Origin of the sequence: Streptomyces sp. NPDC059256 (assembly GCF_042753785.1) — a bacterium.
Taxonomy (GTDB): Bacteria; Actinomycetota; Actinomycetes; order Streptomycetales; family Streptomycetaceae; genus Streptomyces.
The window spans coordinates 1-43,057 of the sequence record NZ_JBHYZO010000036.1 but is presented as its reverse complement, the minus strand read 5'-3'; the positions used below and the strand labels follow the sequence as shown (position 1 = coordinate 43,057).

31 protein-coding genes are annotated in these 43,057 nt (G+C 69.8%); 16 read left to right on the top strand and 15 right to left on the bottom strand.

Annotation, left to right across the window (positions count from 1 at the left end; translation table 11 throughout):
* Positions 1-90: 90 nt before the first annotated feature.
* The 4 genes from ACFXJL_RS34070 to ACFXJL_RS34055 form a co-directional block, all read right to left on the bottom strand.
* Positions 91-465: an RNA polymerase-binding protein RbpA gene (locus ACFXJL_RS34070; protein WP_003959706.1), complete on the bottom strand. Its 375-nt coding sequence runs from the start codon at positions 463-465 to the stop codon at positions 91-93.
* Positions 466-732: 267 nt separating this feature from the next.
* The gene (locus tag ACFXJL_RS34065) at positions 733-2,115 is read right to left on the bottom strand and encodes an MFS transporter (protein ID WP_384640029.1); all 1,383 of its coding nucleotides are present in this window, start codon (positions 2,113-2,115) and stop codon (positions 733-735) included.
* A 42-nt stretch (positions 2,116-2,157) separates the two neighbouring features.
* Positions 2,158-2,922 carry a glycerophosphodiester phosphodiesterase gene (locus ACFXJL_RS34060; RefSeq protein ID WP_384640026.1) on the bottom strand — a complete coding sequence of 255 codons (765 nt, stop codon included), beginning with the start codon at positions 2,920-2,922 and terminating at the stop codon, positions 2,158-2,160.
* The gene (locus ACFXJL_RS34055; protein WP_384699203.1) at positions 2,919-3,554 is read right to left on the bottom strand and encodes a YitT family protein; all 636 of its coding nucleotides are present in this window, start codon (positions 3,552-3,554) and stop codon (positions 2,919-2,921) included. Before ACFXJL_RS34055 ends, ACFXJL_RS34060 begins: the two co-directional genes overlap by 4 nt.
* 322 nt (positions 3,555-3,876) lie before the next feature.
* On the opposite strand from ACFXJL_RS34055, the gene ACFXJL_RS34050 reads away from it, so the two are divergent.
* On the top strand, positions 3,877-5,355 hold the full coding sequence (locus tag ACFXJL_RS34050; protein ID WP_384699212.1) for a PLP-dependent aminotransferase family protein: 1,479 nt from the start codon (positions 3,877-3,879) through the stop codon (positions 5,353-5,355).
* A 114-nt stretch (positions 5,356-5,469) separates the two neighbouring features.
* Here the strand turns inward: ACFXJL_RS34050 and ACFXJL_RS34045 are convergent, their stop codons facing one another.
* Positions 5,470-7,014: a hypothetical protein gene (locus ACFXJL_RS34045; protein WP_384699200.1), complete on the bottom strand. Its 1,545-nt coding sequence runs from the start codon at positions 7,012-7,014 to the stop codon at positions 5,470-5,472.
* Between the two features lie 124 nt (positions 7,015-7,138).
* Positions 7,139-7,333 carry a hypothetical protein gene (locus ACFXJL_RS34040; RefSeq protein ID WP_329015719.1) on the bottom strand — a complete coding sequence of 65 codons (195 nt, stop codon included), beginning with the start codon at positions 7,331-7,333 and terminating at the stop codon, positions 7,139-7,141.
* Positions 7,334-7,738: 405 nt separating this feature from the next.
* Between ACFXJL_RS34040 and ACFXJL_RS34035 the strand changes: the two genes are divergently transcribed.
* From ACFXJL_RS34035 to ACFXJL_RS34025, 3 genes are all read left to right on the top strand, one after another.
* Positions 7,739-8,131 (top strand): ankyrin repeat domain-containing protein, encoded by a 393-nt coding sequence (locus ACFXJL_RS34035; protein WP_358879143.1) that lies wholly within the window; start codon positions 7,739-7,741, stop codon positions 8,129-8,131.
* Between the two features lie 254 nt (positions 8,132-8,385).
* Complete coding sequence (locus tag ACFXJL_RS34030) at positions 8,386-9,804, top strand: HEAT repeat domain-containing protein (RefSeq protein ID WP_384699197.1); 1,419 nt, start codon at positions 8,386-8,388, stop codon at positions 9,802-9,804.
* A 170-nt stretch (positions 9,805-9,974) separates the two neighbouring features.
* Positions 9,975-13,559: a hydantoinase B/oxoprolinase family protein gene (locus tag ACFXJL_RS34025; RefSeq protein ID WP_384699194.1), complete on the top strand. Its 3,585-nt coding sequence runs from the start codon at positions 9,975-9,977 to the stop codon at positions 13,557-13,559.
* 306 nt (positions 13,560-13,865) lie between these two features.
* On the opposite strand, the gene ACFXJL_RS34020 is transcribed toward ACFXJL_RS34025, so the two are convergent.
* Positions 13,866-14,495: a TetR family transcriptional regulator gene (locus ACFXJL_RS34020; RefSeq protein ID WP_384699191.1), complete on the bottom strand. Its 630-nt coding sequence runs from the start codon at positions 14,493-14,495 to the stop codon at positions 13,866-13,868.
* Positions 14,496-14,590: 95 nt separating this feature from the next.
* Here ACFXJL_RS34020 and ACFXJL_RS34015 point away from each other — a divergent pair, with 95 nt between their 5' ends.
* A complete protein-coding gene (locus ACFXJL_RS34015) occupies positions 14,591-15,427 on the top strand; it encodes an SDR family NAD(P)-dependent oxidoreductase (RefSeq protein ID WP_384699188.1) in 837 nt (278 codons plus the stop codon).
* A 135-nt stretch (positions 15,428-15,562) separates the two neighbouring features.
* Here ACFXJL_RS34015 and ACFXJL_RS34010 read toward each other — a convergent pair whose 3' ends face one another.
* The 4 genes from ACFXJL_RS34010 to ACFXJL_RS33995 form a co-directional block, all read right to left on the bottom strand.
* Complete coding sequence (locus ACFXJL_RS34010) at positions 15,563-16,429, bottom strand: biotin-dependent carboxyltransferase family protein (protein ID WP_358879138.1); 867 nt, start codon at positions 16,427-16,429, stop codon at positions 15,563-15,565.
* Positions 16,426-17,043: a 5-oxoprolinase subunit PxpB gene (gene pxpB / locus ACFXJL_RS34005; RefSeq protein WP_358879137.1), complete on the bottom strand. Its 618-nt coding sequence runs from the start codon at positions 17,041-17,043 to the stop codon at positions 16,426-16,428. The genes ACFXJL_RS34010 and pxpB overlap by 4 nt, the downstream gene beginning before the upstream one ends.
* Complete coding sequence (locus ACFXJL_RS34000; RefSeq protein ID WP_384699184.1) at positions 17,040-17,804, bottom strand: LamB/YcsF family protein; 765 nt, start codon at positions 17,802-17,804, stop codon at positions 17,040-17,042. Before ACFXJL_RS34000 ends, pxpB begins: the two co-directional genes overlap by 4 nt.
* Before the next feature lie 222 nt (positions 17,805-18,026).
* Positions 18,027-19,304: an MFS transporter gene (locus ACFXJL_RS33995; protein ID WP_384699181.1), complete on the bottom strand. Its 1,278-nt coding sequence runs from the start codon at positions 19,302-19,304 to the stop codon at positions 18,027-18,029.
* Between the two features lie 254 nt (positions 19,305-19,558).
* Between ACFXJL_RS33995 and ACFXJL_RS33990 the strand changes: the two genes are divergently transcribed.
* From ACFXJL_RS33990 to ACFXJL_RS33975, 4 genes are all read left to right on the top strand, one after another.
* Positions 19,559-20,239 (top strand): GntR family transcriptional regulator, encoded by a 681-nt coding sequence (locus tag ACFXJL_RS33990; protein WP_384640186.1) that lies wholly within the window; start codon positions 19,559-19,561, stop codon positions 20,237-20,239.
* 167 nt (positions 20,240-20,406) lie between these two features.
* Positions 20,407-21,933 (top strand): hypothetical protein, encoded by a 1,527-nt coding sequence (locus ACFXJL_RS33985; RefSeq protein ID WP_384699178.1) that lies wholly within the window; start codon positions 20,407-20,409, stop codon positions 21,931-21,933.
* A 334-nt stretch (positions 21,934-22,267) separates the two neighbouring features.
* A complete protein-coding gene (locus ACFXJL_RS33980; protein ID WP_384699208.1) occupies positions 22,268-23,143 on the top strand; it encodes a hypothetical protein in 876 nt (291 codons plus the stop codon).
* Between the two features lie 52 nt (positions 23,144-23,195).
* A complete protein-coding gene (locus ACFXJL_RS33975; RefSeq protein ID WP_384699175.1) occupies positions 23,196-28,433 on the top strand; it encodes a hypothetical protein in 5,238 nt (1,745 codons plus the stop codon).
* Between the two features lie 184 nt (positions 28,434-28,617).
* On the opposite strand, the gene ACFXJL_RS33970 is transcribed toward ACFXJL_RS33975, so the two are convergent.
* The gene (locus tag ACFXJL_RS33970; RefSeq protein ID WP_329015685.1) at positions 28,618-29,058 is read right to left on the bottom strand and encodes a hypothetical protein; all 441 of its coding nucleotides are present in this window, start codon (positions 29,056-29,058) and stop codon (positions 28,618-28,620) included.
* A 520-nt stretch (positions 29,059-29,578) separates the two neighbouring features.
* Here ACFXJL_RS33970 and ACFXJL_RS33965 point away from each other — a divergent pair.
* From ACFXJL_RS33965 to ACFXJL_RS33945, 5 genes are all read left to right on the top strand, one after another.
* Positions 29,579-32,314, top strand: coding sequence for a nitrate- and nitrite sensing domain-containing protein (locus tag ACFXJL_RS33965; RefSeq protein WP_384699172.1), 2,736 nt, complete (start codon positions 29,579-29,581; stop codon positions 32,312-32,314).
* On the top strand, positions 32,311-32,763 hold the full coding sequence (locus ACFXJL_RS33960) for a roadblock/LC7 domain-containing protein (protein ID WP_384699169.1): 453 nt from the start codon (positions 32,311-32,313) through the stop codon (positions 32,761-32,763). The genes ACFXJL_RS33965 and ACFXJL_RS33960 overlap by 4 nt, the downstream gene beginning before the upstream one ends.
* A 10-nt stretch (positions 32,764-32,773) precedes the next feature.
* Positions 32,774-33,178, top strand: coding sequence for a DUF742 domain-containing protein (locus tag ACFXJL_RS33955; protein ID WP_358879130.1), 405 nt, complete (start codon positions 32,774-32,776; stop codon positions 33,176-33,178).
* Positions 33,159-33,764, top strand: a complete 606-nt coding sequence (locus ACFXJL_RS33950; protein ID WP_329015675.1) for an ATP/GTP-binding protein — start codon at positions 33,159-33,161, stop codon at positions 33,762-33,764. The genes ACFXJL_RS33955 and ACFXJL_RS33950 overlap by 20 nt, the downstream gene beginning before the upstream one ends.
* A 379-nt stretch (positions 33,765-34,143) precedes the next feature.
* On the top strand, positions 34,144-34,647 hold the full coding sequence (locus tag ACFXJL_RS33945) for an NUDIX domain-containing protein (protein ID WP_384699165.1): 504 nt from the start codon (positions 34,144-34,146) through the stop codon (positions 34,645-34,647).
* Between the two features lie 24 nt (positions 34,648-34,671).
* On the opposite strand, the gene ACFXJL_RS33940 is transcribed toward ACFXJL_RS33945, so the two are convergent.
* Positions 34,672-37,032: a glycoside hydrolase family 31 protein gene (locus tag ACFXJL_RS33940; RefSeq protein WP_384699162.1), complete on the bottom strand. Its 2,361-nt coding sequence runs from the start codon at positions 37,030-37,032 to the stop codon at positions 34,672-34,674.
* A 277-nt stretch (positions 37,033-37,309) separates the two neighbouring features.
* On the opposite strand from ACFXJL_RS33940, the gene ACFXJL_RS33935 reads away from it, so the two are divergent.
* Together ACFXJL_RS33935 and ACFXJL_RS33930 are read left to right on the top strand one after the other, a co-directional pair.
* Positions 37,310-39,283, top strand: a complete 1,974-nt coding sequence (locus ACFXJL_RS33935) for an acetoacetate--CoA ligase (RefSeq protein WP_384639986.1) — start codon at positions 37,310-37,312, stop codon at positions 39,281-39,283.
* 83 nt (positions 39,284-39,366) lie between these two features.
* On the top strand, positions 39,367-40,347 hold the full coding sequence (locus tag ACFXJL_RS33930) for a hypothetical protein (RefSeq protein WP_384699159.1): 981 nt from the start codon (positions 39,367-39,369) through the stop codon (positions 40,345-40,347).
* A 59-nt stretch (positions 40,348-40,406) separates the two neighbouring features.
* Here ACFXJL_RS33930 and ptsP read toward each other — a convergent pair whose 3' ends face one another.
* A complete protein-coding gene (gene ptsP / locus ACFXJL_RS33925) occupies positions 40,407-42,077 on the bottom strand; it encodes a phosphoenolpyruvate--protein phosphotransferase (RefSeq protein WP_358879125.1) in 1,671 nt (556 codons plus the stop codon).
* A 57-nt stretch (positions 42,078-42,134) separates the two neighbouring features.
* Complete coding sequence (locus tag ACFXJL_RS33920; protein ID WP_358879124.1) at positions 42,135-42,599, bottom strand: PTS glucose transporter subunit IIA; 465 nt, start codon at positions 42,597-42,599, stop codon at positions 42,135-42,137.
* Positions 42,600-43,057 lie beyond the last annotated feature (458 nt).

Sequence of the window (43,057 nt, the reverse complement as noted above, 5' to 3'; positions counted from 1 at the left end):
GTGCTCCACTCTGCGTGGAGCACAGCCCGCGGCTCGCTTGTACTTGATGTAGTTAACTCGGTGCTGCGGTGGTACGCGATGCAGTGCCGGTCAGGCAGACTTACGGCTGTCCCGAGGATGCACGGCGATGTTCATGGCGCCGGAGCGCAGGACCGCCAGCCTCTCGGCCAGCACCTCCTCCAGCTCCTCGCGGGTGCGCCGCTCCATGAGCATGTCCCAGTGCGTCCGCGCGGGCTTCCCCTTCTTCTCTTCGGGGCCGTCCCCGTCCACCAAGAGTGCTTGGGCGCCGCACGCCTTGCACTCCCACTCCGGCGGAATCTCTGCCTCGACCGAGAACGGCATCTCAAACCGATGTCCGTTCTGGCATGCGTACTCCACCGCCTGGCGCGGGGCCAGATCGATGCCGCGGTCCGTCTCGTAGCTGGTAACCACGAGGCGCGTGCCGCGGAGAGCTCGCTCACTCATGAATCGTGCCTCCCGGGCTTGTCGCCCACAGGACAGGTGTCGCTGTCGTCGTCATCCGGTCAACGTCCGGTCGGCCGTAAAGATTCCCGTTCCGGGTCATGCGTCGCCCGTCGTGCCGCTGCTTTCCCCTACGTTGGGGTACCCACCAGTGACCGGTTTGTCACATCTGACAGAAAGTGTCACCCGCGGATTTCACTTCCCCTTCTGCGCAGTAACGGTCCGCCTGGCAGGCCAAACGCGTACACTACCGCCCTTTGACTTCAACGTCTAAATCCGTTCCGGTACGGGATTGCCCGCTGCCGCGACCGCACGTCGTACGGGTACCCGCGCCAGCAGGAAGAATCCCAAGGCGAAGAAGATCACCAACGAGATGATGGCTTCGCGAAAACTGCCCGTCAGTTGATAGGCGAGCCCGAACACCAGCGGTCCGAGCCAGCTGAGCCCCCGGTCGCTCATCTCGTAGGCCGAGAAGTACTCCGCCTCCTTTCCACGGGGCACCAGATGGGAGAAGAGCGAGCGGGACAGGGCCTGGCTGCCACCGAGCACCAGGCCGATTCCCGCCGCCAGCGCGAAGAACCACCCCGGTGAGCGGGCGGGCAGGAAGTAGGCCGCGACCAGGATGAGCGTCCAGATCGCGAGGGAGCCCAGGATCGTGCGCTTCGCCCCATGAGTCCTGGCGAGCCGCTCCATTCCCAGTGCACCGGCGACCGCCAGGATCTGGACCAGCAGCACGGCGGTGATCAGGGTCGACTGGTCGAGGTGCAGTTCCTCGGAACCGTAGATGGACGCCTGGGAGATCACGGTCTGGACGCCGTCGTTGTAGACGAGGTAGGCCAGTAGGAAGGACAGCGTCAGGGGATGCCTGCGCATGTCCTTGACGGTCGCCACCAGCTGCCGCCAACCCGAACCGACGGCTCCCTCGCCGCTGGGCGGGATGTGGCGGTCACGCAGTCGGCGAAGCGGAATCAGGGTGAAGGCACCCCACCACAACCCCGCCGACGCCAGACAGATGCGAACCGCCTCCGACTCGGACAGCCCGAGCCCGTCATGGCCCAGATAGAGGGCCAGATCCAGCATCAGCACCAGCGCGCCCGAGGTGTAGCCGAACGCCCACCCGCGCGAGGAGACCGCATCACGTTCCGCCGGCTCGGCGATCTGGGGCAGATAGGCGTTGTAGAGCACCATCGAGACCGAGAGCGACGCATTGGCGACGATCAGCAGGAACGCGCCCAGGAGATAGCGCTCACCGGAGAGGAAGAACATGCCCGTCGTGGCCGCCGCGCCCACATAGGCGGCGACCGCGAGCAGCGGCTTCTTCCGGCCGGTCCGGTCCGCCCAGGCGCCGGCGATCGGCATCAGCACCACGGCGACGATCACGGACAGGGAGACGGAGTACGCGAACAGGGAGCCCGCCCGGACGGGGATGCCCAGCGGGTGCACGAATCCGTCCCCGTCCGCGGCCCGTTTGGCCACGGAGGTCAGATAGGGGCCGAGGAACACGGTCACCACGCTCGTCGAGTAGACGGAGCAGGCGAAGTCGTAGAAGTACCAGCCGCGCTGTTCGCGCCGGCGAGCGCCGGGGTCGAGGGGGTCGAGGGGGTCGTCCGAGCCGGTCGACGTCTCGGTGTCGTCGGTGCTCCCGGTCGTCATCCGTGCCCCCTCACTCATCTCCCCTATGCGGGACGCACGGAATCAGGCCCAGGCCCCCCGGTCGTCCAGCACTGTGCGCAACGTCTCCAGATGATCGGTCATGATGCCATCCACACCCAGGTCGAGGAGGGTTCTCATCCGATCCGGGTCGTTCACGGTCCAAACGTGCACCTGGAGCCCCCTGGCGTGCGCGGCGGTGACGAAGCGGCGGTCCACCACGGGTACCCCCTTCTGCGCCTCGGGAACCTGGACGCACACCCCGCCCGCGCGAACGGAGACGGGCACGCCGAGGGAGGCCAGCCGCAGTCCCAGCACTCCGCGGGCGCCGTAGGACGTGGCCAGCCGGGGGCCGGCCAGATCCACCGCCCGACGGACCCGGCGCTCCGAGAAGGAACCGACGCAGACCCTGTCCCAGGTGCCCGTGCGACGGATGAGGTCCACCAGCGGGCGGACCGCGGTCTCGGTCTTGACGTCCACGTTCCAGCGGGCCCGCGGGAACTCCTCCAGCAGGTCCTCGAAGAGCGGCACCGGCTCCCGTCCGTCCACCCGGGCGTGCCGTACGGCGCTCCACGGCAGCCGGGCGATCCGCCCGGTGGCATCGGTGACGCGGTCCAAGGTCGCGTCGTGGAAGGCGACGAGCCGCCCGTCGGCGGTGGTGTGGACGTCCGTCTCGAAGTAGCGGTAGCCGAGCGCTGCCGCACGGCGGAAGGCGGCGGCCGTGTTCTCGATCCCGTCGGCCGCGCCGCCGCGGTGGGCGAAGGCCAGGACCGAGGGGTGCTCAAGGTAGGGGTGGGGTGCTCCGGTCACCGTCGCAGTATCGCCCGCCGAGGTGAACGCGAGGCGACGACCACGGTGCCGGTGCCCTGTTCGGGGACGGCGAACAGGCGGAGGAAGAACTGCGCGAGGGGGCCGATCGACAGGGCGTAGGCGGCGGTACCGATGCCCACCGAACCGCCCAGCAGGAAGCCGGTGACGACCACGGCCACCTCGATTCCCGTACGCACCAGTCGGATCGAGTGTCCGGTGACCCGGTGGAGTCCGGTCATCAGCCCGTCCCGCGGGCCGGGTCCGAAGCTGGCCGCGATGTAGAGGCCGGTCGCCATGCCGTTGAGCACGATGCCGGTGACCATCAGCGCGATCTGGGCCGGTAGGGCGTCGATGTCCGGGACGACGGCCAGTGCGGCGTCCATCGCGAGTCCGATGACCACGACATTGGAGACGGTGCCGAGTCCGGGGCGTTGCCGGATCGGTATCCACAGCAGCAGCACCACGGCCCCGACGATGATCGCCACCGTGCCGATGGTCAGCCCGGTCCGCTCCGAGACGCCCTGGTGCAGGACGTTCCACGGTTCCAGACCGAGTCCCGCGCGCACGAGCAGGGCCGAGCTGGCCCCGTACAGGACCAGTCCGAGGTAGAGCTGCACCAGTCTGCGGGGCATCGAGGCGGGCCGCCGGCCGGTGGGTTCCCCGTCTTCTGGGCCTCGGGGCTCCTTAGGGGGCTCGGGCGCCGGGCCCACGCCGGCCGTGCCGTGCCGTGCGGGCTCGCCTTCCCCGGTCGTGGGGCCGGTTCCGACCGGATCTATGGGACCGACCGGATCTATGGGACCGACCGGATCTATGGGACCGACTGAATCTATGGACACGATGGCCCCTCTGGAAGAAGTGGACTGGCTCATGACACTCTGTGGCGGGGGAACTCTTGGCAACCATGGCCAATTCCAGGAAGGTGGACTGATTTTCGTGGCTCAGTGGACTTCGGCAGTGGGTGCAACGCGGCTTGCCCGGCAATTGGCCGTGCAGCAGCCCCGCCCGGCCGGCCCCGGCACGAGGAAGCCCCCCGCCTATCGTGCGCTTGCGGACGGCATTCGACTGCTGGTCCTGGAAGGGCGGGTTCCGGTCGCTTCCCGGCTCCCCGCGGAACGCGAACTGGCCCTGGCCCTCTCCGTGAGCCGCACCACGGTCGCCGCCGCGTACGAAGCCCTGCGGACCGAGGGCTTCCTGGAATCCCGACGGGGTGCGGGCAGCTGGACGGCGGTGCCGGCCGGCAATCCGCTGCCGGCGCGCGGTCTGGAACCGCTGCCCCCTGAATCACTCGGTTCCATGATCGACCTCGGTTGCGCGGCACTTCCCGCGCCCGAGCCCTGGCTCACCCGCAGCGTCCAAGGCGCCCTGGAAGAACTCCCTCCGTACGCGCACACCCACGGCGACTACCCGGCCGGCATCCCCGCCCTGCGCGAGATGCTCGCCGAGCGCTACAGCCAGCGCGGCATTCCCACCATGCCCGAGCAGATCATGGTCACCACCGGCGCCATGGGCGCGATGGACGCCATCTGCCATCTGTTCGCCGGCCGCGGCGAACGCATCGCGGTGGAGTCGCCCTCGTACGCCAACATCCTCCAGTTGATGCGTGAGGCGGGTGCCCGACTGGTGCCGGTGGCGATGGAGGAGGGGCTCGGGGGCTGGGACCTGTCCCGCTGGAAGCAGGTGCTCAGGGATGCCGCACCCCGGCTCGCCTATGTCGTCGCCGACTTCCACAACCCGACGGGCGCGCTCGCCGACGAGGACCAGCGGCGTCGGCTCGTGGACGCCGCCCGGGCCGCCGGCACGGTGCTCATCGTGGACGAGACCATGTCCGAACTCCATCTCGAAGACGATCTGGAGATGCCCCGCCCCGCCTGCGCCTTCGATCCCGCCGGGGGCACGGTGATCACGGTCGGGTCGGCGAGCAAGGCGTTCTGGGCGGGCATGCGGATCGGTTGGGTCCGTGCGGCGCCCGATGTGATCCGCTCACTGGTCGCCGCACGCGCCTACGCCGACCTTGGGACGCCCGTCCTGGAGCAGCTGGCGGTGCAGTGGCTGATGCGGACGGGGAACTGGGACGAGGCGGTGTCGGCCCGTCGCACGCAGGCCAGGGAGAACCGCGACGCCCTGGTGGGCGCGGTGCGCAGGGAGCTGCCCTCGTGGGAGTTCGCCGTACCGCGGGGCGGGCTCACGCTGTGGGTGCGCACCGGTGGGCTCTCCGGGTCCCGGCTCGCCGAGGTGGGCGAGCGCGTGGGCGTACGGGTGCCGTCGGGGCCGCGGTTCGGGGTGGACGGGGCGTTCGAGGGCTTCGTGCGGTTGCCGTTCACGGTCAGCGGCGCGGTCGCGGACGAGGCGGCGGCGCGACTGGCGGCGGCGGCCCGGCTGGTGGAGACGGGCGTCACCACGGGGACGGAAGCGCCGCGCACCTTCGTCGCCTGATCGGTCCATCCGGTTCGTAGTTCCATGCGCACCCGCCGACTCACGCCCGAGTCGGCGGGTGCGCCACGGTCCGGAAGACCTCTCGGCCGGCCTCGGCCTGTGCCGGAAGACTCCTTAGAGGCCCTCGGCCTGTGCCGGAACCGGTTCCGCCCGTTGGTGGTGGTCCGGTAGCAGGGCGAGCACCGCCTGTCGGTGTGTGTCGCTCGTCGCGCCGTCGAAGGGGTCGGGTGTCGCCGGCACCTGTACGCGCAGTACCGACCCGATGCCGAGGCGCGCATACCCGCGCCCCGGGGGGACGTCTGGGGTGGGAGTGGTGTGCGGGACCGCGCCGAGTACGGCCTCGATCTCGTCGAATCCGGCCGGCCCGAGGACGACCCGGGCACGGGTGTGGGAGCACACGGTCTCGGTGAGGGTCTCCAGGCTGTCGAACTGCTCGGCCACCACGACCGTGACGGAGGCGGCCCGCCCATGCCGGAGTGGAACCGCCAGGAGCTCCTGCGGGTCGGGGCGTCCGTCGGCCGCGGCCAGGTGCCCGAGGACGCTGGGCCGGTCCACCAGGATCCACAGCGGTCGGCGGACGTCCTCCGGCAGTGGACGGTCGGCCTGCCGCGCGTGGTTCGCGGCGACGAGCCGTCGTTCCGTCTCCTGCACGGCCCACTGCAGGGTGTCGAGCGCCCCGCTCAGACCGCATTCGACGGCGAGGACACCGGGCCGTCCACGCAGACAGGCGTACTCGCCGGCCCCCGCACCCTCCACGATCAGAACATCTCCGTACGGCAGTGCCTGGAGTGCGATGGACCGCAGCAGATTGGTGGTTCCGCTGCCCGGTCCCCCGATCGCCAGCAGGTGCGGTTCGGTGGACCGGGGGCCGGTGCGCCAGATCACGGGCGGTGCGTCGCGGGTCTCGTCGCCGTCCACCACGGGCACGGTGCGCTGGACTGCACCCGGGTCGGTGAAGCCCAGCACCGTCTCACCGGGGACGGTGATGAAGCGCTGGGCCGCGATCGCGGTGGAGAGCGCGGGCAGGACGCTCATCACCAGTTCGTTGCCCTCTTCGTCCCAGACGAAGCGGTACTCCCGGCCGCGGCCCGATTTGGCGTGCACCACCTGCTCGACGCGGGCGCGGGACTCGTCCTCGCCGTCGGTGAAGTACGCCGGGTAGCTGATGCGCAGCCCGGTCAGCCGGCCGTTGCCGTCGAAGGCGTAGTCGTGGAAGGCATCGGCCCAGGAACCGCCGTGGGTGTAGAGCGGCGCCGGATCGTCGGGCGTCGAGAAGTACGGCACGAGCGCTTCGTACAGCGCGGTGAGCCGGCCGGTCTCGGCCTCGTCGGGACCGGACTTCGCGGTGCTGCGCCCTCGCCCCTGCCAGGCCGCCGCGGCCATGACCGAGGCGAGGGCCATGGCCGGCCCGTACGGGACGAGAGCCACCGCCAGTCCGCACCCCGCGACCACCAGGAGCGTGGGACCGCGCTTCTCCTTGGGGGTCGCGGCCCACTTCCGTCGGGCCAGTCCCGCGAGCTTGCCCAGGCCGCGCGAGACGATGATCAACGGATGGAGGACGTCGGTGGCGCTGTCGGCAGCCGTGCGGGCGATCTCCCGACCGCGGGTGATCCGCGCGGATCCGCTGCTGAGGATGCGGGGGAGCGGTCGCCGGGCCACATCGTTCTCCTGGGGGTGCTGGGGCGGGGGGATTGCAGGGTTGGGGTGGGTGGGGGCTGCTCGGTTGGGGTGGGAGGGGTCTGCTCGGTTTCGGTGGTGGGGCGCCGGGACCGGGCGGCAGGGGTCAGAACTTGATCCCGCCGAGGAGGCTGGCGAGGCTCTGGCTGCCGGCCTCGATGCTGGGGGCGATGGCGGTGCCCGCGAGGAAGAAGCCGAAGAGGGCGCAGACGACGGCGTGGGACGCCTTGAGGCCGTCCTTGCGGAAGAAGAGGAAGACGATGATCGCGAGCAGCACCACACCTGACATGGAAAGGATCATGAGGTTCTCCTGGTCGAAGGGGACAGTCACCACGAGTTCTTCCAACCTCACAGGAAGTATCTATGCGATAAAAGGTGTAAATGGGTGAAAATCCCTGAATTTCACTGCACTGGCGGAGAAGGCGCGGCCTCCCGAGGGGCACACTCCGCCGTCAGCGGGCACAGTGCCCCGGGCGACGGTCCACGGCCCCGCTTCCCGAACGCGGAGGGGCTCACTCCGCGTTCGGTGCGGGCAGTACTCTGACATGTCGTCCGTACGACTGTTCCCCTGTGCTCGGATGCCCCCGGCTTCGGGCGCCACAGCCCGCCACCAGGAGGTTCCTGGAGGCGGGCGACAGTCAGCAGTCAGCCACCGGTCGTCGACCACCCCCCTGTGGTCACCGGAACGAGAGAGGCGGTCCAACCGATGAGTGAGGTTCCCGACCCTGAGGTGATCGAACTCGCCACCAAGGTCTTCGACCTCGCCCGGCGCGGTGAGATCGAGGCCCTCGCCGCGTACATCGACGCCGGCGTTCCCGCCAACCTCACCAATGACCGCGGTGACACCCTGGTCATGCTGGCCGCCTACCACGGCCACGCCCTCGCCGTCCGTGCCCTCATCGAGCGCGGCGCCGAGCCCGACCGCCCCAACGACCGGGGGCAGACACCACTGGCAGGAGCCGTCTTCAAGGGGGAGGACGAAGTGATCCGCGTGCTCCTGGCCGCCGGAGCCGATCCGTCCGCAGGAACCCCCTCCGCCGTGGATACCGCGCGCATGTTTGGGAAGACAGAGCTTCTGGAGCTGTTCGGCAACCGATGAACCCGCCGACCGGCCCCGGCGGACGGGTCCCGCAAGGGGCGTCGTAAATGTGGTCGCGGTGGCGAAATGGGTGGGTCATCATGACGTCGGGCCCTGTCCCGGACATCACCGGGAATTCCCCCTGGGGCCACCGACGAGAGGCAGGAAGATGCTCTACACCAAGCAGCAGACCACGGGCGGCCCTACATGTTGCTGCGCGGCCTAGGCACCCCAGTCCCCGGTTGCGTCGAGAGCTTGATGTGAGGGCCTTCCCCATGTTTGATCCAGTCATAGCGCCGAGCGGTACGCTGCTCGGCCTGCTGCAGAGAGGCCGCGGCGACGGCACGCTGCACGCGCTCGCGGCCCCCCGCGCCGAGGCGCTCGCCGCCCTCAACCACTGCGTGCTCCACGACCCGCGCCACGACTGGCAGGTCGAGAATCGCTCCCTCTACTACGCACGCCTCTACCTGGATCTCCACGGTGATCTTGAGGAGATCGAGCGCCACCTCTGTGACGTCGACGACCACCGCGACACCGACGAGGCCAGGACCGGCCTCGCCCTCGCGGTGCTCGGCCACCTCGCGTCGTACGGCAGGGCGGACGCCCTGCGACTGCTGCGCCACTACGCCCGCAGCGGTGCCAACTGGGCCTGGGCGCTCGATGAACTCGCCCTGCGCGACGACGACGCGGGACTGCGCTCACTCGCCGCCCCCGTCCTCGCCAGGTTCCCGAACACCCCGGAGGGCGACGCCGAACTGGCCGCCACGGTCCGTGACGCGTTCGAGCCACGGCCCTGGCGCCTATGGGCCGATGACCCCCGGGCCGACATCGGCCCGCGGATCCGCGCCGCGCAGGAGGCCGGGTCCTTCGACCGATGGCAACGGCAGATGCGACCCAGCGGCCCCCGGCCCGGGTGGAGCGTACAAGCCGTGTTCGACTGGGTCGAACAAGGTCTGGAGCGCGGTGCAGCGCTGCACGTACCGGCCGCGCGCTGCCTGTCCGCGGTCGCCGGCGCGGACGACCGCGCCGCCATCCTCACGGCTGCCCGCAGCGGCCCGGACGGCGCCCGCTGCGCCGCCCTGCACTACCTCGCGGAATCATCCGATCCCGCGGTGCTCGACCTCATCGATGCGGCGGTCTCCCACGGCTCCCGCACGGTCGCCGATGCGGCGACAGCCGCATTCGAGCGCATGTGCGGCCCAGAGGTGGTGAGCCGGGCGCGGACCTGGGTCCACCGCCAGGATGCGCTCGGGAAGTCCGCCGCAGGAGTCCTCGCCTGCCGCGGCGTCGCCGGTGACGACGCACTCGTCCTCGGCGCCCTGCGCGAGACCGTACGGACCGACGGCCCCGACGCACCCATGCTCTGGACCCTCGTCGACGGCACCGGACGGCTGGGCATCACCTGCGCCGCGCCCGTACTGCGCCACATCTACCGCGAGACCGCATCGTCCCAACTGCGCGGGCGAGCGGCCCGGGCACTGGCGGCGACCGACGGTTCCTTCCCCACCGGGTTCGCGGTCGAGTGCCTCTGGGACTGCGAGGAGACCACCCGAGAGGTCGCAGCGCTGCACGCGGAGACCGGTGATGTGCGGGTCGCCGAGCGACTGCGCCGACTCGCCGCCGACCCGGCCGAGGAAGCCGAGGTCCAAACGGCGGTACGCAGTCGGATCGGCCCGGACGCACCCGTCGGCTGACCCTGCGCCCCGGCGCGTCCGCCGTCCCACGGCCCCATGGTCGTGAGAGACGGCGGACGCGCGGGCGCGGGCCCTCGACACGGCACCCGAGCCCATCGCACGCCCACCACCTGGCGGAACGCACACGGCGCCACCGAGTCCACCACGCTCCCCCTTGCCAGAATGGCGGCATGACCGGGCGCTGGGAGTTCTGGATCGACCGTGGCGGCACCTTCACCGACGTCGTGGGCAAACGGCCCGACGGACGGCTCGTCAGCCGAAAGCTCCTCTCGCACGACCCCGAGCGTTATCCGGACGCAGCGGTCGCCGGCATCCGGGCACTTCTCGACCTCGCCCCCGGGGCGCCGATCCCCACCGACCGCGTCACCGTCGTCAAGATGGGTACGACCGTCGCCACCAACGCCCTGCTGGAACGGCACGGCGAACCCACCGTGCTGATCATCACGGAGGGCTTCAAGGACGCCCTGCGCATCGCCTACCAGAACCGTCCGCGGATCTTCGACCGAAGGATCGTCCTGCCGGAAGCGGTGTACGAGCGCGTCATCGAGGTGCCGGAACGGATCGACGCACACGGCACGGTCGTACGCCCCCTCGACCTTCCGACCGTCGTCGAACGACTTCGTGCGGCCCGCGCCGACGGGTTCGACAGCGTCGCGATCGTCCTGATGCACGGCTACCGGCACCCGGAACACGAGGCCCGCATCGCCGCCGCCGCCCGAGCCGCCGGATTCACCCAGGTCAGTTGCTCCCACGAGGTCAGCCCGCTGATCAAACTGATCCCCCGCGGCGACACCACCGTCGTGGACGCCTATCTCTCGCCGATCCTGCGCCGCTACGTGGACGAAGTGGCAGCCGAACTCCACGGCATCCGGCTGATGTTCCTCCAGTCCAACGGCGGTCTGCGCGAGGCGGCCCACTTCCGCGGCAAGGACGCCGTGCTCTCGGGGCCGGCCGGAGGCGTCGTCGGGATGGCCCGCACCGCAGCACGCGCCGGCTACCCCCGCGTCATCGGCTTCGACATGGGCGGAACGTCCACCGATGTCTCCCACTACGCGGGCGAGTTCGAACGGGAACTGGGCACCCAGGTCGCCGGCGTACGGATGCGTGCACCCATGATGAGCATCCACACCGTCGCCGCCGGCGGGGGTTCCGTCCTCCACTTCGACGGCCGGCGCTACCGCGTGGGCCCTGACTCCGCGGGAGCATCCCCCGGGCCCGCCTGCTACCGCGGGGGAGGCCCGCTCACCGTCACCGACGCCCAGGTGATGCTCGGGCGCATCCAACCCGACCACTTCCCCGCCGTGTTCGGACCGGACGGTGACCAACCCCTGGACGCGGACACCGTAAGGGAGCGCTTCGCCGAACTCGCCCGGCGAGTGGGCGAGGAGAGCGGCAGCGCCCGTACCCCCGAAGAGGTCGCCGAGGGCTTCGTGGAGATCGCCGTGCTCAACATGGCCCACGCGGTCAAGAAGATCTCCGTCCAACGCGGCCACGACATCACCCGATACGCCCTGAACTCCTTCGGCGGCGCGGGCGGCCAGCACGCCTGCGCGGTCGCCGACGCGCTCGGTATCACCACCGTGATCGTGCCACCGCTCGCCGGGGTGCTCTCCGCCTACGGCATCGGCCTCGCCGACGCCACCGCCATGCGCGAACGGTCCGTGGAAGCGGAACTCGACGACGAGACGGCCGCCCGCGTACACGCCCTGAGCGCCGAACTCGCCGAGCAGACGCACGAGGACCTGACCGCCGACCACTTCGCGGACACGGCCATCACCACCCGTACTCGCGTATTGCTCCGATACGCCGGTACGGACACCGCCCTGCCCGTACCGCTGGAGTCCGCCACCGCCATGGCCGACTCCTTCACCGCCGCCCACCGCGCCCGCTACGGGTTCACCATGGACACCTCCCTGGTGGTGGAGGCGGTCTCGGTGGAGGCGGTCGGCGCCGCCGGTGAGCACGGCGAACCGGTCGTACAGGCCACGCGTACCGCGTCCGAGCCCGAGGTGCGGGTCGAGATGTACGTGATGGGCGTTGTGCGGCCGGTCCCCCTCCACCACCGCACCTCGCTCGGCCCGGGGGACACCGTGGCGGGACCCGCGATCGTCGCCGAGCCCGACGCCACCACCGTGGTCGATCCCGACTGGCAGGCCGAGGCCCGCGACACCGGCGAACTGATCCTGACCCGGGTGCGGCCCCGGCCACCGAGGACCGCTGTCGGCACCGACGCCGACCCGGTCCTCCTGGAGGTGTTCAACAACCTCTTCATGGCCATCGCCGAGCAGATGGGCGTACGCCTGGAGAACACGGCGCACTCCGTCAACATCAAGGAACGGCTCGACTTCTCCTGCGCACTGTTCGACCCCGAAGGCAATCTCATCGCCAACGCCCCCCACATTCCCGTACACCTGGGATCGATGGGGGAGTCCATCAAGGAGGTGCTGCGCCGCAACGCGGGGACGATGCGACCCGGGGACGTCTATGCGATCAACGACCCCTACCACGGTGGCACCCATCTGCCCGATGTGACGGTGGTGACGCCGGTCTTCACCGACGGCCGACTGCGCTTCCTGGTCGCCTCGCGCGGTCACCACGCCGAGATCGGCGGCATCACCCCCGGCTCCATGCCCGCTTTCAGCCGGACCATCGACGACGAAGGCGTTCTCTTCGACAACTGGCTGCTCGTGCGGGACGGCCGACTGCGCGAGCAGGAGACCCGCAGACTGCTGAGCGAGGCCCCTCACCCCTCCCGTGCACCGGACGTCAACATCGCCGACTTCCGAGCCCAGATCGCCGCCAATGAGAAGGGCATCGAGGAACTGGGGCGCGCGGTGGACGAGTTCGGTCTCGACGTCGTGCACGCCTACATGCGGCACGTACGGGACAACGCCGAGGAATCCGTGCGCCGGATCATCGCCGAACTGCACGAGGGCGAGTACCGGTACGAGACCGACGACGGCTCCGTCATCCAGGTCGCCGTGCGCGTCGACCGCGAGGAGCGCTCGGCCGTCATCGACTTCACCGGCACCTCGCCCCAGCGCCCCGGCAACGCCAATGCCCCCACGTCGGTGGTCATGGCCGCCGTCCTCTATGTGCTCCGAACCCTCGTCGGGGAGGACATCCCACTCAACAGCGGCTGTCTGGTGCCCGTGGAGGTGAGGGTGCCACCAGGGTCGATGCTGGCCCCGTCCTATCCCGCGGCGACCGTGGCCGGCAATGTCGAGACCTCGCAGGCGATCACCGGAGCGCTGTACGCGGCCCTCGCCGTCCAGGCCGAAGGATCGGGCACCATGAACAATTTGACCTTCGGCAACGACCGGGTGCAGTACTACGAGACCGTCGCCAGCGGTTCAGGAGCGGGGAACGGCTTCGACGGGGCGGATGCGGTGCAGACCCATATGACCAACTCACGGCTCACCGACCCCGAAGTCCTGGAGTGGCGCTACCCCGTGCGCGTCGACTCCTTCTCCGTGCGCGAGGACAGCGGTGGCACCGGCCGCTGGCGCGGTGGCCGGGGAGTGGTCCGGCGCATTCGCTTCCTTGAACCCATGACGGTGACGCTGCTCAGCGGGCACCGGAGGGTGCCGCCGTACGGCATGGCAGGCGGGGGGCCGGGAGCGCTGGGGGCGAACCGGGTGCGGCGCGCGGACGGTTCGACGGTCCGGCTGGAGGGCATCGACTCGGTCGAGTTGGGGCCCGAGGACGTCCTGGTCATCGAGACCCCGGGCGGCGGTGGATATGGGGAGCGCTAGGGCCGAGCCCGGGCCCGGTGGCGGCCGGGCCGTGCGCTGTCCACGGCAGGTTCGGCAGGATGCGGTGCGGGGACGCTGTGAGCGGTGCAGTCGGGCGGATGACGGGCGGCCGGCGGGCTGCTGTGGCGGGCGTGGACGTGCGGGGATGTGCGGGGACGTGCGGCGATGTGCGGCGATGTGCCTAGAGGGCCGCGTACTGCTGCGTGTGGGTGCGCTCGGGCCTTCTGCTGCGTCGGCGCCGTCGGGCAGCCGTCATCCTCGCCCAGCCGCGGAAGCGAACTCCGGCACTGGTAGCGCAGTGAGGAATCAGGGGGTCCCGCGTACCGGCTGGTCGGCCGCGAGGTGCGCGATCAACCGTGCCACCAACACGCGTGTCTCCTCGAAGGACGCCTTGCCGAGGACCGGTGACTCCACGATCGAACGCATCACCCCGATCCCGAGCAGCAGGGCTCCCATCAGCTCCGCGCGCAGCGCGGCGTCCTCACCTTCCAGCCGTTGGGTGAGGTTCTGCACGTAGCCCGAGCAGACCTGGGCCCGCAGTTGCTCGCGGACCTCGGCGCGACCTGCGGAGCGCAGCATCACCAGCAGCGGGTGTTCGTCCCCGATCTGTTGCTGATCGCAGGACAGCACGCTGCGGAGCAGATCGTTCGTGATGTGGGTGATCGGACGGTGTGGACCGCCAGTCACCGCCTTGGGCGCGTTGAAGTGCACGGCTTCGGCGTAGAGCTTCTCCTTGGAGCCGAAGTAGCGGAAGACGAGTGCCGGGTCCACCCCCACCTCGCCCGCGATGTCACGGACGCCGGTGCCGTCGTATCCCTGGCTGCCGAAGCGACGGCGGGCGGCGTCGAGGAGAGCTGCGCGGGTGGCGGCCTTGTCGCGCCGCTTGGGAGCGCGAGGCGGTGGGACCGGGCCTGGTTGAGCGGTCGCTTCTGACATGGAGTCATCGTAAGTCATCGATTGTTGACTTGATGATTTCCGGGCGCCTAGCCTCCGGTCATCAGTCGATGACTTATGGGTTGGGGGATGGTCGTATGCGGACTTATGTGATCACTGGTGGAAGCGATGGCATCGGCAGAGGGCTCGGACTGCACCTGCTGGGCCGTGGAGAGCGAGTGATCGCGATAGCGAGCGGGGCGGCCAAGGGGGCCACCTTCCTGACGGATGCGGCCCGGATCGACGCCGCGGACAGGGCCTTCTTCCTCCAGGCGGATCTGAGCACCCTTGCGGGCATGCACCGTGCGATCGAGGCGACGGAGACGATCAGTACGGTCATCGATGGACTGGTCCTGGGTGCGCAGCGATTCCAGCCCCGTCGGGTGGAGACCGTCGACGGCCTGGAGTTCACCTTCGCCCTGGCCTATCTCAGCCGGTTCGTCCTGGCCCGAGGACTGCTGGCGGCATTGGAGCGGTCCGCGGGCACGCCCGTCATCATGAACATCTCCAGCCCGGGCGGGCCTTCCGGCACCGTCCACTGGGACGATCTCCAATTGAACCGGCGCTACAAGGGAATGCGCGCTGCCCTGCAATCCGCGCGCTGCAACGATCTCCTCGGCGCGGACTTTCCCGTACGCCATCCAGCTGCCCGCACCCGCTATGTGCTCCACAACCCCGGATTCGTTCGAACTTCGCAGCCGGAGTCCTTCCCTGAGCCCATGCGGACGCTGAGCAAGGCCGTCGCCCGATGGTTCGCGACTTCTGTCGACCGGGCGATCCTGCCCATGGTGGAACGACTCGACCAACCTCCCGTCGCCCCCTTCTCGGCCTTTCTCCGGGCCGGGAGGCTGCCGCTCACCACGAAGGCGTTCGCCCCCGAGAGCGCAGCCCGTCTGGAGAGCCTGACCTCGTCGATCCTGGCGCCGAAGACCTGAGCCCTTCGCAGGCTGTGTTGCTGTTGCTGTTGCTGTTGCTGTTGCTGTTGCTGTTGCTGTTGGTGAGGTGAGGGTGGGGGTGGGGTGGCGGTGGTTCGGTTCCGGTCCTCGCCGTGTTGCTCCTCGCCGTGTTGCTCATGCCAGCGGCACGAACCGTACGGGAGTGCCGGGCCTGGCTTGAGCCGCCCCGGCCAGGTCCTGGGGGTCGACCACCGCCACCACCGGGTAGCCGCCCGTGGTCGGATGGTCAGCGAGGAAGACGACCGGGCGGCCGTCCGGTGGCACCTGCACCGCCCCGAGGACCACGCCCTCACTGGGGAGTTCCGAGTCGAATGCCCGACGGAGAGCCGGCCCCTCGGTGCGCAGGCCGATGCGATTGCTCGCCGCAGACACCCGGTAGCTGGCGCGCGCCAGGGTGCGGAGCGCATCGGCGGTGAACCAGTCGTCCCGTGGCCCCAGCCGAAGCCTCAGCACCAACTCGCGGGGCGGTGCGGGCCACGGCAGAACACCATCGACACGGGCGGGGCGTCCCGTTGGCGTGCCGAGGGGCAGGACACCGCCGTCACTCAGGGGTGGTGGGCCGAGCCCGGACAGGAGATCGGTGGCGCGACTGCCGAGTGTCTGCTCCACCGCGATACCGCCCGCGAAGGCCAGATAGGTACGCACCCCGGCCCTGGCCCATCCGGTCTCGATCAGTGCGCCCGCCGGCACGTGCACCGGTGCTCCCCACGCCACCGGACGTCCCTCGACGCTGACGGAACACGGCGCCCCGCCGACGGCGACGACCACCGAGCGCCGCGGTCTCACGGCACACCCCGTCAGCGTGGTCTCCAGGACCGCCGCGCTCTCCGCATTGCCGACCAGCCGATTGACGAGCCGAGCGGCGTCCAGGTCCAGCGCTCCGGAGCGGGGAACTCCGAGGTGTGCATGGCCGGGCCGACCCAGGTCCTGCACGGTGGTGAGCGCACCCGAGCGCACCACGGACAGCGCTCGGTCCGTCATCGTCGCTCCACGGTGAATCGCACCCTCGCCCCCGGAGCGAGCAGCGCGGCAGGCTGCCGCGCAGGGTCCCAGAGCTCTACGTCCGTCCGGCCGATCAACTGCCAGCCGCCCGGGGAGGCGCGAGGATAGACCCCCGTGTACGGGCCAGCCAGGGCGACGGATCCAGCGGGCACCCTCGTGCGCGGGGTCGCCCTTCGCGGGACCGAGAACTCCTCCGGCAGCCCCGTCAGATAGCCGAACCCCGGGGCGAACCCACAGAAGGCGACGCGGAACTCGACCGCCGAGTGCATCGCGGCGACCTCGTCCGGTGTGACCTTCCACCGGGCCGCCACCTCGACCAGATCCGGGCCGTCGTAGCGAACGGGCACTTCCAGTACCTCCGTCGTGGATGTCCGAAGCGGCGGGATCTCCCAGAGGGGCAGTTCGCGGGCCAACTGCCCGGGATCGGCGAGACCGTCGATCAGCACGGTCCGTGCCGCGGGCACGATCTCGTCCACGACGGGCAGTGCCCCCGCCGCCCTGCGTCTGAGCAACTCCGCATGGAGCGCCCCTGCCTCCTCGCTGTCCATGACCTCGATGAGCAGGGCTCGACCACCGACCGGAAGGACCCTCATACGAAGGACTCCACGCGCACGCCCACGCTCTCCAGTTGGCTGCGGACCTGACGCGCCAGCGTGACGGCACCGGGGGTGTCACCGTGCACACACAGCGAACGGGCCCGCACCGGGATGGACCGGCCGCAGCGCGAGCTGACCACACCGAACCTGGCCATGCTCACCGAGCGTTCGACGACCTCCGATTCCGCGCTGATGACCGCCCCTTCCTCGCCGCGCGGTACCAGGGTGCCCCCTGCCGTGTACGCCCGGTCCGCGAATGCCTCGGTGATTGCGGGTAGCCCCGCCTTCTCCGCCATGGTGTGGAGCTTGGAACCCGGCAGTCCCAACAGGGGAAGCCGCTCGCCCGTCAGCCGCACGCCCTCCACGACGGCGGCGGCCTGCTCCTCGTCGTGGACGACTCGGTTGTAGAGGGCGCCATGGGGTTTGACGTAGGAGACCCGTGCACCGGCAGCGCGGGCGAACACCTCCAGCGCCCCGATCTGGTACGCGACCTCCGCGGCCAGTTCATCCGGCGGAACGTCCATGGCGCGGCGACCGAAGCCCGCCAGATCACGGTAGGAGACCTGAGCCCCGATGCGCACGGACCGCTCCGCCGCGAGCCGGCAGACCCGCCGCATGGTCGACGCGTCACCGGCGTGGAAGCCACAGGCCACATTGGCGCTGGTGACGACGGACAGCAGGCCCTCGTCGTCGGTCAGTCGCCATGGGCCGAAGCCTTCCCCCAGGTCGGCGTTGAGGTCGATGGACGCCCAGGTCATATGCCCCTCCTCTGCTCCCGTGGCCTCGGGCCACGTGGTACTCGCTCCGCCGATGGGTGCGAAACCCTTGCGGTGCTCCGTTCTCCGCTCGCCCGTGCTCAGGGTCGGCGGTTGCTGTCGGTGCTACCCCGCCGAGTGGCGGGCTCGGGTGCTCCACGGGGCCGCGCCCTCGGTGGGGCGTGTTCCCGACGCGGTGCCCGTAGCCGGGGATCCGGTCCTGACTCACCACAACTCCCGGCCCCGTGTCTCGGGCAGTCCGATGAGCGCCACCACGGCGAGACCGTAGCCAACGGCACCCAGGGCGAGAGCGCCACCCACCCCCCAACTGTCGGAGAGGAAACCCACCAGGGTCGGCAGGAACGCACCCACCGCGCGACCACTGTTGTAGGTGAATCCCTGGCCGGTACCTCGCACGGCGGTCGGGTACAGCTCGCTCAGGAACGAGCCGAACCCGCTGAATATCGCCGACATGCAGAAGCCGAGGGGGAATCCCAGCACCAGCAGCAATCCGTTCTGACCGGCCGGAAGTTGCGTGTACGCGAGGATGCTGATCGAACTGAGTACGGCGAAGAGCACGATGTTCCGCTTTCGGCCGATTCGATCGGTGAGGTATCCGCCCGTGAGATAGCCGAGGAACGCGCCGGAGATCAGAAACGCCAGATAGCCCCCCGTACCGATCACGGTCAGTCCCCGCTCGGTCTTCAGATAGGTCGGCAGCCAAGTGGCCAGCGTGTAGTAGCCACCCTGAACGCCGGTGGACAGGAGTGTGGCGAACAAGGTGGTGTGGAGCAGGGCTTTGCCGAAGATCGCGGAGAACGAACCGCGTCCTTCACTGGCCGCCCGCTGCGCGGCTGCTGCGGGGGCGTCGCTCACATGGCGGCGGACGTAGATCACCAGAAGAGCGGGAAGCGCACCGGTCCAGAAGAGCACGCGCCAGGCGACGTCCTCGTCGAGGAAGGCGAAGACCAGGGTGTAGACGATCACGGCGAGTGCCCAACCGACCGCCCAAGCGCTCTGGACCGCCCCGAGGGTTCGCCCGCGGTGCTTCGCGGTGGCGTACTCGGCGACGAGGATCGCGCCCACAGCCCACTCGCCACCGAAGCCGAGCCCCTGTAGCGCACGGAAGACCACCAGGGTCTCGTAGTTGGGAGCGAAACCGCAGGCCACGGTGAACACCGCATAGGTGGTCACCGTGATCATCAAGGCCCGCACCCTGCCGATCCGGTCGGCAAGGATTCCGGCGAGGGCACCACCGACCGCGGAGACCACCAAGGTCACGGTGGTGAGGAGACCGGTCTGTCCGTGGTCGAGCTGGAAGTAGGCGGAGATCGCGACCATGCCCAGGGGCAGGGTGAAGTAGTCGTAGGAATCGAGGGCGTAGCCGCCGAAGGCGCCACCGAAGGCCCGGCGCCCACGGGGGCCCAGTGCCTTCAGCCAGGCGAAAGCGCCGACGGGCTCGGATAAATCGTCCTGGTACGGCCCTGCCTGAGTCTTGCTCATCCTCACCTCACAGAAGGGGAGATGGTGCCACTGATCGACCCAACCCTCCCCAAGGTAGAGGATCGTTGAACGATCCGACAAGAGTTTTGTCGTCCCGTTCCTCGTTCTACGATGGGAGCCCGCAGGTCGGCCGGTGGTCGACGCTGACAGAGAGGGGCGTCGTGAGCGTCAAGGATCCGGGCACCAAGAAGGCCGATCCGGTCGGCCCCAGCGGCACAGCGGTGCACGCCGACTTCCCGGGCAGTACGGGAGGGCTGGCGGACGACCGTGCCCTGTTGGGGCGCACGAGCACGGCCGAACGCGTCGCGGACATCCTGCGCACCCGTATCGCCGAGGGGTACTTCCCACCCGGTGAGCGGCTCTCGGAAGACGCCATCGGCAAGGCGCTCGGCGTCTCCCGCAACACCTTGCGGGAAGCGTTCCGGCTGCTCACCCACGAACGGCTCCTGGTGCATGAACTCAACCGCGGCGTCTTCGTCCGGATGCTCGCCGTCCAGGACGTCGTCGACATCTACCGCACCCGTCAGCTCGTCGAATGCGCCGTGGTCCACGGGCTGGGGGAGCCGCCCTACGTCCTCGACGGGCTGGACGAAGCCGTCAGCGGCGGCGAGCAGGCAGAGCGAGAGCACGACTGGACCGGCGTGTCCACCGCCAACATCCACTTCCACCGCGAGTTGGTGGCCCTCGCCGGTAGCGCCCGCACCGACGAACTCATGCGGAGCGTGCTGGCCGAACTACGGCTCGCCTTCCACGCGGTCGAGAATCCACGCGAACTCCACCAACCCTTCCTCGTCCGCAACCGCGCCATACTGGAAGCCCTCAGAGCCGGCGACCGGACCGCAGCTGAGCGGCTGCTCGCCGCCTATCTGCACGATTCGCGCGCTCGTATGGTCGAGACCTACGGACACATGGCGCCCGAAGGCGAAGAGCGCTAGCCGCGCAGGCCCCGGACATCGGCTGCGGCGCAGACGATAGTCCGACGGGCTGATGGGCCTATGTGGCGATGGGTGGATCCCATCGGCTCCGTCGGTTCGCACACGCCGGCAGCGGTCGCTCTGCGCCGTTTCGACCGTTGTCAGTGCGAGGACCTAGTCTGTGCAGCGTGACTTCGCCAGCCCCGACGGATCTTGTTCCGCCCCAGCTCAGCGCGGGGCCGCGGCCCGCACTGGGCCCGGCCGCCGACGAAGGGCTCGCGCGGCGGCTGCGCGCGCTCGCCTGCACCGCCCCGCTGCATGACCTCGACACCCGCAAGGCCAATCTCGCGGGGGAGTACACGATCTACTCGATGGCGGAGGTAGCCCTCGCCGCCATCGACCTCGTCACCCTCCACATGGATTTCGACACCGGCGCGGACCACGAGCAGATAGTGGCCAGACTCCTGCCCAGAGTGGCCGCACAGGCACCCGAGCGACCCCTTGTCGAGCACGAGCGCGTCGCCCGTTGGGTCCTGGAGAACCTGATCAACGTGGGAAGCGTCGATCGTGGATTCCGCGCTGTGTACGGCACCTTCGGGGCTGATGGCGCCTACATCCGTCGGGACTACGACTTCAAGCTGATCGAGGAGGTCCCCGGCACCGGTGGCGGCGTGTATCTGCGCACCACCGACGAAGCGGTCAACGTCCTCGTCGGTGCTCTCGACACCGACGTCACCAGCGCGCAGATCGCGGCCGAGGTCAAGCTGGAGGTCCTCATCAGCCGGGGCAAGCTCGCCGATGCCCAGCTCGCCGCCGAGCAGGCGCGCTACCGCACGGTCCAGTACGCCGAGAGCCTTCGGCGCACCCTGGAAGCCACTCGCCGGAACGTGCGCGCTGTCGACTGGTTGAACGCCGTACCCGACATGATCGCCGAGGCGCTCGACCACATCGCCGACCGCTACCGCCACGAGAACGCAATCCTGACCAATATCCGCAAGGCGCGCGACGAGGCGGAAGAGCCCGAGCACAAGCGTCGTGCCGCCGAGTTGGTCGACATCGTCAAGGACTGCATCCGCCGCCACACCCAGCTCCAGTCCCGGCTGCTGGAGGCCGGCCCCCTGTTCCGTGCCGAGCAGGACCGACAGGCGTTCGCGCGCCCCACCTCGCACACCGGTCTCGATCTCTACGGTCAGCTGCTGGCCCCCCTATTGCCTCTCCCGCTGCACTCCGCGATCCGGGTCACGGACGCCTTCTTCGCCCGCGGCGCAGGATTGCGCACCCCGTCGTCAGCGCGCATGGGGGACCTGATCGACCTGCTGCTCACTCCGCCGGTGGAGCGTGAGCACCTCGGCGCGGAGATGCCCGAACCCGATCTCATCGCCACTCCCGACGACAGCCGGTTCAGCGAAGACCAACTGGCCAACGCCCTGCAACTGCTCGACCTTGAACACGATGCCCCGCGCAGACTCTCGGGCCTCCTCGTCGAAGCCCGGGCAATTGACCCAGAACTGCCCTATCTGGTCGCCCTCCTGGCCGTCCATGCGGCAAGCCCGCCCGTCGGCACGGCCTATAGGCAAGGCGAGGAACGACTGCTGTTCGCCGTCGATGACGGAACCGAACTCGACGATGCGGAGTTCGGCGGCGCGGACCTGATCGTCGGCACCGCCCTCCTGGACACGGTCGGCATGGCGGCAGGCCGCACGGAGGCCGGATGACCAGCCGGCCGACGGGAGCCACGCACCCGGACCCGTTCTGGACTGCACCGAGACGGCAACGCCCGACGGGTACCCAGCAGTCGGCTCCACCGCCATCCCCGACGAGCGGCGCCGCCCCCGACCAGGCACGACAGCCGGACTCGGTACCCAGCTGGAGACGCCCAGCCCCACGATGTCGTCATCGGCCCTCGCCACCCCCCGTACCCCACTCACCCCTCTGCCATGAGGAGCACCCGCAGTGACCGACCACCACGCCGAGCGCGACCCCTGGCGTGCGCCGGACAGCGGTGACGCTCCCTTCAACGGCGCAAACACCGCCAACACTGCCAACGCCGTGAACACCATCAACACCATCAACGCTCCCAACGCCGTGAACGACGGCGCGGCGAGGATCACCCCCGCCGATGCCGCCGACGCCGCCCGGCTCGTGTCCTGCGGACTCCAGCCCAAGCTGCTTCCCGCGCGCGACGTCGAGTACACCGAACTGCTCAGGCGCTACCGAGAGGACGCGCCCTTCGCCCGCCTCGCCGACGCGGTGGCAACCGGACTCGGTCTGATCGTGCTCGAAGTCTCCCCCCGGGCGGGCATGGCCCTGGCAGCCGCCGAGGACTCCGTCTTCGCCGTCCGCATGGGCGAGTACGCCCGACGCGCGTCCGCGGAGTCCGCGGACCGGTTCCTCCACGGTCTGGCCCATCTAGCGGTCGCAGCCCTCGCGTTTCCCCGCCCCGAAGACCTCGCCGACGACGGGTACGTCGGACGCATCACCGTGTACGGCGTGGAAGCCTTCGTGCGCCAGGCGTGCCGCCGTCTCGAAGAGCGGGCGGAGCAACAGGGCGAGAACACCGATCCTGTCACCGAGGCCCCCGGCCTGGAATCCGCGTGGCGGATCTACACCCGCCGCAGTGCCACCGGAGCCACCAAGGACGCTCGCCGACTGGCCGGATCGACCACCGGGATCATCGGCAAGGCCGTGGCGTTCCTCACGGAGTCCGGCTTCCTCCAGCGCACCGGGGACGACGCCGGAGGCACCTACCGCACCACCGCCCGCTACCAGCTCCAGGTTCGTGACATGGCGGGCAGCGCCGCCATGTCCGAACTATTGGAACTCGGCGTGGTCCCCGTCAGCGACGGCAGCGCCACCCTGCTCCCACCGTCCGACGCCGACGATCTGGAGCTCGTCGCCGACGCCGGCCTCCCCTTCCACAACTGACCTGTCGACACCGTCCCCCCACCCGGCCTGCCAACCACGAGAGTCCGCCGCCATGTACGAGCTGTCCCGCGTTCGCCTCTACTCCATCGGGCCCGCCGGTGCGCGCTACGCCGACACCGTGCTGGACCTGCGGGGAGTGGGCGCGCCAGTGCCGCACCCCGCACCCACCCAGGCGGAGTTCTTCGAGGAGGAACCGGTCGGTCCGCCGCGGCGCCCGGCCCCTGCGGGCGTCCTCTTCCTGGAGAACGGCGGGGGCAAGTCCGTCCTGCTCAAACTGATCTTCTCGGTGATGCTGCCGGGACACCGCAACACCCTCGGTGGCGCCAGTTCCGGCGTGCTGCGCAAGTTCCTGCTCGCCGACGACTGCGGGCACGTCGCCCTGGAGTGGCAGCACACCCTCACCGGCGAACTGATCGTCGTGGGCAAGGTCAGCGAGTGGCGGGGGCGCCAGGTCTCCAACGATCCGCGGAAGTTCGCCGAGGCGTGGTACTCCTTCCGCCCCGGTCCTGGGCTGAGCTTGGACTCGCTCCCGGTCGCCGAGTCCACCGCGATGCGTCCCTCCTCCGATGGGGCATCCGCCGCCCGTGGTCGCCGTCGCACGATGAAGGGCTTCCGCGACGCCATCACCGAGGCGGGCAAGGCATATCCCCATCTGGACGTTTCCTGGGAGGAGATCCACGACCGCTGGAACGAGCACCTGGGAGACCTCGGTCTCGATCCCGAGCTCTTCCGCTACCAGCGCGAGATGAACGCCGACGAGGGCGAGGCAGCCGGTCTCTTCGCCGTCAAGAAGGACTCCGACTTCACCGACCTCCTGCTGCGGGCCGTCACCGACACCCGGGACACCGACGGGCTCGCCGACCTCGTCAGTGGCTTCGGCAACAAACTCGGCCGCCGTGCCGAGCTCACCGCCGAGCGGGACTTCACCGCGGGGTCCGTCGACCTCTTCGGCCGGATCGTGGAGTCCGCCGAGACGCGTCGCCGGGCCCGCGACATCCACACGGGCTCCGAGCGGCGTACACGCACCCTTGCGCGTCGGCTCTCCGCACGGGCAGCAGAGGAACGCGCCCGTACCGCCGACCTCGCCGACCAGGTCACGGCAGCCGCACACACGGTCACCGACGCCGAGCAGGCGCGCGGCCGAAGTGCGCTCATCGCAGCAGAACTGGCCTATCGCCATGCGTCGTTGGCCCTGACCGTCGCGGAGAAGGGTGCCGCGGCCCAGCGCCGTGAGCTGAGCGACGCCAGAACCCTGTCCGCCGCCTGGCAGGCCGCCGAGTCCGTGCTGCGCCACCGTGCCGCAGCGGACCGTGCCGCCAGGGTCGCCGCAGCCATCCAGGAAGCCGAGCGCGATGCGGCCCCCGCCCTCGCGGCCCGTGCCAGGGCGGCGGCCGATCTTGTCCGCGCGCTGCACTCCGCTGCCGAGGCCGGCGAGGAGGTCGCCGCCGAACAGGAGGAACGCGCCACCGGGCTCCAGGAGTTGGGTGAGGCGGCGCACCGGGACGCGACCGCCGCCGCCACCGAGACCCAGCGGGCCCGCAGCGAGATCGGCCATCTGCGCCAGCGGCTGAGCGAGGTCGAGCAGGAGACCACTGAGGCGGTACGAGCGGGATGGCTCGACGACACCGCGCCGGACGCCGATCCGGCACGCGCAGCTCTCGCCGCGAGCGATGCCGAGAAATCCGCGGTCGCCGCGTGGGACGCCGCCCGCGATGCCGGTCGGACGACGGCCGAGCGAGCGCGGGAGGCCGCAGCCGGGGAGGGACGGGCGGAGTTGGCCGCTGCGCGGGCGGCCGATGCGTCCCGTGCCGCGGAGAACGCCTATCAAGCGGAGCACCGCGCCGCGACATCCATCGCCGAAGACGGCCGACTGGCCGCGCTACTAGGTCTTCCCGCTGCCGCCGCCGCACCGGTGCCCTCCCCTCGCAGGGGGAGTGTTGCGGCGGAGGCCCGCAAACCGGGTGCCGTTCATGCCCGGGTCGACGACGCCACGGAAACCGACGACCCCACGGAAACCGACGACGCCACGGAAACCGACGGCCCACCGCCACACGATTCGCCGAACTCGCCGAACTCGCCGAACTCGCCGAACTCGCCGAGCCCAGAGGCGATCCTGAGCGACGACGCCACGGCCATCACCGACGAGGGCACGAGCGCCATCCATCCGTCCGCCACCGAGACGGCGGACGGATCCGATGCGGCGCAGCACCCTTCGCCGTCGGCCACGGGCGACGAGCCAACCGCATACCCCGAGTATCGCGAGCACCCCCAGCACCCCGAGCACCCCGAGCACTCCACGGACGACCGGGCGGCATCGCCCGACGATGCCGACGGCGAAGCCTGCCCCGCCGAGGAAGCAGCGACTGAACCCGAGCCCTTCACAGACGGGCAACAGCACTCCGTCCATGCATCCACCTCCAGCGACCACCCCCGCCCCGGGACGGTAGGGGGCCGTTCCGCAGCCGTCGCCCGCCCTGCTCCGCGGCCCGCCGAAGGACCCCTGTCCGCCGAGGAGTTGGATCGCTACGCGGAAGAACTCCGCGACCTCCTCGACCAGCACATCTCCTCCGCCGAGCGCCAGCTCTTCGATCTGCGCACCGCCGCCGCCGATGACACCCGCATCCTTGCCGCACTCGGCGACGGCGGCCTGTTGCCCCCTGGCCCGGACGTCCTCGCCACGGTCGAGTACCTCGGAGAGCACGGCATCCCCGCCCTTCCCGGCTGGCGCTACCTCGCCCAGGCGGTCGACCCCGCCGACCACGCCGCCGTCCTGGCCGCCCGCCCCGAACTGGTCGACGGCGTCGTCATCACCGACCCCGCATCACATCGACGGGCCCGTGAGGCCCTCACCGGTGCAGCGCTGCTGCCCCGCTCGACCGTGGCCGTCGGCACCGCCGCCGCCCTCCTCGCACCCGTACCCGCCCCGGGCGCCGATGACGACACGGAACCGGACTCGGACAGCGTGTTCCTCGTCCCGCCGAACCCCGCCATGCACGACGAACACGCCGCGGACGAGGAGCGGCACGCCCTTCGGGCTCGGGCCACGGCCCGCGACGAGGAGATCAGAACCCTCGCCGCCCGTCTCGCCGGCGACCGGTCCATCGCGGCGCGCCTCACTTCCTGGCGAACCGACTGCCCGCCCGGCATGCTTGCCGAACTCGCGGACCGAGCCCGATCCGCCCGTGAAGTCGCCGATGAGGCGCAGGCAGAACTGGCCGAAGCGCGCACGGTACGCGCGGAGACCGAAGAAGCCGCCGCGGATGCCGCCCGGGTGCGTGAGGAGCGCCAGGAAGCTGCGCAGCGCGCCCGCCGGGTTGCAGACGCCCTCGCCGGGCTCGCCTTCCGACTCAGGGAGCGGGCCGGCTGGCAGGTCAAGCTACGTGAACTCGCCGATGAGGCGGCCGAAGCCGAAGCCCGGGCCGCGGTCTGTCTGGAGCGTGCGAAGGCAGCGGACGAGGACCGCCGAGCCGCCCAACGGGCGGGCGACGACGCCCGTCGCACGGCCCGAGCACTGCGCGCCGAGCGAGCGGAGATCGCCGGCGCGCCCGAAAGCCTTCCCCCGATCGACCCGGACGCACCCCGCGCCGCGTTGCCCGCCCTGCGCGAGGCGTACCGCACCGCCTCACAGCTCTACGAGAAGGTGGGTGTCGGCGCCGACCTCCGTGCGGAACAGGCACGTGCCGAGAGCGATGAGAGCGCTGCACTCGCGGAGTTGGACCGGCTGACCAACAAGGTTCGCACCAGGGCCGCCCAACTCCTGGAGGCAACCGACGGCGCGGACGGCCCGTCGCGCCAGGCAGCAGCCTCCCGAGCGGAGTCGCTCGTCCAGATGCTGGAGACGCGGGCGTCGGAAGCCAGCGAGAAGCTGGGACGGCTCCGCGGTGAGTCCGAGCGGTTGGCTCCGGCCGACGGCGAGTTCCACACCGAGCTTCCCGAGCACCTCGTGCCCTCCGACGCCGAGCACGCACAGACGCTGCTGCGCACCGCCACCACCGAACTGGCCGTGCGCACCGATGCGCTGACCGCGGCCAAGGACACCCACGCTGGACTCCTCCAGGCCCATCGCCACACCGAGGACGCGGCGGGCGGCTTCGACGAGACCGCCGCGATGCTGCGCGATCTCCTACGGGACCAGCGCGACGACGATGCGGCGGCAGAGGCACCGGACCCCTACCCGGGCAGCCTCGCCGAGGCCCGTCAGTCGGCTGCCGAGGCCCGACGGTCCCTACGGGGCTGCGCGGCCGACCTCTCCGCCGCCGAATCAGCAGTGCGAGAAGCGAGCGACGTCCTCGTCCGGCATGCCAACTCCACCCGCTACGAACAGGTGCGCACCCCGGCCCGGCAGCAGATCCGTGAACTGCCGGCCGCAGCCCTGCCCGACCACGCCGCGAAGTGGGCGGAGGCGTTCGCGCCCAGGCTCCGTGTCCTCACCGACGAGCTCCAGCAGCTGGAGCGCAACCGCGACACCATCGTCGACCGACTGCGCGGTCTCGTCGAGTCCGCGCTGGCCACTCTTCGCTCCGCGCAACGGCTGTCGAGGCTGCCGGAGGGGCTGGGGGAGTGGTCGGGACAGGAGTTCCTCCGCATCCGCTTCGAAGAGCCCGACCAGGCGACCTTGGCCGAGCGCCTCGGTGAAGTGATCGACGAGGCCACCCGTGGGGCGGTACGGAAGAACTCCACAGCCGCGTACGGCGAGGGCCGCAGGGACGGCATGTCCCTACTGCTGCGCGGTGTCCAAGCTGCCCTGGAACCGAAGGGCATCGCGGTCGAGATTCTCAAGCCCGACGCGGTGCTCCGGGCCGAGCGCGTTCCCGTCGGTCAGATGGGCGATGTCTTCTCCGGCGGTCAGTTGCTCACCGCTGCGATCGCGCTCTACTGCACCATGGCTGCCCTGCGCAGCAACGACCGTGGCCGTGACCGTCATCGCCATGCGGGCACGCTCTTCCTCGACAACCCCATCGGACGGGCCAACGCCACCTATCTGCTGGAACTTCAGCGGGCCGTCTCCGACGCCCTGGGCGTCCAGCTGCTCTACACGACCGGTCTCTTCGACACCACGGCCCTGGCCGAGTTCCCGCTGGTGATCCGATTGCGCAACGACGCCGATCTCCGGGCCGGACTGAAGTACATCAGTGTCGAGGAGCATCTGCGCCCCGGGCTGCCCCAGGAGGACCCTTCCGGGGAGGCGGTGCACGGGGAGATCACCGCGACCCGGATGTTCCGTCGGAGCACGGTGGCCGCTGACCAGGCTGCGGAGCGGTCCGTCGCCGAGTCGAGCCCTCCTCGGTAACCGCCCGCGCTGCCCTGAACGACGAACTGCCCGGTCATTTCGACCGGGCAGTGTGCGCTGCCGGCGCCATCAGCCTCCGCAGCGAGGGGCGCGCACTTCACGTCGAGGGCCCGCCCCGGGTTTCCGGCCCTTGTGTTTCTTCGTTACACCCGCATGTGGTGTAACGCAGGCCAGATGTGACCGTTCAGGCGCGTGAAAGCCGCCCAGGTCCCCGGCGGCGTATGCGTGCGCCCCGACGCGCGTCCGCCCTGGCTACCCTCCGTGCCCTGCGGCGCTCGCGCCGCAACTGCCGGGCGCTGCTGCTGGGCTCCGACACCACACCGTTGCGCTGGTTCCACACCTGTCGGGTCACCCACACATCGAGCACCCCCCAGGTCGCGACCACCGTGCTGGCCACACTGCTGATCACCATCGGAAAGGCCAGCCACGACCCCGCCAGTGTGGCGAGGAACGCGATCATCGCCTGGATCAGGGTCAGCGAGACGATCAACACCGCCCTCACCGCCGCCGTGCGTACCGGGTCGGCCATCCGTCTGCGTGTGGACGGCTCCTCGACCCAGAGCTGTCGTGGAATCGGATTCGGGCCCGTCGCCCAGGTCCCGACACGACGCTCATCCGTATCCATGGTTGTACTCACTCCCCACGCCCCCCCGTCTGCCCGGCCTCAGGGTGGCTGCCCGAATTCCATGCCTTTACTCGTCTTTACTCCTACTCCGCGTCTGCCCCCACACCTCCGCGATGAAACGGAGTAAGACGGTCCCGAGGGGAGGGGGAAACCCAACCCGCCCGGATCGAGCAGGAGTTCGCTCGGGGGTCCCGGAGCCCACGGTCCGGACCGCACTGCGGTTTCCAAGATTCCCCGTATGTCATGACGAACGACGAGCCCGGATGATTCCCCAACTCTCGCCCAGACCGAATAAATCCAGCCATCTAGCCTTGTCTCGAAGGTGATGCCCGTCGGGTGTTGGCCGACACGCCTGGAATGCCAACTCCTTGAAAAACGGGACAACTCATGATCAACACACCCGGCGTAGGCCGAAAACCGTCCGGACGCGTCTTCGAGTTGTCTCTGTGTCAGTAGTAGGCTCACGCCGTTTGTTGACGGAACTCCGCCCAGAACGGGCGAGGTTGAGCAGGGGGAGGCCATGCGCTTTCGCGGGAAGTCCATCCGCCGGAAGATCGTGGCGTTGATGCTGGTGCCGCTTGTCTCCCTGACCGCTCTGTGGGGATTTGCCACGGTGCTGACCGGTCAGGAGGCCAACCACCTCCTCAAGGCCAGTTCGGTGGCCGAGGAGATCGGCGAACCGGTTGCCGATGCGCTCCACGACATCCAGGAAGAACGGCGGGCGACCCTGGTCTACCTCGCCGACCGCCGCGCGGCCGGCGCGCTCCCAGCGCTACGGGAATCGCGGGTGGCCACCGATCGGGCCGTGGCCCGGATCACGAGGAACGCCGCCAAAACCGAGGTCCGTGACGACCTGCGCTCGGACACCGCACGCAGACTGACCTCCTTCAAGGAAGGGCTCGACGGCCTCATAGCCCTGCGCCGCTCCGTCGAGTCGGCCGCCGTGTCACGCGGCGAAGCGCTGGAGTTCTACAACCGGATCGTCGACCCCGGTTTCAGCTTCCTCGCCACCCTCCAGACCCTCCACGACGAGGAGATGGAACGTCAGGGCCGCGGTCTCATCGGCCTGGCACGGGCGATGGAAATGCTCTCCCGCGAAGACGCCCTGATCGCGTCCGCGCTGGCCACCGGCAAGGTCAGCGACAAGGAGGTCCGCCAGCTCTCCGACTTCGTCGCCCACCGCAAGCTCTACTACGAGGTCAACCTGGAGTCGATGCCCGCCAAGGAGCGGGAGGTCTACCTCCGGCTGTGGCGCAGCCCCCAGACCCAGCCACTGCGCGACGCCGAGGAACGCCTCATCGAGGCGGGTTCGCTCAAGGACGTCAGCGAGGCCGAGGCCAAGGAGTGGCAGTCAGCGGCCAACCCCGTCCTCGACGAGCTGCGCAATTCGGCCAAGGCGTCCAACGAGCGGTACCAGGACCGCGTCGGTCCCGCCGCGTACGACGTGTTCATTCTCGCCGGTCTCGCCGGTGTCGTGGGCTTCCTCGCCCTGCTGGTGTCGATCATCGTCTCCGTCCGTATCGGCCGTGACTTGATCCGTGACCTCACCCGGCTACGCAAGGAGGCCCACGAGGTCTCCGGTGTGCGTCTGCCCAGCGTGATGCGACGACTTGCCGCCGGCGAGCCGGTGGACGTGGAGACCGAAGCGCCCCGGCTGGAGTACGAGAAGGACGAGATCGGCCAGGCCGGTCAGGCCCTCAACACCCTCCAGCGCGCCGCCGTCGAAGCAGCGGTCCGCCAGGCCGAGATGCGGCGCGGAGTCTCGGAGGTGTTCGTCAACCTCGCCCGTCGCAACCAGGTGCTCCTCCACCGACAGCTCACCCTCCTCGACGCGATGGAGCGCCGCACCGAGGACACCGACGAACTCGCCGACCTCTTCCGTCTCGACCACCTCACCACCAGGATGCGTCGCCACGCCGAGGGCCTCGTGATTCTCTCGGGCGCCGCGCCGTCCAGGCAGTGGCGCAAGCCGATCCAGCTGATGGACGTCGTGCGTGCCGCGGTCGCCGAGGTCGAGGACTACGAACGCATCGAGGTGCGCAGGCTTCCTCGGATCGGCGTCGGCGGTCCTGCCGTCGCCGACCTCACCCATCTGATAGCCGAGCTGCTGGAGAACGCCACGGTGTTCTCGCCGCCGCACACCGCCGTCCAGGTACACGGTGAGCGGGTCGCCAACGGCTTCACGTTGGAGATCCACGACCGTGGCCTCGGCATGGCGTCCGATCTCCTGCTCGACGCCAATCTCCGTCTCGCGGAGACACCCGAGTTCGAGCTCTCCGACACGGACCGCCTCGGCCTCTTCGTGGTCAGCCGGCTCGCCCAGCGCCAGAACGTCAGGGTCTCCCTCCAGCCGTCACCGTACGGGGGGACCACGGCGATCGTCTTCATCCCCGCGGCCTTGCTCACCGATGCCCCGGAGACCCGAGGCGCCGGATTCCGGCTCGACCGCAAGAGTGAGAGCCAGTCCGCCCGCCGAGGTGGCGAGAACAGGCGGACCGCTCTGTCCGCATTGACCGGACCAGGTCAGGACCAGCCCGCGTTCTTCGGCGAACCCGTGGAACTGGGCGGTTCCGCAGACGGGTTGGGCGCCCTGGGCGCCGGCCCCGCAGCTGTCGGACGCGGCCAACTCGACGCCGCCCCCACCGGGGATCCCTTCGAGGGCTTCCCCGGCGCCCCTGACCGCGGCGATGCCACAGGCGGCGACAACGCACCGCTCCGGCCCCTCGTCCGGGGTTCCTGGAGGCCGACCTCCGGCGAACAACACCAGCAGGCGAACGACCCGACACCAGAACGGACGTCGGGCACCGTGCCGCTACCTCGTCGTCAACCCCCCACCCTCGTCACCGATCACGGACGTAGAGTGGATGACCAAGGCCGGACCCACCCGACCGCCGAGCCCGTACGCGCTGAGCAACCCCAGCGCGCCTACCGCCCCGAGGCACCCGCACGCGGCGCCGAAGGAACGTCACCCGCACGAATCGACGGTCTGCCCCGGCGGGTGCGTCAGGCGAGCCTCGCCCCCCAACTCCGGGAGGGCGCCGCCGCCGAGCGGAACGTGGGCAGGGGAGCCGGTGAAAGGGGTCGGGAGATCGAACGCGACGCGGACGAAGTGCGCAACAGGATGGCCTCCATGCAGCGAGGGTGGCAGCGGGGCCGCCTCAAGAACGCATACGGGGCCGAGGGCGCCGCACAGACCACCGGCACCGGCCCCGGTCAGACAGCACCACGAACGACATCAGAGGGGGACGGTCCATGACCGCACCGCACACCGCAGCGAATACCGTAGGCGCCCGCCCGGCGAACAGAGGGTCGGGCGAACTGAACTGGCTGCTCGACGAGTTGGTGGACCGCGTCGGCAGCATCCACAAGGCCCTCGTCCTCTCCAGCGACGGGCTGGCGACCGGCACCTCCCGTGAGCTCACCAGGGAGGACAGCGAGCACCTCGCTGCCGTGGCATCCGGATTCCACAGCCTCGCCAAGGGCGTCGGACGACACTTCGACGCCGGCAAGGTCCGGCAGACCGTCGTCGAACTCGACGAGGCGTTCCTCTTCGTCACGGCGGCGGGCGACGGCAGTTGCCTCGCAGTGCTCGCCGACGCCGACTCGGACGTGGGACAGGTCGCGTATGAAATGACGTTGATGGTCAAGCGGGTCGGAGTCCACCTCGCCACCTCGCCGCGGACCGGTCACGCCCCCAGCGGGTGAAGGTCCTGGCATGAGTGAATCGACTCATCACGCCCAGCACCCGCACCACTTCTTCGATGCCGAGGCAGGCCCGGTCGTTCGTCCGTACGCGATGACCCGTGGCCGTACGAGCAGTGTGAACCAGCACCGGATGGACCTGATCGCCCTGGTCGTCACGGAGCCTGCTGCCGATCATCCCGGCCGGGATCAGTCACTCTCACCGGAGCACGTCGAAATCGTCGAGCGCTGCGGCGATGCGCCGCAGTCGATCGCCGAACTCGCGGCCGGTCTGGATCTCCCCGTTGGGGTGGTCCGGGTCCTGGTCGGCGATCTCGTCGAGGACGAACTGGTCCATGTATCCCGTCCCGTTCCGCCGGCCGAGCTGCCGGATGTGAGTATTCTCCGCGAGGTGATTGATGGTCTTCGGGCGCTCTAGCAGCCGACGGCCCGTCGAACCCGTGACCCTCAAGATCCTGGTCGCGGGCGGTTTCGGTGTCGGCAAGACGACCTTGGTGGGCGCGGTCAGTGAGATCAAGCCCTTGCGTACGGAAGAGACCCTCAGCGAAGTCGGCCGCCCGGTCGACAACACGACCGGGGTCGAGAACAAGACGACAACCACCGTCGCCATGGACTTCGGACGGATCACCCTCCGCGAGGACCTGGTGCTCTACCTCTTCGGCACACCGGGCCAGGACCGCTTCTGGTTCCTCTGGGACGAACTGGCGCAAGGCGCGCTCGGTGCCGTGGTGCTGGCGGACACCCGCAGGCTGGAGGACTCCTTCGCCGCGGTCGACTACTTCGAGCGGCGCGGCATTCCGTTCACCGTCGCGGTGAACTGCTTCGAGGGAGCGGACCGATTTCCCGCCGACAGCGTCCGTGCGGCACTCGACCTGGACTCGGAGGTTCCGCTGCTCCAGTGCGACGCCCGTGAGCGGGAGTCAGCCAAGATGGTGCTGGTTTCCGTGGTCGAACACGCCATGGCACGCGTGGAAGGGCAGCGTCCGCACGCGACGACCACATGACGTGGGCGGTCGACCCCGGCGGTGCCGCAGAACTGCGGTCCGCTCCGGGGCCGGCTGCCTCTCGATGCCCGAGGCCGGACGGACAAGGGACCCGTGGAGACCGCCCGGCACATCAATGTGCCGTGGACCGCGGCCTGCTCGCGTCACCCGCCCACACGCAACCCATGCGGCCCGGCGGGTCGACCGTCCTGGTCGACCGCAGTGCCAGATCCGATGGCACCAGGGGCCCACAACGCGACGGCCCGCGTTCCCGCGGTGATTCCCAGCCAACCCGAGTGGCCGATGAACGAGCCGAGAACGGCCACACGACCCCGCAACAGGACAGACCACCCATCCCGTTCCCACCCCGGCACACCAGGTCATCGGTTACAGTCCGCCCGTGCCCAACGACCTCTTCTGCGGCCATTGCGGAGCCCCCTACGGCTCCCGCACCGACTGGCCCCGCACCTGCACCTCCTGTGGGACCACCGCGTACCGCAATCCCCTCCCGGTGGCCGTCGCCCTGCAACCCGTACGAGACGAGAACGGTACGGGGCTGGTCGTCATCACCCGTGCCATCGAACCGCGCAAGGGACTGATCGCCCTCCCCGGCGGTTTCATCGACCACGGCGAAACATGGCAGGAGGCGGTCGTCCGCGAACTCCATGAGGAGACCGGCATCGAGACGGCGGCCAAGGACGTCCGGCTCGCGGACGCGATGAGCGCACCCGCCGGACACCTGCTGCTGTTCGGAGTGCTCCCGGGCCTGCGGTTGGAACAACTCCCACCGATGGTCCCCACCCAGGAGACATCGGACCGCCATCTGCTGCGCACCCCCACCGAATTGGCCTTCCCACTCCACACGACCGCCGTGCGCAGATGGTTCATGGGCCGCTACGAGTGAGCGGCCCACGGTCCGGGGCGCTGCCTACCGAACGGAATCCAGGCCGCGCACCCGTACCGGCCGTTTCGGTGGCCCCGCGCCATCACCACGGATCAGCTTCACCCGCACCTCACCGTCGGCCAGCCGGGTCGTGTACCGCTCCACCTCGGCCCGTCCCCAACCGTCACCACTGCCCGACACCACCACACCACCTCCCTTGCGCCCGGCGGCAGGAGCCCACACCTCCAACTCCGTCGCCCCGTCCGCGCCCCGCACCGCCAACACCGACCCACCGCGGGCCAACACCGGAATCCGGGACAGCGGCGCATCGACCACCACCTGCCCGGGCCCCTCGTACACACGGCCCGTCGCCGTGTCGTACCAACGGCCCCGGGGCAGCCGCACCGTCCGGCTCCGCGCACCGGGCTCCAGGACCGGGGCCACCAACAGTGCATCGCCCAGCAGGAACGCGTCCTCACAGTCCCGCAGCGCCCGGTCCTTGGGGAAGCCCCACCACAGCGGACGCACGTAGGGCGCCCCGGTCAAACGGGCCAGCTGCGCCAAGGTGACGAAGTACGGACGCAGCCGCTCCCGTTCCAGGAGCGCGGCCCGGGCGTGTTCCAGGACATCCGGACCGAACTCCCACGGCTCCCGCCGCCCCGCACCGATCGCCGAATGCGTCCGGAACAGCGGCAGGTACGCCCCCAACTGGAACCAACGCAAGAAGAGCTCGGGCGCCGGCGAGCCGTCAAAACCCCCCACGTCGCACCCCGAATACGGCACACCGCACAGTCCCAGGCCCAGCACCAGGGACAGCGAGGCACGCAACCCCGGCCAACCGCTGGACACATCGCCCGACCAGGTGCCGCCGTACCTCTGCATCCCCGCCCACCCCGAGCGCGAGAAGAGGAACGGGCGCTCGTGCGGACGCAGCCGGCGCAGGCTCTCGTACCCGGACCGCGCCATCGCGAGCGCGTACACGTTGTGGGCCGCGCGATGGTCCCCGCCGCGCCCCTCCAGCGAATGGCGGGCAGAGCGCGGAAGGGTGTTCGCACCGAACACGGAGAACGACACGGGCTCGTTGAGGTCGTGCCACATCCCGGCGAAACCCTGCGCCAACCGTTCCTCGTACCACTGCCCCCACCAGCTCCGCACCTGCGGATCGGTGAAGTCCGGATAGACGCAGACACCGGGCCAGGCAACTCCGCGCACCTCGCGCCCGTTCCCATCGCGGACGAACGCCCCGGCCGCCACCCCGCTGTCGTACACAGTGCCGCCCACCTCAGCCTTCACCGCAGGATCGACGATCGAGACCAAGCGCACTCCATCGCGGGCCAACTCCTCGGCCAACTCCGGAAGACCGGGAAATCGACGGCGGTCGACGGTGAAAACGCGGTGGCCGTCGTAGTGATCGATGTCCAGGTGCAGCGCGGACAACGGAAGTCCACGCTCCCGATAGCCGGCCACCACCCGTCTGACCTCCCGCTCACTGCCGAAACCCCACCGGGCGTGCTGTGGTCCCAGAGCCCAGGAGGGTGGCGCCGCGGGAGCTCCCGTCAGACGGGTCCACCGTGACAACACCCGCGCCGGTGTCCCCACCACGACCCAACATCGCAGCGGACCGCCGTCCATGTGCACCGCGCTCGTGGCCGGCCTGTCATGACCCGACCCACCCCCCTCGACGCCCTCGCGCAGCACCACCCGCCCGTCCCAAGGGTCGTCGTAGAACGCCAGATGCGTCCCGGCGTCCGCCACCACCAACTGCACCGGCATGGTGACGTACAGCGGGTCGTCGCCCGGGCGGAACGGTCTCCCCGGATCGGTGTTCCACAGCCGGTACGTCCCCGCCCGTAGCCGCGGCCCCGAGGAACGACCGCCCAAGCCGAAGAACCGTGCGTCCGCTGACACCTCGGACCGCACCGTCCACCGGGTCGGCCCCCCGTCCGCTCCTTCCCACCAACGAGGCGGAAGGTCCCTGCGCAACACCACCCCACCGGGAGTACGCACCTCCACAGTCCCGTCGCGCGAGACCTGGACCGTCAGCCGCTCGGACACCACACGCCAACCACCGTCCTTGTCCGGTTCGAGCGTGGCCCGAGGATCCGGTCCGGGCACCACCCCGGCCAGCGCGTACGACGGCTCGGGACCCGCCCCGTCCCACCCCCAGAACACCGCCCCGCCCGTCACCACCCGGATACGCAACTCGGAGCGGGCAAACCTGATGACCCCGCCGCCCGGCCGAGGCTCCGCGTCCACCACCATCCCCGGCACCCTGGCCCGCACCACCCCCTGGGCCGGCAGATCCCTGGCGTCCAACCGACGGTGCCGCCACCCCGACAGCAGCGCACGCCATCCCCCGGGCCTCGCGAAACCCACCCCTGCGCGCACCAGTCCACGACCCTTCATGCATCTCACCCTGCCACCGGCGCGGCATATGCGCCGGGATGTTCAGCACCCGTTCACCCACTCCGGGAGGGTGACGGAAGACGCCCCCTCCTGCCCTCACCACGCGGACGAGAACCGCCCCGATGTCATTCCGTGTCCGATAGATGGTGCCCTGGTGTGAAAGACGATCACATGGCATCGTCCTGTCAACCGAGTCACGCCCAGCCGGCGTGCACCCGGATCCACCACCGACGCCGAACAACACACACCGCGCACAGCCACCCGGGAGAGCAGCCCCATGACCTCGACAGCGCACCCCGAGCCCCTGTGGCAACCCGACCCGCAACGGATCGCCACCGCGCGGATCACCCGCTTCCAGGCATGGGCCGCTGAACACCACGGAGCCCCGGCCGACGGCGGTTACCCCGCACTCCACCAGTGGTCAGTCCGCGAACTGGAGACCTTCTGGCGCGCCCTCGCCGAGTGGTCGGGAGTCCGCTTCTCCACTCCGTACGAGACCGTGCTCGCCGATTCCGCGATGCCCGGCGCCACCTGGTTCCCCGGCGGCAGCCTCAATTACGCCGAACACGCACTGCGGGCCGCCGACGAACGCCCCGACGCACCCGCACTCCTGTGTGTCGACGAGACGACCGAACAGAGGGCCGTCAGCTGGGCCGAACTCCGCCGCCAGGTGGGCGCGCTCGCCGCCGAGCTCCGTGCCATCGGCGTGCGACCGGGGGACCGGATCAGCGGCTATCTGCCCAACATCCCCGAGGCCGTCGTCGCACTCCTCGCCTCCGCGGCCGTCGGCGGTGTCTGGACGTCCTGCGCCCCCGACTTCGGCGCCCGCAGCGTCCTCGACCGCTTCCAGCAGGTGGAACCCGTCGTCCTGTTCACCGTCGACGGCTACCGCTACGGGGGGAAGGAACACCGACGCACGGACACCGTCGCCGAACTCCGGCGGGAACTCCCCACCCTGCGCGCGGTCATCCACATCCCACTGCTGGGCACACCAGCCCCTGACGGCGCCCTCACCTGGAGCGATGTCACTGCGGCCACGGTGGAACCCCACTTCGAGCAGTTGCCCTTCGACCATCCGCTGTGGGTCCTCTACTCCTCCGGCACCACCGGGCTGCCCAAGGCCATCGTCCAGTCCCAGGGCGGCATCCTGCTCGAACACATCAAGCAACTCGCGCTCCACTGCGACCTCGGACCCGATGACCGGTTCTTCTGGTACACCTCCACCGGCTGGATGATGTGGAACTTCCTCGTCTCCGGCCTGCTGACGGGCACCACGATCGTTCTCTACGACGGCAGCCCCGGCTACCCGGAGATCGGCGCCCAGTGGGGCATCGCGGAACGCACCGGAGCCACCTTCTTCGGGACCTCGGCGGCCTATGTCATGGCCTGTAGCAAGGCCGACGTCCACCCTGCGCGCGACCACGACCTCTCACGCGTCTCCTGCATCGCCACCACCGGCTCACCGCTGCCCCCCGACGGCTTCCGCTGGATCCGGGACGAGTTCGGCCACGACATCTGGATCGCCTCCGTCAGCGGTGGAACCGACGTGTGCAGCTGCTTCGCCGGTGCGGTGCCGACCCTCCCCGTGTACGTGGGCGAGATCCAGGCCCCCTGCCTCGGTACGGACCTCCAGTCCTGGGACCCGCACGGCAAGCCCCAGATCGACGAGGTCGGCGAACTCGTCGTCACCCAACCCATGCCGTCGATGCCCCTCCGGTTCTGGAACGATCCCGACGGCAGCCGCTACCACGACAGCTACTTCGACATGTTCCCCGGCGTCTGGCGACACGGAGACTGGATCACCCTCACCGACCGCGGGTCCGTCATCATCCACGGCCGCTCCGACTCGACCCTGAACCGCCAGGGCGTACGCATGGGCTCGGCCGATATCTACGAAGCCGTCGAGCGCCTTCCCGAAATCAAGGAATCGCTGGTCATCGGCTTGGAAGAGGCCAACGGCGGCTACTGGATGCCGCTGTTCGTCCAGCTCTCCGACGGAGCCGCACTCGACGACTCCCTCCGTGACCGCATCAAGCGGACCATCCGCGAACAGCTATCCCCCCGCCATGTGCCCGACGAGATCATCCAGATCCCCGCAGTACCGCACACCCTCACCGGCAAGCGTCTCGAAGTCCCGGTCAAGCGCCTGCTCCAAGGCACTCCGCTCGCCAAGGCGGTGAACCCCGGCTCCGTCGACGATCCCGAACTGCTCGCCTTCTACGCCGAACTGGGCCGCGCCAGAAACGGCTGAGCGCCCGCCTCAGCCGGCGATGTCAGTGCCGCCCTCTACGGTGAGTCATGAGAAGTGACGCAACGCAGGGGAAGCGGGGAATCATGGCACGCGACGACACCACCAACAGGGACACGCCACGAGCGGGCCGCAAGACGCGCGGCCCCCGTGGCGGCCCCAGGGCCATGGACCGACCCAGGAACCGGACCTCGCCACGAAGGGCCCTGCGGCAGGAGGCCGTCACCACCGTCGGGGTCATCGCCGACGACGTCGACTTCCGCGCCATGCGCCGCTATCCCACCTTCGCCTTCGACGACCACCCCGAGTACCTCCGACACCTCCAGGCCCTGCTGCGTTCCCAAACGGCCGGGAAGCGGCACACGAGCGTCGTCCTCTTCGACCCGGAGGACTTCGCCGCCTTCTGCGCCGAGCAGGAACTGGACCCCGACACCCCGCTCAGCCGCAGTCGATATACAGCACACGCCGCCGAACTGTTCGGCACCCTGGCCTACGGTGGCGAACCACTCGACAGCCTGCTGCCCGAACTGATCGACCGATCCGTGCGCCGGGCCACCCGGCACTACGCGTCCGGCCTTCTCGCCGATGCGGGGGAGTGCGCCGACTGCGGCCGACACATCGGCAGGGCGGCCTTCGACAAGGCATCCCGAGCACTGCGACGCCTCCTCGAAGCCGCCGGCCCAGGCAGCCACCACCTCGTGTGCAGCGTCCCCACTCCCAGTGGGCAGATCTTCGCCACGCTCCACGCCGAGGGCCCCGACGCCACAGCTCCGCCACCCATGGAACCCGATACGGCCGAGGTCACCGAGTTCGTGACCGTCCTCGCCACGGGAATCGCCCTCGACACCACCGGGGGACTCGTCCTGCGCACCAAGACCCCGGCCGCACCGGACCGCCTCCACGGCTGGCGGCTCCATCGCGGCCGACTCATCCCCCTCACCGAGGCCCAGGTCTTCAGCGCCTACTGCACGGACGTCGAGACCGGTGAGCCGATGCCGCCCGAGCCGGGCGTGGACTACCGCGCGGGGTTCCACATCCCGGGCGACGACCCGGAGACCCACCACTGAGGAACACGCCGAAGGGGGTCCCGCCCAAGAGAAGCAGGACCCCTCTCCGCTCCATGCACCTACTCGCCAGAAAGAACACCCTGCGCAGCGGTGCGGGCCTCGTCGGCCGTGTCCGTGGCACGCGCGGCTGCCGCCGCCCGTTCGCACTGCGCCAGTGTGTAGGTCGCCAGCGCGGCCCTGACATAGGGAATCGCCGCCGCCCCCATCGACAGCGACGTCACCCCAAGGCCCGTCAGAACACAGGCGAGCAGGGGATCGGATGCCGCCTCACCACAGACGCCACAGCCCTTCCCTTCGGCCTTCGCAGCCTCGGCCGCGAGTGCCACCAGATCGAGCAGCGCGGGCTGCCATGGATCCTGGAGCCGGGAAACCGCTCCGACCTGACGGTCGGCCGCGAACGTGTACTGCGCCAGATCGTTGGTACCGAGCGAGAGGAACTCAACCTCGCGCAGGATCGACCGGGCCCTCAACGCGGCCGACGGAATCTCCACCATCGCTCCGTACTTCGCCCGTAGCCCGGCCGCCTGGCACGCCTCGGCGAACGCTCGCGCGTCGATGCGGTCCGCCACCATCGGCGCCATGACCTCCAGATGCACGGGCAGCCCCTCGGCCGCCTGGGCCAGCGCCGTCAGCTGGGTCTGCAACACCTCCGGATGGTCGAGGAGGCTGCGCAGCCCCCGCACACCCAGTGCGGGGTTGGGTTCGTCCGCCGGAGTGAGGAACTGCAACGGCTTGTCGGCCCCGGCGTCCAGTACCCGTACGACCACCCGCCCCTCGGGGAAAGCGGTCAGTACCTCTCGGTACGCCTCGATCTGCTTCTTCTCCGACGGAGCCTGCTCGCTGTCGTCGAGGAAGAGGAACTCGGTGCGGAACAGGCCCACGCCCTCCGCGCCGGCAGCAAGCGCCGCCGATACGTCCCCGGGGCCGCCGATGTTCGCCAGGAGCGGCACCTTGTGTCCGTCCGAGGTGGTTCCGGGCCCGCTGGACGCGGTCAAGGCGGCCTTCCGCTCGGCCGCCGCCCGCTCAAGAGCGGCACGTTTCTCATTGCTCGGCTCCACGAAGATCTCACCGGAACTGCCGTCGACGGCGATGAGCGTTCCCTCGGCCAACTCGCCCGCGCCCGGCAGCGCCACCACCGCGGGAACTCCGAGCGCCCTGGCCAGGATCGCGCTGTGGCTCGTCGGCCCACCCTCCTCCGTCACGAAGCCGAGCACGAGCGTTGGGTCGAGCAGTGCGGTGTCCGCGGGTGCGAGGTCCCTGGCGATGAGTACATAGGGCTCGTCGCTGTCCGGCACGCCGGGCATCGGCACCCCGAGCAGTCGGGCCACGATGCGGTTCCTTACGTCATCCAGGTCGGCGACCCGCCCGGCCAGGTACTCCCCGGCACCGGCCAGCAGCGCCCGGTACGAGGCGAACGCGTCGTACACCGCACGCTCGGCGGTGCTGCCCACTGCGATGCGACGTTCCACGTCCGCCATCAACTCGGGGTCCTGCGCCATCATCGCCTGCGCTTCGAGCACGGCCTGCGCCTCGCCACCGGCGAGGTTCCCCCGCGCGATCAGATCGGCGGACACGGCTTTAACCGCCTGGTGGGCACGCCCCTGCTCGCGCTCGGTGTCCTGTGCCGGGTTCTGCTTCGCGGGCGGTTCCAGGACCGCCGTACCCATGTGCCGGACCTCGCCGATCGCCACGCCGTGGCTCACCCCGACGCCTCGCAGAGTTGTCTCCATGTCACCCGTCTTAGATCGAGCGACGGTCGTGCCGCCGCGCCTGGATGCTGCCCGCCGTCACTGCCAGTCGAAAAGCGTGTCCCCCACACTGACACTGCCGGTGCCCGTGTCGCCGCCCTCCACGACGTTGGAGAGGGAGTCGGCGGTGGCCTCCAATGCCACGATCGGACAGATGGGGGACTTGCCCGCCTCTTCGACGGCGACCGGGTTCCAGCGGACCATCTCCTGCCCCCGGACGACGCTGTCACCCTTGTTGACGAGCAGCTCGAACCCCTCTCCGTTCAGCTGGACCGTGTCGATCCCGAGGTGCGTCAGCACGCCGTGCCCCTCACTGTCCACGACGACATACGCGTGTGGATGGAGGGAGACGACGACGCCGTCGACCGGAGCGACGGCCACGGAGGGTTCCCGGAGGGGGTCGACCGCGGTACCCGGTCCGACCATGGCGCCGGAGAACACGGGGTCCGGCACTGCCGAGAGGCCGATGGCGCGTCCGGCGATCGGGGACGTCACGGTGGTCATGGAGCCTCCCAGAGGCGAGGAATCGATCTCGCGCCGTCACCATGTGTATGCGACGGCGCACTGTTCAGCAGCGTATGTCATGCGAAGTCCTATTTCCGCCCGGAACCTTCCAGGCGGGGAGCCGATGCCTCCGTGGCGATCGCGCTGTGGTGGCGATTTGCCTCGGCCTCTCTGTGCCCGGTACTGTCGGTCTCCTGCCTGGGCCCGAGTCGACCTTGTGTCGAGGGCTGGCAGCGGCTCAATCAATCCCAGATCCACTTGTACTGGTTGCTTTGCATGCCTGTAAAGCATTGGTCAGCAGGTCGTAAAGGGAATGATAAAGTCGGCTCAGCCGAAAGGCGAAAAGCCCTTCCAATCGGGTGTTGGATCGAATTCGAAGTCCGGAAACGGAGTGAGAAAAAGGTCTGGTAGGGTTGGAAACGCAAGACCGGAGGGAAAAGCCCGGAGAGTCCTGAGAG

What these genes read in the sequence shown, in the direction of transcription:
- ACFXJL_RS34070 (WP_003959706.1), bottom strand. Translation starts at nt 465, where the DNA reads ATGAGTGAGCGAGCTCTCCGCGGCACGCGCCTCGTGGTTACCAGCTAC.
- ACFXJL_RS34065 (WP_384640029.1), bottom strand. Translation starts at nt 2,115, where the DNA reads ATGACGACCGGGAGCACCGACGACACCGAGACGTCGACCGGCTCGGAC.
- ACFXJL_RS34055 (WP_384699203.1), bottom strand. Translation starts at nt 3,554, where the DNA reads ATGCCCCGCAGACTGGTGCAGCTCTACCTCGGACTGGTCCTGTACGGG.
- ACFXJL_RS34040 (WP_329015719.1), bottom strand. Translation starts at nt 7,333, where the DNA reads ATGATCCTTTCCATGTCAGGTGTGGTGCTGCTCGCGATCATCGTCTTC.
- ACFXJL_RS34035 (WP_358879143.1), top strand. Translation starts at nt 7,739, where the DNA reads ATGAGTGAGGTTCCCGACCCTGAGGTGATCGAACTCGCCACCAAGGTC.
- ACFXJL_RS34030 (WP_384699197.1), top strand. Translation starts at nt 8,386, where the DNA reads ATGTTTGATCCAGTCATAGCGCCGAGCGGTACGCTGCTCGGCCTGCTG.
- ACFXJL_RS34025 (WP_384699194.1), top strand. Translation starts at nt 9,975, where the DNA reads ATGACCGGGCGCTGGGAGTTCTGGATCGACCGTGGCGGCACCTTCACC.
- ACFXJL_RS34020 (WP_384699191.1), bottom strand. Translation starts at nt 14,495, where the DNA reads ATGTCAGAAGCGACCGCTCAACCAGGCCCGGTCCCACCGCCTCGCGCT.
- ACFXJL_RS34015 (WP_384699188.1), top strand. Translation starts at nt 14,591, where the DNA reads ATGCGGACTTATGTGATCACTGGTGGAAGCGATGGCATCGGCAGAGGG.
- ACFXJL_RS34010 (WP_358879138.1), bottom strand. Translation starts at nt 16,429, where the DNA reads ATGACGGACCGAGCGCTGTCCGTGGTGCGCTCGGGTGCGCTCACCACC.
- pxpB (WP_358879137.1), bottom strand. Translation starts at nt 17,043, where the DNA reads ATGAGGGTCCTTCCGGTCGGTGGTCGAGCCCTGCTCATCGAGGTCATG.
- ACFXJL_RS34000 (WP_384699184.1), bottom strand. Translation starts at nt 17,804, where the DNA reads ATGACCTGGGCGTCCATCGACCTCAACGCCGACCTGGGGGAAGGCTTC.
- ACFXJL_RS33995 (WP_384699181.1), bottom strand. Translation starts at nt 19,304, where the DNA reads ATGAGCAAGACTCAGGCAGGGCCGTACCAGGACGATTTATCCGAGCCC.
- ACFXJL_RS33975 (WP_384699175.1), top strand. Translation starts at nt 23,196, where the DNA reads ATGTACGAGCTGTCCCGCGTTCGCCTCTACTCCATCGGGCCCGCCGGT.
- ACFXJL_RS33970 (WP_329015685.1), bottom strand. Translation starts at nt 29,058, where the DNA reads ATGGATACGGATGAGCGTCGTGTCGGGACCTGGGCGACGGGCCCGAAT.
- ACFXJL_RS33965 (WP_384699172.1), top strand. Translation starts at nt 29,579, where the DNA reads ATGCGCTTTCGCGGGAAGTCCATCCGCCGGAAGATCGTGGCGTTGATG.
- ACFXJL_RS33960 (WP_384699169.1), top strand. Translation starts at nt 32,311, where the DNA reads ATGACCGCACCGCACACCGCAGCGAATACCGTAGGCGCCCGCCCGGCG.
- ACFXJL_RS33955 (WP_358879130.1), top strand. Translation starts at nt 32,774, where the DNA reads ATGAGTGAATCGACTCATCACGCCCAGCACCCGCACCACTTCTTCGAT.
- ACFXJL_RS33950 (WP_329015675.1), top strand. Translation starts at nt 33,159, where the DNA reads ATGGTCTTCGGGCGCTCTAGCAGCCGACGGCCCGTCGAACCCGTGACC.
- ACFXJL_RS33940 (WP_384699162.1), bottom strand. Translation starts at nt 37,032, where the DNA reads ATGAAGGGTCGTGGACTGGTGCGCGCAGGGGTGGGTTTCGCGAGGCCC.
- ACFXJL_RS33935 (WP_384639986.1), top strand. Translation starts at nt 37,310, where the DNA reads ATGACCTCGACAGCGCACCCCGAGCCCCTGTGGCAACCCGACCCGCAA.
- ACFXJL_RS33930 (WP_384699159.1), top strand. Translation starts at nt 39,367, where the DNA reads ATGGCACGCGACGACACCACCAACAGGGACACGCCACGAGCGGGCCGC.
- ptsP (WP_358879125.1), bottom strand. Translation starts at nt 42,077, where the DNA reads ATGGAGACAACTCTGCGAGGCGTCGGGGTGAGCCACGGCGTGGCGATC.
- ACFXJL_RS33920 (WP_358879124.1), bottom strand. Translation starts at nt 42,599, where the DNA reads ATGACCACCGTGACGTCCCCGATCGCCGGACGCGCCATCGGCCTCTCG.